This window comes from Psychrobacillus mangrovi (genome assembly GCF_037104765.1).
In the GTDB taxonomy this organism is placed as follows: Bacteria; Bacillota; Bacilli; order Bacillales_A; family Planococcaceae; genus Psychrobacillus; species Psychrobacillus mangrovi.
This window is the reverse complement of record NZ_JBAWSY010000003.1, coordinates 115,344-173,014: the sequence shown is the minus strand read 5'-3', so window position 1 is coordinate 173,014 and position 57,671 is coordinate 115,344. Positions and strand designations below refer to the sequence as shown.

At 35.3% G+C, this 57,671-nt stretch carries 53 protein-coding genes and 2 other annotated features (2 of these 55 cut by a window edge); of the genes, 10 read left to right on the top strand and 43 right to left on the bottom strand.

What is annotated here, in order from left to right:
- Positions 1-548 carry the 5' portion of a urocanate hydratase gene (gene hutU, locus WAX74_RS06750; protein WP_336496894.1) on the bottom strand. Its footprint begins 1,171 nt before the window's first position, so 548 of the gene's 1,719 nt are visible here — the first part of the coding sequence; its start codon is at positions 546-548; its stop codon lies beyond the left edge, outside the window.
- A 353-nt stretch (positions 549-901) separates the two neighbouring features.
- Here hutU and WAX74_RS06745 point away from each other — a divergent pair, with 353 nt between their 5' ends.
- Together WAX74_RS06745 and WAX74_RS06740 are read left to right on the top strand one after the other, a co-directional pair.
- A complete protein-coding gene (locus tag WAX74_RS06745; RefSeq protein WP_336496893.1) occupies positions 902-2,611 on the top strand; it encodes a sigma-54 interaction domain-containing protein in 1,710 nt (569 codons plus the stop codon).
- A 115-nt stretch (positions 2,612-2,726) separates the two neighbouring features.
- The gene (locus WAX74_RS06740) at positions 2,727-3,239 is read left to right on the top strand and encodes a GNAT family N-acetyltransferase (RefSeq protein WP_336496892.1); all 513 of its coding nucleotides are present in this window, start codon (positions 2,727-2,729) and stop codon (positions 3,237-3,239) included.
- A 48-nt stretch (positions 3,240-3,287) separates the two neighbouring features.
- Here WAX74_RS06740 and WAX74_RS06735 read toward each other — a convergent pair whose 3' ends face one another.
- Positions 3,288-4,358 (bottom strand): NAD(P)H-dependent flavin oxidoreductase, encoded by a 1,071-nt coding sequence (locus tag WAX74_RS06735; RefSeq protein ID WP_336496891.1) that lies wholly within the window; start codon positions 4,356-4,358, stop codon positions 3,288-3,290.
- A 90-nt stretch (positions 4,359-4,448) separates the two neighbouring features.
- A complete protein-coding gene (locus tag WAX74_RS06730; protein WP_336496890.1) occupies positions 4,449-5,528 on the bottom strand; it encodes a GrpB family protein in 1,080 nt (359 codons plus the stop codon).
- Between the two features lie 168 nt (positions 5,529-5,696).
- Here WAX74_RS06730 and WAX74_RS06725 point away from each other — a divergent pair, with 168 nt between their 5' ends.
- The 3 genes from WAX74_RS06725 (at position 5,697) to WAX74_RS06715 (ending at position 7,852) form a co-directional block, all read left to right on the top strand.
- Positions 5,697-6,209 carry a GNAT family N-acetyltransferase gene (locus tag WAX74_RS06725; RefSeq protein ID WP_336496889.1) on the top strand — a complete coding sequence of 171 codons (513 nt, stop codon included), beginning with the start codon at positions 5,697-5,699 and terminating at the stop codon, positions 6,207-6,209.
- A gap of 173 nt (positions 6,210-6,382) precedes the next feature.
- Complete coding sequence (locus WAX74_RS06720) at positions 6,383-7,528, top strand: MFS transporter (RefSeq protein WP_336496888.1); 1,146 nt, start codon at positions 6,383-6,385, stop codon at positions 7,526-7,528.
- A 129-nt stretch (positions 7,529-7,657) separates the two neighbouring features.
- Positions 7,658-7,852: a hypothetical protein gene (locus tag WAX74_RS06715; RefSeq protein WP_336496887.1), complete on the top strand. Its 195-nt coding sequence runs from the start codon at positions 7,658-7,660 to the stop codon at positions 7,850-7,852.
- 38 nt (positions 7,853-7,890) lie between these two features.
- Here the strand turns inward: WAX74_RS06715 and WAX74_RS06710 are convergent, their stop codons facing one another.
- The 4 genes from WAX74_RS06710 to WAX74_RS06695 form a co-directional block, all read right to left on the bottom strand.
- The gene (locus tag WAX74_RS06710) at positions 7,891-9,321 is read right to left on the bottom strand and encodes a sodium:solute symporter family protein (RefSeq protein ID WP_336496886.1); all 1,431 of its coding nucleotides are present in this window, start codon (positions 9,319-9,321) and stop codon (positions 7,891-7,893) included.
- A 181-nt stretch (positions 9,322-9,502) separates the two neighbouring features.
- Positions 9,503-11,914 (bottom strand): phenylalanine--tRNA ligase subunit beta, encoded by a 2,412-nt coding sequence (gene pheT / locus WAX74_RS06705; RefSeq protein ID WP_336496885.1) that lies wholly within the window; start codon positions 11,912-11,914, stop codon positions 9,503-9,505.
- A 12-nt stretch (positions 11,915-11,926) separates the two neighbouring features.
- On the bottom strand, positions 11,927-12,964 hold the full coding sequence (gene pheS, locus WAX74_RS06700; RefSeq protein ID WP_336496884.1) for a phenylalanine--tRNA ligase subunit alpha: 1,038 nt from the start codon (positions 12,962-12,964) through the stop codon (positions 11,927-11,929).
- Between the two features lie 174 nt (positions 12,965-13,138).
- Positions 13,139-13,371, bottom strand: a binding site (T-box leader).
- Positions 13,372-13,957: 586 nt separating this feature from the next.
- Positions 13,958-14,719, bottom strand: coding sequence for a TrmH family RNA methyltransferase (locus tag WAX74_RS06695; protein WP_336496883.1), 762 nt, complete (start codon positions 14,717-14,719; stop codon positions 13,958-13,960).
- A 91-nt stretch (positions 14,720-14,810) separates the two neighbouring features.
- On the opposite strand from WAX74_RS06695, the gene sspI reads away from it, so the two are divergent.
- Complete coding sequence (gene sspI / locus WAX74_RS06690) at positions 14,811-15,017, top strand: small acid-soluble spore protein SspI (protein WP_336496882.1); 207 nt, start codon at positions 14,811-14,813, stop codon at positions 15,015-15,017.
- A gap of 38 nt (positions 15,018-15,055) precedes the next feature.
- Here sspI and WAX74_RS06685 read toward each other — a convergent pair whose 3' ends face one another.
- Positions 15,056-15,559 carry a hypothetical protein gene (locus tag WAX74_RS06685; protein ID WP_336496881.1) on the bottom strand — a complete coding sequence of 168 codons (504 nt, stop codon included), beginning with the start codon at positions 15,557-15,559 and terminating at the stop codon, positions 15,056-15,058.
- Positions 15,556-15,765, bottom strand: coding sequence for a helix-turn-helix transcriptional regulator (locus WAX74_RS06680; RefSeq protein WP_336496880.1), 210 nt, complete (start codon positions 15,763-15,765; stop codon positions 15,556-15,558). The genes WAX74_RS06685 and WAX74_RS06680 overlap by 4 nt, the downstream gene beginning before the upstream one ends.
- 321 nt (positions 15,766-16,086) lie before the next feature.
- Between WAX74_RS06680 and WAX74_RS06675 the strand changes: the two genes are divergently transcribed.
- Both WAX74_RS06675 and WAX74_RS06670 read left to right on the top strand, forming a co-directional pair.
- Positions 16,087-17,481 carry an FAD-binding oxidoreductase gene (locus WAX74_RS06675; RefSeq protein WP_336496879.1) on the top strand — a complete coding sequence of 465 codons (1,395 nt, stop codon included), beginning with the start codon at positions 16,087-16,089 and terminating at the stop codon, positions 17,479-17,481.
- A gap of 1 nt (position 17,482) precedes the next feature.
- The gene (locus WAX74_RS06670) at positions 17,483-18,463 is read left to right on the top strand and encodes a bile acid:sodium symporter family protein (protein ID WP_336496878.1); all 981 of its coding nucleotides are present in this window, start codon (positions 17,483-17,485) and stop codon (positions 18,461-18,463) included.
- Between the two features lie 280 nt (positions 18,464-18,743).
- On the opposite strand, the gene argF is transcribed toward WAX74_RS06670, so the two are convergent.
- From argF to WAX74_RS06645, 5 genes are all read right to left on the bottom strand, one after another.
- On the bottom strand, positions 18,744-19,709 hold the full coding sequence (gene argF / locus WAX74_RS06665) for an ornithine carbamoyltransferase (protein WP_336496877.1): 966 nt from the start codon (positions 19,707-19,709) through the stop codon (positions 18,744-18,746).
- Positions 19,710-19,851: 142 nt separating this feature from the next.
- Complete coding sequence (locus WAX74_RS06660) at positions 19,852-20,940, bottom strand: M42 family metallopeptidase (protein WP_336496876.1); 1,089 nt, start codon at positions 20,938-20,940, stop codon at positions 19,852-19,854.
- Positions 20,941-21,011: 71 nt separating this feature from the next.
- Positions 21,012-21,455 carry a hypothetical protein gene (locus WAX74_RS06655; protein WP_336496875.1) on the bottom strand — a complete coding sequence of 148 codons (444 nt, stop codon included), beginning with the start codon at positions 21,453-21,455 and terminating at the stop codon, positions 21,012-21,014.
- A 71-nt stretch (positions 21,456-21,526) separates the two neighbouring features.
- A complete protein-coding gene (locus tag WAX74_RS06650) occupies positions 21,527-22,900 on the bottom strand; it encodes a DUF2207 domain-containing protein (RefSeq protein WP_336497076.1) in 1,374 nt (457 codons plus the stop codon).
- A gap of 85 nt (positions 22,901-22,985) precedes the next feature.
- The gene (locus WAX74_RS06645; RefSeq protein WP_336496874.1) at positions 22,986-23,471 is read right to left on the bottom strand and encodes a dUTP diphosphatase; all 486 of its coding nucleotides are present in this window, start codon (positions 23,469-23,471) and stop codon (positions 22,986-22,988) included.
- Between the two features lie 93 nt (positions 23,472-23,564).
- Here WAX74_RS06645 and WAX74_RS06640 point away from each other — a divergent pair, with 93 nt between their 5' ends.
- Complete coding sequence (locus tag WAX74_RS06640; protein ID WP_336496873.1) at positions 23,565-23,948, top strand: sigma-w pathway protein ysdB; 384 nt, start codon at positions 23,565-23,567, stop codon at positions 23,946-23,948.
- 843 nt (positions 23,949-24,791) lie between these two features.
- Here WAX74_RS06640 and WAX74_RS06635 read toward each other — a convergent pair.
- The 22 genes from WAX74_RS06635 to citZ all read right to left on the bottom strand — a co-directional run bounded on the left by WAX74_RS06635 (position 24,792) and on the right by citZ (position 48,218).
- On the bottom strand, positions 24,792-25,076 hold the full coding sequence (locus WAX74_RS06635) for a DUF1294 domain-containing protein (protein WP_336496872.1): 285 nt from the start codon (positions 25,074-25,076) through the stop codon (positions 24,792-24,794).
- 58 nt (positions 25,077-25,134) lie between these two features.
- The gene (gene rplT, locus WAX74_RS06630; protein WP_336496871.1) at positions 25,135-25,494 is read right to left on the bottom strand and encodes a 50S ribosomal protein L20; all 360 of its coding nucleotides are present in this window, start codon (positions 25,492-25,494) and stop codon (positions 25,135-25,137) included.
- Positions 25,495-25,540: 46 nt separating this feature from the next.
- On the bottom strand, positions 25,541-25,741 hold the full coding sequence (gene rpmI, locus WAX74_RS06625) for a 50S ribosomal protein L35 (protein ID WP_053588661.1): 201 nt from the start codon (positions 25,739-25,741) through the stop codon (positions 25,541-25,543).
- Between the two features lie 30 nt (positions 25,742-25,771).
- Positions 25,772-26,335: a translation initiation factor IF-3 gene (infC, locus tag WAX74_RS06620; protein WP_082355151.1), complete on the bottom strand. Its 564-nt coding sequence runs from the start codon at positions 26,333-26,335 to the stop codon at positions 25,772-25,774.
- 252 nt (positions 26,336-26,587) lie between these two features.
- Entirely contained in the window at positions 26,588-28,519 is a 1,932-nt protein-coding gene (thrS, locus tag WAX74_RS06615) for a threonine--tRNA ligase (RefSeq protein WP_336496870.1), read from the bottom strand.
- A 112-nt stretch (positions 28,520-28,631) separates the two neighbouring features.
- Positions 28,632-28,860, bottom strand: a binding site (T-box leader).
- Between the two features lie 50 nt (positions 28,861-28,910).
- Positions 28,911-29,852 (bottom strand): primosomal protein DnaI, encoded by a 942-nt coding sequence (gene dnaI / locus WAX74_RS06610; protein WP_336496869.1) that lies wholly within the window; start codon positions 29,850-29,852, stop codon positions 28,911-28,913.
- Positions 29,853-29,862: 10 nt separating this feature from the next.
- Positions 29,863-31,218, bottom strand: coding sequence for a replication initiation and membrane attachment family protein (locus WAX74_RS06605; RefSeq protein WP_336497075.1), 1,356 nt, complete (start codon positions 31,216-31,218; stop codon positions 29,863-29,865).
- Positions 31,219-31,246: 28 nt separating this feature from the next.
- Positions 31,247-31,711 (bottom strand): transcriptional regulator NrdR, encoded by a 465-nt coding sequence (gene nrdR / locus WAX74_RS06600; protein WP_336496868.1) that lies wholly within the window; start codon positions 31,709-31,711, stop codon positions 31,247-31,249.
- A gap of 117 nt (positions 31,712-31,828) precedes the next feature.
- Complete coding sequence (speD, locus tag WAX74_RS06595; protein WP_336496867.1) at positions 31,829-32,212, bottom strand: adenosylmethionine decarboxylase; 384 nt, start codon at positions 32,210-32,212, stop codon at positions 31,829-31,831.
- 200 nt (positions 32,213-32,412) lie between these two features.
- Positions 32,413-33,417, bottom strand: coding sequence for a glyceraldehyde-3-phosphate dehydrogenase (locus WAX74_RS06590; protein ID WP_336496866.1), 1,005 nt, complete (start codon positions 33,415-33,417; stop codon positions 32,413-32,415).
- A gap of 117 nt (positions 33,418-33,534) precedes the next feature.
- On the bottom strand, positions 33,535-34,128 hold the full coding sequence (coaE, locus tag WAX74_RS06585; RefSeq protein WP_336496865.1) for a dephospho-CoA kinase: 594 nt from the start codon (positions 34,126-34,128) through the stop codon (positions 33,535-33,537).
- Between the two features lie 12 nt (positions 34,129-34,140).
- Entirely contained in the window at positions 34,141-35,013 is an 873-nt protein-coding gene (gene mutM / locus WAX74_RS06580) for a bifunctional DNA-formamidopyrimidine glycosylase/DNA-(apurinic or apyrimidinic site) lyase (RefSeq protein ID WP_336496864.1), read from the bottom strand.
- Positions 35,014-35,024: 11 nt separating this feature from the next.
- Entirely contained in the window at positions 35,025-37,652 is a 2,628-nt protein-coding gene (gene polA / locus WAX74_RS06575; protein ID WP_336496863.1) for a DNA polymerase I, read from the bottom strand.
- 167 nt (positions 37,653-37,819) lie between these two features.
- Positions 37,820-38,758: a protease modulator HflC gene (gene hflC / locus WAX74_RS06570; protein WP_336497074.1), complete on the bottom strand. Its 939-nt coding sequence runs from the start codon at positions 38,756-38,758 to the stop codon at positions 37,820-37,822.
- 50 nt (positions 38,759-38,808) lie between these two features.
- Positions 38,809-39,795, bottom strand: coding sequence for an FtsH protease activity modulator HflK (gene hflK / locus WAX74_RS06565; protein ID WP_336496862.1), 987 nt, complete (start codon positions 39,793-39,795; stop codon positions 38,809-38,811).
- A 309-nt stretch (positions 39,796-40,104) separates the two neighbouring features.
- Complete coding sequence (locus tag WAX74_RS06560; RefSeq protein ID WP_336496861.1) at positions 40,105-41,319, bottom strand: carboxylate--amine ligase; 1,215 nt, start codon at positions 41,317-41,319, stop codon at positions 40,105-40,107.
- 11 nt (positions 41,320-41,330) lie between these two features.
- A complete protein-coding gene (gene pnpS, locus WAX74_RS06555) occupies positions 41,331-42,866 on the bottom strand; it encodes a two-component system histidine kinase PnpS (protein ID WP_336496860.1) in 1,536 nt (511 codons plus the stop codon).
- Positions 42,863-43,579, bottom strand: a complete 717-nt coding sequence (locus WAX74_RS06550) for a response regulator transcription factor (protein ID WP_336496859.1) — start codon at positions 43,577-43,579, stop codon at positions 42,863-42,865. The genes pnpS and WAX74_RS06550 overlap by 4 nt, the downstream gene beginning before the upstream one ends.
- Before the next feature lie 39 nt (positions 43,580-43,618).
- Positions 43,619-44,065 (bottom strand): MaoC/PaaZ C-terminal domain-containing protein, encoded by a 447-nt coding sequence (locus WAX74_RS06545; protein ID WP_336496858.1) that lies wholly within the window; start codon positions 44,063-44,065, stop codon positions 43,619-43,621.
- 691 nt (positions 44,066-44,756) lie between these two features.
- A complete protein-coding gene (gene mdh, locus WAX74_RS06540; RefSeq protein WP_336496857.1) occupies positions 44,757-45,695 on the bottom strand; it encodes a malate dehydrogenase in 939 nt (312 codons plus the stop codon).
- A gap of 63 nt (positions 45,696-45,758) precedes the next feature.
- Entirely contained in the window at positions 45,759-47,024 is a 1,266-nt protein-coding gene (gene icd / locus WAX74_RS06535) for an NADP-dependent isocitrate dehydrogenase (protein ID WP_336496856.1), read from the bottom strand.
- A 78-nt stretch (positions 47,025-47,102) separates the two neighbouring features.
- Entirely contained in the window at positions 47,103-48,218 is a 1,116-nt protein-coding gene (gene citZ / locus WAX74_RS06530) for a citrate synthase (protein WP_336496855.1), read from the bottom strand.
- Positions 48,219-48,416: 198 nt separating this feature from the next.
- Here citZ and WAX74_RS06525 point away from each other — a divergent pair, with 198 nt between their 5' ends.
- Entirely contained in the window at positions 48,417-49,379 is a 963-nt protein-coding gene (locus WAX74_RS06525; protein ID WP_336496854.1) for an AI-2E family transporter, read from the top strand.
- Here the strand turns inward: WAX74_RS06525 and WAX74_RS06520 are convergent.
- From WAX74_RS06520 to dnaE, 7 genes are all read right to left on the bottom strand, one after another.
- Complete coding sequence (locus tag WAX74_RS06520; RefSeq protein ID WP_336496853.1) at positions 49,363-49,755, bottom strand: FxsA family protein; 393 nt, start codon at positions 49,753-49,755, stop codon at positions 49,363-49,365. The two genes, WAX74_RS06525 and WAX74_RS06520, sit on opposite strands and share 17 nt — an antisense overlap.
- Positions 49,756-49,864: 109 nt before the next feature.
- Positions 49,865-51,625, bottom strand: coding sequence for a pyruvate kinase (gene pyk / locus WAX74_RS06515; RefSeq protein WP_336496852.1), 1,761 nt, complete (start codon positions 51,623-51,625; stop codon positions 49,865-49,867).
- Positions 51,626-51,657: 32 nt separating this feature from the next.
- The gene (pfkA, locus tag WAX74_RS06510; protein ID WP_336496851.1) at positions 51,658-52,617 is read right to left on the bottom strand and encodes a 6-phosphofructokinase; all 960 of its coding nucleotides are present in this window, start codon (positions 52,615-52,617) and stop codon (positions 51,658-51,660) included.
- Positions 52,618-52,698: 81 nt separating this feature from the next.
- Entirely contained in the window at positions 52,699-53,652 is a 954-nt protein-coding gene (locus tag WAX74_RS06505) for an acetyl-CoA carboxylase carboxyltransferase subunit alpha (RefSeq protein WP_336496850.1), read from the bottom strand.
- Positions 53,646-54,512 (bottom strand): acetyl-CoA carboxylase, carboxyltransferase subunit beta, encoded by an 867-nt coding sequence (gene accD / locus WAX74_RS06500; protein ID WP_336496849.1) that lies wholly within the window; start codon positions 54,510-54,512, stop codon positions 53,646-53,648. The genes WAX74_RS06505 and accD overlap by 7 nt, the downstream gene beginning before the upstream one ends.
- A 46-nt stretch (positions 54,513-54,558) precedes the next feature.
- Positions 54,559-55,206 (bottom strand): FadR/GntR family transcriptional regulator, encoded by a 648-nt coding sequence (locus WAX74_RS06495; protein WP_336496848.1) that lies wholly within the window; start codon positions 55,204-55,206, stop codon positions 54,559-54,561.
- 363 nt (positions 55,207-55,569) lie between these two features.
- Positions 55,570-57,671 carry the 3' portion of a DNA polymerase III subunit alpha gene (dnaE, locus tag WAX74_RS06490; protein WP_336496847.1) on the bottom strand. The gene runs 967 nt beyond the window's last position, so 2,102 of the gene's 3,069 nt are visible here — the last part of the coding sequence; the start codon falls outside the window, past its right edge — the gene reads right to left on this strand; it ends in the stop codon at positions 55,570-55,572.

The window sequence follows — 57,671 nt, the reverse complement described above, 5'->3', positions numbered from 1 at the left end:
TGCATCGTCATTGCGCGTGTTTGGTTCCCACCCATACCTCCAGCTCCTGCAGTCAAAAGGATCTTTCCAACAAGGGAATCATTGTAATGCAGGCGAGCAATCGCAGAAAGTGTTTCAAATGTTCCTTGAATAACTCCTTGTGTACCTATGTACTCCCAAGGTGCTGCTGTATAATTCGCGTAGATCGTGAGATTTTTATCTTGTAAATCATAGAATGTTGGCCAATCCGCTTTCATGATATTCGTCGTTGCCATTACCACTGTTGGTGCATACTTATGTGTCTTGAAAATTGCTACCGGCATCCCTGATTGCACGACTAGTGTCTCATCATCCTCTAACTCTTTTAATGATTTCACAATGGCATGGTAGGATTCCCAGTTACGTGCTGCTTTCCCAATACCACCATAGATAACAAGTTCTTCTGGTTTTTCTGCGTTCTCCATATTGTTTTCTAGCATACGTAGAATCGATTCCTGTCTCCACCCTTTACAACGTAACTCAGGACCTCTTTGCGCTTTTACAGAATACAAAATTTCTGGTGTTGTCATTGATAGTTCCCCCTAAATTCAAAATTTTGATCTAACACTTTTTTATAATGCAAGTTACGTGCCAATTTTCTAAATTTTTATAAAATTATTAAAATATCCTGTCTAGACTCGTTTGATTATATGAGATTATTTTTTTCTAACTTAATTTTGAAGATAAAGAGAAGAAATATTCGGTTTGAAACTGCAGATATTTTTATACAAAATATTAAATTTCTAATTAAATAATCAAAACATGTTGAGAACATTGATGTTTATTAGGTGCAGATAAATTTTACATGCAGACTCTTCTAAATAATCAGAAGAATTATGTTATACTATTGATAATTTTATTTATGAAAGGGAGTAAAACTACCATGACTGTTGCTTCTATCGGATCGATTATTCGAAGTTTTGTAGATGGAGTGATTGCTCTAAACGAGAATCATGAAATTCTTTGGCATGACTTAAATGAAGACTTTCCAGTTAAGATCTCAAATGGAATGGCTATTCGTAGTTTTATAGACTGTGATCACAACCAGTTTAACAACAATGTATCATTTACTCTTCAATTAGATGGAAGAAAGTTATCTGTAGATGTCAAAGTTTTTTCTTCTGATTGTTCTATTGTTTTTTTATGCCTAAAATATTTGGAAAGCGATTTAACTTATATAGAGGAGAGATTATATTGCTTAGAAAAAATAATTGAAGCTCTTGATGAAGGAGTTATGATGAGTAACTCAGAAGGAGAAATTACTTTATATAATGATGCACAAGAGAAAATGGAGGGATTATCTAGCAAGGATATAATAGGTAAACATTTATGGACTGTATATAATTACAACCCTCAATACTCGGAACATCGACATACATTTAAAACAGGAAAACCTATTTATTCTAGATATCGTGCACATTCAAATATTAATGGAATACCTAAATATGTTAACTATAGTACATTTCCGATTCAAAAAGATGGAAAAACCATTTCAGTTTTTTCTCTCAGTACGAATGAATCTAAATTGAAAGACCGTCTTCACCAAACAATCGAATTAAAAAGACAAGCAAATATTTCAACTCAAGATAAAGTCCATTCTAAGAATGGTACTATCTTTACCTTTGATAATATAAAGGGTAAAAGCTTTGCTTTATTAGAACTTATAAAAGAAGCTCAAAATGTTTCTATACATAATGCGGATACATTAATTGTTGGTGAGACAGGTACTGGAAAAGAATTATTCGCGCAAAGCATGCATAACCATAGTCCGAGAGCAAATAAACCTTTCGTTGCAATTAATTGTGCAGCAATCCCAGAAAATTTACTTGAAAGTACTTTATTTGGAACAGTAAAAGGAGCATTTACAGGTGCAACAGACCAGATGGGATTATTTGAATATGCACAAGATGGCACCTTATTTTTAGATGAAATTAACTCGATGCCAATTACTTTGCAAACCAAATTAATGCGTGTTCTACAAGAAAGGTTGGTTCGGAAAGTAGGCTCTAACGAAGTTGCACCGGTAAAATGTACCATTATAAGTGCATGCAACGAAGATCCAGAGAAACTTATTGCAGAAAATAGAATGCGCCTAGACTTGTTTTATAGAATTGCACATACAAGTTTATACATTCCTCCACTTAGAGAACGAATTGAAGATGTACATTTTTTTATTAATTATTTTTTAGGTACGTATCAAGCTAAATTTTCAAAAACAGTTCCACCTCTTTCAGATTTATTACAAAAAAGTTTACTTCATTATTCTTGGCCAGGAAATATTAGAGAATTGGAGCATTTGATTGAAAATTTAATTATACGAGTGCCAGAAAATGCAGAAGAGATTGAAGTTGAACATCTCCCATCGTATATCCGTGGAAAAATATCAATGTATACAAATACTTCGTTTAATCAGAAAGACGAGATTCAAAGGCCGCTTAAAAAAATCTTTAATAGTACTGAAAGACAACTAATTGAAACAACTTTAGTTCAGTCAAATTGGAATGTATCTAGGGCTGCTAAAAAACTTGGCATTACACGGCAAAGTCTGCAATATCATATTAAAAAGCATGATCTTGAAAAACCTACAATTTAATTAGGAAAAACAGAATGGACAGTCGTGGACAAACTTATTTTTATTTAAAATAGAGGATCTAGTTTTCCGAAGTTTTCTGCGATTTCGTATTGATATATAGAAAAGGAGAGAAAACTTGAAGATTATAATTGAAACAGATCGTTTGTATTTATGCGTGTTTGAGGACTCTCAAATAGAGTCTGCTAAAAATTTTTGGGGCGATAAGGAAGTGATGGCATTATGTGATGGACCTACGCCACACGAACTATTATTAAAAGTTATTGAGGGATATCGTAAATGTCATGACGTAAAAGGGTTATCTGTTTACGCTGTAATACTTAAAGAAACAAAAGAGGTTATAGGGTGTGCAGGATTTAATATTGTAAGTTCAATGGAAGAAGTTGAATTAATTTATCATTTTATTAAATCAGCTTGGGGGAAAGGCTATGCTTCTGAAGCTGCCACAGCTTGCTTAGAATTAGTAAAAAGTCACGGTAAAGTTCAGAAGATAATAGCTTCAGCAAGTCCTGAGAATATTGGTTCTCTCAAAATTTTAGAAAAGATAGGATTTACATTTAAAGGTATGAAATGGTTTGATGATACTCAGCAAGATGAGCATTTTTATGAATATATTATTACATCCAGCTAAAAACAAAGCCTATAGACAACTATATTACGTTGGCTATAGGCTTTGTTTCTAAATGCTTGTATTTATACTTCTTGCTTCTTCTATAATACGTTTTATTAACGCTCCTGCTGTCTCATTTCTAGCAAGTAATGGGCTTTGTCCAGCCCACAGAGACATAAACTCTTTATTATTTCCAGCAGAAGAAGCTTTTCGAATAGATTGTGTAAGTGTATTTTGTACCGGAAAATTCGGAATGGTAGATTCGTATTCTTGCATTTCCAATATAAATCTATTTTTAATACCTCTTGCCCATTTCCCAGAAAAAGCACTCGTTAATGTTGTATCTTCATCTTTAGAATTAATAATTGCTTCTTTATGGACAGGATGTGCACCGCTCTCTTCACATGTTAAAAATGCAGTACCCATTTGGACAGCACTTGCTCCTAAGCTTAAAGAAGCCATTAATCCTCTACCATCCATAATACCACCAGCAGCTATAACAGGTATTTTTACATGATCTACTACCTGTGGAGTTAAAGACATTAAGCCAATTAAGCCTTCTTCGTGGGTACTTAAAAAGTTTCCTCTATGACCTCCGGCTTCACTTCCTTGCACAACAATAGCATTCATTCCTAATCTTTCAATGATTAACGCTTCCTTAACAGTTGTCGCAGTACCAATAGAGATAATGTTGCGTTTACTTAATTGATCTAACACTTCTTTAGATGGAACACCAAAAGTAAAAGTACAAATTGGAACTTTTTCTTCCATAATGATTTGTATTTGTTCCATGAATGTATGTTTGGTACTCTCTATACTTGTAAGAGGTGTATTTTCCTCTTGAATGTTTAATTCCACTTTATATTTGCTTAGTAATTGATTGGTTTTCTCTATCTGACTTTCATTAATCTCAAAATAATTTGGAACAAATAAATTAACTCCAAAGTTAGCTGAAGTTAACTTCTTTACTTCTCTGATTTGCTCCTGTAATTGAGCTGGAGTTAAATATCCGGCTCCAATCATTCCAAGTGCCCCATTATTAGAAACAGCTGCCACTAATTTTGAAGTAGTTATCCCTCCTGCCATTGGTGCTTGAACGATAGGATGTTGTATTTTTAATAGTTTAGTAATTTCATTCATCTTCTTTTCACCTATCCTTTTTAACTTCAATCTTTGTGTAAAGGTTTACTTCTAATCCTAACTTATTAGTATTTAACCATTCCATTGCTTTTAGTTCAAGTGGTGATGCATTTTCCACTGAATTGCTTTTCGTTCAATTTCTGATGCTAATTCTTCTTTTCCATTAATATAAGCATCTATATTATATGGAAATTTTTTAGATAGCATTTCTTTTAATTCTCCATATTCTTGTGCACTCTGTGGATTCACTCTTAAGTAATCTCTAAATGCTAGGTGCCTTTCAATTTCCGGATTACCCAATTCATAGATATGGACATGATGCGTTCGATTATCGCCACCCTTTTGGAAATATCTACGCCCTGGAAGACCATTCTCACCCTTTGGTAAATACCCAAGATCAATCATGGTCGTGTTGTATGTATCAATAGTAGATATATCTCGCACAACGGGCATTATATCTATAATTGGTTTAGCTTTTAGTCCAATAATCGAGGTACTTCCTATATGATGTATATCAATGATATGTGAACCAAAAATTTCGTTTAGCATCCTTGCTTCTTCCTCAAATTGTTCCTTCCATTGAACAGAATAGGGTAAAACTTCTACTTTACGCATTTTACTCTCCTCATCATAAAAATGTTTCTCTAGCTGTTTCTTATGTATAGTGGAATAATGGAGGAGTTCAAATTTACCTTCCTTTAGAAGTGAAGTAATACTATTTGCTTCATCCCATGCTAAACTAAACATTTTTTGATCAATGTCACCTTTTGAAAGGGCTTCTTCCAATTCATTTTCATCTTGCTGAATAATCTCTCCACCAGGCAAAACAATAATATCTAAAAATAAATCATCCCACCAAGGAAGATTATTTTCCATTCCTATTTCATTGCAAATATCTATATACCACTGAACGATTTCATCTTTCGCATTAAACATAGTAGTTAAAGTATAATTTTTTCCAACAGGAAAATGTTGCATCCAGCTATATCCGTCATCTACTATACAAATACGCTTGTCACCATAATCTACCCATAAAGGCTCGGCAACTCGCACTAGATTTAATAATGTTACAAGTCCCGTAAATTCTTTCTTTTCAAGAGATTTTTGAGTATACTCCCTTTCTAAAATGCGCTTCCAATCTGAACGATTCCCATATCTCCTTTTTAACATATCTATTCCCCATTTCTAGGTTTGCTCGACCTTCCATTTTATTTAGTTTCTACCTAAGTAAGAAAATTCCTTCTATTTAATCTCTGTTAATATAAACTTATATTGTCCTTTTGCGATGTATGTTGTTTAATAAAAGAAAAAATAGATTGTACTTAGGTGGGAAGTTTAATGTACTTAAAGACAGAACGACTTATTATACGCAACTTTGAAATTAATGATTGGATTGCAGTGCATGAGTATACATCAAATCCTGCTGTAATGAAATACATCCCCGAAGGAGTTTTTACTGAAGAGGATGCAAAGGTCTTTGTAGATAAAAATATTGGTGAAAAAGCTCATATGTTTCCTGTTGTATTGCCAGATATAGAAGAATTAATCGGGCACATTTCCTTTCATAAGTATTTTGGTGATCATACTTATGAGATTGGTTGGGTGTTTAATCCTAAATATTATAATAAAGGCTATGCTTCGGAAGCTGCTCGCTCTATATTAAAATATGCTTTTGAAGAAATGAAATTACACAGAATCATTGCTACTTGCCAACCTCAAAATCCACCCTCTTTTCGAGTTATGGAAAAGATCGGAATGAGAAGAGAAGGGAATTTTAAGAAATGTATTCCTCATGAAAATGAGTGGTGGGACGAGTATTATTACGCTATTTTAGCAGAAGAATGGAAATAATTAATAACCGATAAGTTAGTTAGACTTGTGAAATGCAAGTATGTATCTTTCTTCCGTCTATAGAAGATAATTAAAAATACAGTTTTCGGTTGTTCACTTTAAAATCAGTTACAATATTCATGGATATTAGATAATACAGAATTAATTAGCTTTACAGTAGAAGGAGAATTAATTTGAAAGTTCAAGTTTTATTAAAAGGATTCAATTTTTTATTTTTTGGCTTACTTGCATTGTTTATTCCATTTTTACCTGTCTATTTAGGGGAGAAAGGTTTAACAGCGAGCGAAATAGGTCTAATAATTGGAACCGGTGGATTTGTAACATTAATCGCGCAACCTTTATGGGGATTCATTAGTGATAAGACAAAAACTGTACGTAGGGTGATGCTAATACTTGTTAGTCTAACAGCAATTTTTGGTTACTTCTTATTTAACGTGGATAGTTTTGTGTTACTAGTAATTTTTGCTTTGTTAGTATTCTTCTCACTTATGCCATTGGATCCACTGACGGAAAGCCTTAACTTTACCGTTTCTGAAATGGCTCGAGTCAGCTATGGATCTATTCGAACATATGGCGCATTGGGATTTGCAATTTTGTCTTTGATAGTTGGGTTTTCAATGGATTATTTCGGTATGAGAAGTGCCTCCGTATTGTTTGTTTTATTGGGATTGATTTCATTTGGAATCGTTTGGTTTATGCCCGATGTTCAAGCCTCATCTAAGCCCGTGACAATGAAAGGATTAAAACAAGTATTAAGAAATAAAGAAATGCTTCTATTTTTAGTTATGGTTTTCATTTGCTCAATACCTGCACGTATGAACGATACGTTTTTAGGTATTCATATTCGAGCTCTTGGAGGAGATACTTCGTTAGTTGGAATCGCCTTCTTCATAGCAGCTACAAGTGAAATCATTATCTTTGCTCTTAGTTTTTGGTGGCTACGAAAGGGTAAGGAATTGGAAATCATTACGCTAGCCACACTCTTTTACTTTTTACGTTTTTTTGTATCAGGTTTTGTAACAAGCCCAATTGTTCTAACATTATTGCAATTATTGCAGATGTTAACATTTCCTATTTTTTACACTGCTGCAATTCAATACTTATACAACATTATGCCAAAGGAATGGCACGCTACAGGACAAACTGTTCTAGCATTATTATTCTTTGGATTATCTAGCATTATTGCTTCCTACGCAGGCGGATTCCTTTATAATGAGTTTGGTGGACATACATTTTATTTCATCATTTCAGCGTTGTCCTTCATCGGAGTTGTATTTGGTCTATTGTTGTCTATTCGGAAGCGAAAAATTAATAAATAATTTTCCTGCAAATTGAGTTATGATTATTTCCTTAAAAAATTGGGTATTAAAAATACATAGACTTAAAATTAGTACCTTTTACTAAACTTTCTTTATTTACAGGAAGAGATTTTGGTGGGAGGTGATTAATTGAGAAGAGCCTATGGAGTAAAAAAGCTATCTTCTTATTTAGATACAGTAAGTAATCCACTTACTGAAGAAGAAATAGAAATTCTAATCATTAACAAAGAGATTCCTCACTTAAGACCAATGGCAAATATGATCGTCTTTAATTTGGATCATATTGATTGGTGGCTTAGTCACAAACAAATTTCTCCAAAATGATAGGCCCTGCTAAATGCAGGGTTTTTCATTTTGTAATATCAATTCATATCCATCGTACTAAGCATCCTATCTTTTGAAGGTAATAGTTTAGAGAATAATATTGTCAGTATAACCGATGCAAGTACACCCCATAAAATACCCCACATTAGGGAGACCACTGCTCCAGCAACGATACCGATGCGAGCACCCCAAACAGAAACTTGGCTATTCCTCTTACCCATTTCAAAAGTCGAGTTTTTCTTACTCTTCCAGATTAACCCTACAATTAATACAGGTACCACTCCTCCTCCTGCCATTGAGTATGCAAGAGAAAACAAGTCAATAATAGAGTCCGCCCAAATAGCTGTAATGATAGTGAATATCCCAAATACAACTACACTTGCTCTTGTTAGCCTGAGATAAAACGCATCTTCCTTTCCTTTCATATTCGGAATAACCAAATCATTGATGATTACAACAGCAGCTGAGTGAAGAAGTGATGAAGCACTAGATATAGCAGCCATGAAAATCATGATAAAGAAGGCCAATGCTGCGAATTGCGTCATTTCTTCTAATATCAACCACGATATAGCATTTTCTGCATCGAGCGTTGGATTTTGAATCTTAACTATCAATCCACTAATAGTTGCTAGAGTCGTAAAGATAATTGCTATAATCCCACTTATTAGCATAGCGCGACTTGCTGACTTTGAACTTTTGGAAGCAAAACAACGTTGCCAATAAACTTGAGCAGCTAAAACACCTAAAGTTCCTGTCACAAAAAGTGTTAAAACTTCTATTACTGATAGATTCATTTGAACTAGTTCACTTGATCCCACATCAGCTAAACCAGTTTTTAAATTTGAATAGCTAAAATCAATTCGATTAAACACTTGAAAATAGAACCACACCGCTATTGCAATGAGAATCGCTCCTTGAATTAGGTCGGTCCACACAACTGAATACATACCACCCACTGCCGTATAAATGATGAATACAGCAGAGAATACTAATATCATTATAACTGGATCAGTGCCCGTAAAGGTGGAAAACAAAGCACCCATACCCATAGCCTGTCCACTCACCCAAGCAATCATAATAGATGAAGTCAAAATTGCGACTAGACTCCGAGTAATGCGGTCACGCACGATTAAATCATTCATCAATTCTGCTAAGGTTTTATATGTAAATTTTGCTGCAAAGCCCGCAAATACTAAAGCAAATATTATCTTGGCACCCTGCTCCCCAATGACAAAAGGAATGTTAGCTATTCCAATTTCATATCCCTTAGAAGAATGCCCAACAAAATTTCCTACACCCATAATCGTTGCAATATCGGTAAACAATAACAAGAAAAAAGGTAGCGACCCTCCAGCTATTGCATAATGAGCGAAACTAGCATCAGCCTTCTTTTTAAAGAACAACGACATCCCGATAAAGAATAGAGATAAAACGATAGTTATGGTCCATGTCCAAAAGCTTAAATTCATCAAATCCCTCCTGTTTTCTAAATATTCTATTTTATTATAACAAGTTTATCATTCCCTTTGTGACACACAGGTCAAACACAATTCTGCATTACATTAAATTTTATCAAATTTGAAGCAACAAAAATCCGTAAAAAAAGAGCAGTACCAAGTATCGGCGCTGCTCCATTTTTATATATTTATTTTATCCTCTTAGTTCTGCTCCTGCTTGTTCTGCAAGTGCCGTTAATACTTTGTTATGAGCATTTAATACTTCTTCATCAGTTAGAGTACGTTCTGGATCGAAGTATGTTAGAGAGAAAGCAACAGATTTTTTACCTGGCTCCATCTTCCCTCCTTCATATAAATCGAATAGATGCACACCTTTTAGTAATCTGCCTCCAGAAAGTTGGATGATTGCTTGAAGTTCTCCAGCTGCTTTTTCGCTGTCTACTACTAATGCAATATCACGTGTAATCGACGGGAATTTTGAAACTGGGGTATAGTATAATACATCCAATTCTTTATTTAATACTTTTGCTAAATTTATTTCTACTACATAGGTTTCTTTTAAATCACGTGCTTTTTGCTCAGATGGGTGTAACTGACCGATAAGGCCAATCTCTTCTCCTGCTAGTTTAATGGAAGCAGTTCTTCCTGGATGTAAGCCATCTATTACAGCTTTTTCAAACGTAAGTTCACCTGTATGCCCAAGAAGTCCCATTAATCCTTCTACAATTCCTTTTAATACAAAGAAATCAACTGCTTTTTTCTCACCTTGCCAGCTATGGTCTACCCATTTACCTGCAATAACCACAGCTAAATGTTCTTGCTCATGAGGTAATCCAGATTCTGTTTCTCCTAAGAATACCGAGCCCACTTCATAAAGTGACACAGTATCTGCCTGACGTGCAGTATTATACGTTACAGCTTCCAATAAATGCGGGATTAAGCTTTGGCGAAGGATGCTGCGTTCTTCACTCATTGGCATTAATAGTTCTGTAACTGGAGCAGTTTCTAATGCAAATTTTTGAGACATTTCTTTAGAAGTTAGAGAATACGTAATAGCTTGATAAAGACATGCACCTTCCAAATAAGCGCGAACTTGACGACGTTTTGCTTGATAAGAGGTTAAGCCACCTGGTTTTGATTCTTCCACTGGTAAGGTCATTGGAATCTCATCGTAACCGTACATACGAGCAATTTCTTCCACAATATCCTCTGGAATTTTAATATCTTGGCGACGGGTTGGTGCATTGATATATAAATAACCATTTGCAGCTTGAAAATCAAATTTTAATCTACTTAAGATTGATGTCATGTCTTCTAAAGAAATCTTCATTCCTAAACGATTGTTAATAAAGTCTGGAGACACAACTACTTCTGCAGATGTTTTGTCTAGCTCATCCACAATTACAGAACCAGCTAACACTTCTCCGCCAGCAAGCTCAGCAAGAAGACTAGCTGCACGCTCAGCTGCTAGAATTACACGATTTGGGTCGACCCCTTTTTCAAATCGAGCGCTTGCATCACTGCGTAGATTGTGATCTTTGGACGTTTGACGGACGGACCCACTTGCAAAGTATGCAGATTCAATTACGACCGTTGTAGTTCCATCATGCACTTCTGAATTAGCACCACCCATTACCCCAGCAATAGCAACTGGCTCTTGACCATTTGTTATTACTAAGTGGTTGGATTTCAAAGTACGCTCCTGATCATCAAGTGTGACAATTTTTTCTCCTTCTTTTGCAAGACGAACGACAATTTCTTTTGTTTCTAGTCTGTCATAATCGAATGCGTGAAGTGGTTGCCCATATTCCATTAACACATAGTTTGTAATATCTACTACGTTATTATGTGGACGAACTCCAGCTGCCATCAAGCGATGTTGTAACCATAGAGGTGATTCTTTCACTTGAACATTCTTCACTACTTTTGCTACGTACATTGGATTTTCTTCTATAGCATCAACACGCAGGTGTAAATAATCAGATGCTTTTTCATTACTTTCATTGTAAGTAGCTTCCGGATATTTCATGTCTTCCGATAGGATTGCTCCGACTTCATAAGCTACGCCAAGCATACTTAGTGCATCTGAACGGTTAGGAGTTAGGCCAAGTTCCAGGACAGTATCATCTAAACCGAGTAAAGGTAAAGCACTTTCTCCAGGAGTTGCTGATTCTGGAAGCACATAAATTCCTTCTGCGTATGCTTTAGGTACAAGTCTTCCCTCAATACCTAACTCTTGAAGAGAACAAATCATTCCGTTTGATTCTTCTCCACGAAGTTTTGCTTTTTTAATCTTAATTCCACCAGGAAGAACTGCCCCTGGACGTGCAACAATTACTTTTTGTCCAGCTGCAACATTTGGAGCTCCACAAATAATTTGTGTCGTCTCTTCTCCTACGTCAACTTGGCAAATATTTAATTTGTCTGCTTCAGGATGCTTCACTTTTTCTTTCACGTATCCAACAACTACATTTGTCATTCCTTGAGTGCGATCTATTACTGCATCGACTTCAATACCGGAACGAGTTATTTTTTCACCTAAATCTTTTGGATCAAGCCCTTGTGTGTTCACATATTCTGATAACCATTTTGTAGAAACTAACATATCATTTCCTCCTTACACTTCTGTTCGGTGGAATTGCGATAAGAAACGCACATCATTTGTATAGAAATGACGAATATCTTCCACTCCATATTTCAACATTGCAATACGTTCTGGACCCATACCAAATGCAAATCCGGATAGTTTTTTCGAATCATATCCAGCCATTTCAAGTACATTTGGATGCACCATACCAGCACCTAAGATTTCAATCCACCCTGTTTTCTTACAAACGTTACATCCACTTCCTCCACACTTAAAGCATGAGATATCCATTTCAACAGAAGGCTCTGTGAATGGGAAAAAGCTTGGACGTAGACGGATTTCACGGTCATCTCCGAACATTTTCTTAGCAAATACAGAAAGAGTACCTTTTAAATCACTCATCCGAATGTTTTCGCCAATAACCAAACCTTCTATTTGAGTAAATTGGTGTGAATGAGTCGCATCATCATTATCACGGCGGTACACTTTACCTGGACAAATAATTTTAATCGGCTTACCTTCTTTTGCTTCCATCGTGCGAGCTTGCACTGGAGATGTATGTGTACGAAGAAGAATGTCTTCTGAAATATAGAAAGAATCTTGCATGTCACGCGCTGGATGGCCTTTAGGTAAATTTAATGCTTCAAAGTTGTAGTAATCCTTTTCAACTTCTGGACCTTCTGCGATTTCATAACCCATGCTAATAAATAGGTCTTCAATCTCTTCTACAACGCGAGTTAAAGGATGATGATTACCTGTTTTTACTGGGCGACCTGGCAACGTTACATCTATGGATTCTTTTTCTAATTGCTCTTGGATTGCTTGCTCTTGAAGTAATGTCATCCGTGCTTCTAAAACTTCTGTTACCTCTTCACGTACGACATTTACAAGTGCCCCCATTTTCGGGCGTTCTTCTGCAGGTAGTTTGCCCATTCCTTTTAATAAATCAGTAATAGGCCCTTTTTTACCTAGGTATGCAACACGCACATCATTTAATTCTTTTACATTCCCTGAAGCTTCAATTTTTTGCAACGCTTCTTCTTTTAACTGTTGAAGTTGTGCTTCCATTTTTTATAATCTCTCCTTAATCAAGTTCGCCTTGGTGTATTTGAATCCAGGTTTGTATTGAGCTCGCTCGATGAACTCCTTTACAAAATCTTTAACTTCCGCCGAAGGCCCTAATTTCAATCTTGTTGCTCTCTCACTTATTGAAATTTGACAAAATAAAAACCCCGCCCCTATAAAAGGGACGAGGACTAATTTCGCGGTACCACCCTGATTATTGCACATGAATCGTGCAATCACTCAATTCGACTAACGGCTCTACACCGGCACACCTTTACAGCAGAATGCTGGTCCCGGTGGCAGCTAACGGGGTGAACTTCTATATGCATTCTCTTTTTACACTTTCAGTCAAGGTGTAAAATTCCTTTTTTCGAATTGTCATATATACTTTTCCCGATGACAGCTTTTTATTTATCAAATTATATTCTATTATACGGAGTTTTCAACGTTCTATCAAGTGTGACTTTTTTTATATTATGCGCAACTGAACCATAATGATGCGCATACTAATAAAAGCGTCTTAACGAAATTTCCGCTAGGGTTGTTGATTTCCACTCCAGGCGGACGCTTTCCGCCATCATGGCTTCAGCCGCTTCCTTCGCTTTGCTCAGTCCAGGGTCTTCAGCTAATGCTATTCCGGCTGGAGTTGCCGCCTTGCGCTACAATCAACAGATTGGGCTGACTAATTATTTGGTCAACTTCCTATAGCCATTGCTAAGATGACGTGGATAAACCAAGTGCTCTATTCAATTTAGTTATAAGTTAGTAAGTAAATTCCATTGATTTTCGCAGCAGGCGGCGACTCCAGCGGGATGAGTGAGACAAATAAGACATCACAAGCGAACGCGTAGCGTCGGTGATGGCTTATCGCTCACCCCGCGGAAAGCGTCCGTCTGCAGCGAAAATCTTAGCAGTCACCTAATAGTACTAAATAAGACGCGTTATCCTTAGATTACTTAACATTACTTCCCTTACTCAATGTTGCTCATATGCGAACTATAATGACAATCCGTACAACAGTATTCCTGTTGCGACCGCCACATTTAATGATTCGGCTTGTCCTATTAGGGGCACGATAATATTTTGATCAGTCTGCTCTAGTAGCTCTTTGTTAATGCCGCTTCCCTCATTTCCAACAATTAAAGCAAAAGAATTACTTTTCTCTACTTTATGAAATGGTGTGGAATTTTCGAATGCCGTGCCGAAAACGGAGATTTGACGATTTTTCAATTGCTCTACCCACGAATGCAAGTCCCCTTTTAAAATTGGTATGTGAAAATGTGAACCTTGTGCAGATCTAAGTGTTTTAGGATTAAAAGCATCCGCAGATCCTTTTCCTAAAATAACTGCATCAATTCCTGCAGCATCTGCTGTACGAATCATTGTACCAATATTACCTGGGTCTTGAACTGCATCAATTAACAAAAGACGACTCCACTTTAGATGCTCTTCCTCCATCACAGTTTGCTGCTTACAATGAGCAAATATACCTTGTGTATGCTCCGTTTCAGCAAGTTCTTTTTTAATAACTTCATTAATTTCTACTATTTCAATATTAGTCACATCCCAAGTATCTGGAATTTCGCTTGTGTCACTAATCATTATGGTTAAAACGTTTGTTTTTTGTTTTATCGCTTCTTCTACTAAATGATATCCTTCTATTATAAATTCGCTTGTTTTCTCGCGCTCTTTTCGAACACTTAATAATTTTTTCCAATGTTTCACCAGCGAATTCTGCGTGGATTCAATTCGTTTCATTTATATGTAACCGCCTTTTTTATTTAATAGTAACAAATTCATGTATAGCAAGCGAGTGTTTGGAAAAGATAATTGCAAGGAGTGATGAAAAATGGATTTTCAAATTCGAGAAGCAATATCAGCTAATATGAAAGGGCATTCTCCGTCCGATATTCGCGGAGTTGTTGAGGATGCGATTCAAAGAGGAGAAGAACATTTACTTCCTGGACTTGGAGTGTTCTTTGAAAAATGGTGGAAAATTGCAGATGATACGAAGAAAAACGCTGTACTTAATGAACTTTCAACTGCATTCAAATAAAAACAACCCGTGAAGGAACGATTCTTCACGGGTTGTTTTTATACTTCCTCTTCTTCCAAAGTATGTTTTCGAATATTTACATAAAAAATAAGATATTGGGTTATAGAAAGAACAACTAGATTCAAAATGATCAATAGCTTTGATGTTGGTAAAAATATAAGGATAACTGCGGATAAAGGCAATGACCATGAAAAGAAAGTGTAAACTTTCTGGGTTGCTTTATTTGTAATCATTTGCCATGCTTCATCATCTTCCATATATTCTGGTGGTTTTGAACTCCAAATAGTTATTTTATTTCTTGGGTTGTTTTTATTATATTTAGATATTTTCGCACCAAATATGATAACCATCACGATGTAAACAGGAATCAGTAAAAACATGATAAAACCTTCTAATGCACCTAACTCTACAGAATAAATGAACGAGCTATTAGAATTAGCAAAGTTTGTTATTGTACCAGTAATAACGATTGCAAATAATAGAAACAGCAAGGCAAAGCCCATTTGCCAAAGTGGGTATTGCACTCGAAAATCCTTTTTCATTTCCATTCCTCCCCTTCTAACCAAAATAATTCATCCACTTTACATTCGAGAATATTTGCAAGCTTTAAAGAAAGTGTAATAGATGGGGAGAATTCCCCTTTTTCAATAAACCCAATTGTTTGTCTTGTTACTCCGACTTTTTCACCCAATTGCCCTTGTGTGTAGCTATATCTTGCGCGCAATTCTTTTACTCGATTTTTGAGCATACATATAACCCTTCCTAAACGTTAACTATTATATACATAATGTAATGTATACTTAACATAAAGTCAACTATTATTAACTATATGTTATTTAAACATAACCTTATTATCTTTTTAATTATAAAATTGCGAAAAAATTCACAAATATCATTTTCTTATATAGACCGCTATTTTCATATAAATATGCAATATATTAAATACTTTTTTCTTCCATAAAAGTAAAATATAATCTTGCTATTTTATAATATCAATTTATAATGGTTTTATTGGAATTATTAGAAAAATTCTAATTTATATTTAATTGAAGTAAAGAGGAGTAGAAAAATGAGCACATCCATAGAAACTATAGTACTTGCTTTAAAAGAATTCTTGGAAGATGACCAAGTTTCGGTCAATCAAACAATAAGAGAGCTTCATGGTAGAGACGAATCCTATCATGATATAAGTCTTCCTGATATTGTGGTATTTCCTAGAAAAAATTCAGAAGTAAGTAATATCATGAAAGTAGCAAATGATTTAAAAATACCAGTTGTCCCATTTGGTCGTGGTTCTAGTCTGGAAGGCCATATAATTCCCTACGATAAGGGAATTACTATTGACTTTTCGTTGATGGATAAAATTATAGAAGTTCGTGAAAAGGATTTGCTTGTAAAAGTTCAGCCTGGTGTAACTAGAACTCAGTTGAATAAGGAGTTAAAAAAATACGGACTGTTCTTCTCAGTTGATCCGGGAGCAGATGCAACTTTAGGTGGGATGGCTGCAACAAACGCAAGTGGTACAACTACCGTAAAATATGGAGTTATGCGTGATCAAGTCCGCGATTTAGAAGTAGTACTTGCGGATGGAACTATTATACATACCGGAAACTTAGCTGCAAAGTCATCTTCTGGATATCATTTGAACGGTCTTTTTGTTGGCTCGGAAGGGACACTTGGTTGTTTCACAGAACTAACTTTAAAGGTATATGGTATTCCTGAATTTACAACAGCTGCTAGAGCAGTTTTCCCTACAGTCCAAAATGCTGTAGAGGCAGTTACATCTATTTTACAAGCTGGAATTCCAATAGCTCGAGTGGAATTAGTCGATGAAGAATCTATTCGTCAAGTAAACCATTTTAGCGATACAAATTATGCAGAAAGACCAACTCTTTTTTTAGAATTCGATGGCAATGAATCAGGATTACAGCAAGATGTTGAGTTTACAAAAGAAATAATGGAAGATCATGGATGCGAAGAAATTCAATTTGAAACGGACAATACAGCTCGCACGAAACTATGGGATGCAAGACATAATCTTGCTTACGCTTATATACATGGAAACGTTGGGAAAAAGATGATGGTTACGGACGTTTGCGTACCGATATCTGAATTAGCAGGTGCAGTAACTTTTGCAAGAAAAGAATTAGAAGCAATCGGACTTACTGGTGGAGTTGTAGGACATGTTGGAGATGGGAATTTCCATGCTCTATTAATGATTGACATGAACAGTCCAGAAGAAGTTGCTAAAGCTGATGCATTTAATGAAAAAATCGTTCACTATGCACTAGAACGAGATGGTACTTGTACAGGAGAACATGGAGTTGGAGTAGGTAAACAAAAATATCAGGCTGCAGAACATGGAGAGGCACTTCATGTAATGGAAAAGATTAAACTAGCACTTGATCCAAATAATATTTTAAATCCTAATAAAATAGTAAAAATAGAAAGCTTAGGTGAATAAATTGAAAGTTTTAGAATCTATCAGTAACTTTGCAGGAAAATATTTTGCTTTTTTAGTAATAATAGTAGCAGTTATCGCCTTCTTAATTCCGGATACTTTTTTACCGTTCGGAAAGTATATTACGATATTACTAGGAATTGTTATGTTTGGGATGGGTCTTACGTTGAAAGCAGTTGACTTTAAGTTAATAGCTACTCATCCGAAACCTGTTTTAATCGGCGTTGCAGCTCAGTTTATTATTATGCCTTTAACAGCATTGGCTATTGCTTATATATTACAGCTTCCTGGAGAACTTGCAGCTGGACTTGTCCTGCTTGGCTCTGTACCCGGAGGAACAGCTTCTAATGTTATGGTTTATTTAGCAAAAGGAAACGTACCTTTATCCATTACAATGACATCTTTCTCGACGTTACTTGCACCTTTACTTACGCCGCTATTACTGCTTTTATTAGCAGGTCAATGGATGCCAGTTGATGCACTATCGATGTTTAAATCAATCGTACAGGTAATTATTCTTCCAATAGCTCTTGGATTAATCGTTAAAAAATTATTACCTACTTTTGTAGAAAAAAGTTTAAATGTCGTTCCCCTCATCTCTGTTTTAGCAATCATTACAATCGTTTCTGCGGTAGTAGCAGGAAATGTAGACAATATTGCTTCAGCTGGATTTTTAGTATTCCTAGGAGTATTTCTTCACAACGGGGCCGGTCTCCTTTTAGGTTATTATACAGGGAAAATGATTGGACTTTCCAAACTGGATTGTCGAGCAATCTCTATTGAAGTTGGTATGCAAAATTCAGGATTAGGTGTTGCCTTAGCTACCGCTCATCTAGGTCCTCTAGCAGCATTACCGAGTGCACTAGGTGCAGTTTGGCACAATATTTCTGGTCCTATCCTCGCGACATATTGGTCTAAGCGTCCAGTAGAGGGAAGTGAAAAAGTAAGCTCTACTACAACTAAAACTACAGTGTCTGAAGTGTAATTCACAAAAAAGACTGACTCATTTGCCGATAACACGACGATGGGTCAGTCTTTTTATATGCAGTATGGTACATAATAAACTTTTTTTCAGGAAAAGGTAAAATGAGTGTCCTAAGCAAATAATAAAGAGTGATTCAGCATCTCCCGAATCACTCTTCCTATGTAGTGATGAAGCCGTCCATCTTGACAGACAACATCACTATATGATGTTTCAAAACAATCTTTTCACATTGCTAGACAAACCCTGGCTTGACAACATGTTATACTTTATTAATTGGTTGCTATGCCATCACAGAAGCAAGTACTGCTTTTTGAGCATGCAAACGGTTTTCAGCTTGTTGAAAAATATATGAGTTTGGTCCATCTATTACAGATGTAGCAACTTCTTCTTCACGATGGGCAGGTAGGCAATGTAAAAACATATAGTCTGGTTTTGCATTTGCTACTAATTCATCATTAATTTGAAAACCTTTAAAGTCTTCAAGTCTTTTTGCTGCTTCCTCTTCCTGACCCATAGAAGTCCAAACGTCTGTATAAACTACATCTGCATTCACAACAGCCTCTAATGGATCATTTGACACAAAAAGTGACCCTCCATTTTCCAGTGCTATTGCTGATGCTTTTTGAATTATTTCAGCATTCGCTTCATAACCAACAGGAGTAGCCACTGCAATATGCATTCCCATATATGCTGCCGCTATTACTAAGGAGTGAGCTACATTATTTCCATCACCTATATAAGCAAGCTTCAAACCTTCCATATCCTCTTTTACCTCATGAATCGTTAATATATCTGCAAGAGCCTGGCAAGGGTGATAGATATCAGTTAAACCATTTATAACAGGTATACTTGCATGCTTTGCAAGTTCTTCCACCATTTGATGTGAATTAGCACGGATCATAATGCCATCTAAATACCCAGATAAAACATTGCCTGTGTCATATACTGATTCACCTCGACCGATCTGAAGATCACGAGCATTCATAAACATGCCATTTCCGCCTAATTGTTTCATCCCAACCTCAAAAGAGATTCTAGTACGTGTCGAATGTTTTTCAAAAATCATACCTAATGTTTTCCCCTCTAATAAGGGGGGACACTTACCAGCCTTAGTCAATGCTTTCAATTCAACTGCTAGCTGTATTAATTCTCTCACTTCCTCTTTTGAGTAATCCAAAAGTGTTAGAAGGTCTTTGCCTTTTAAACTATCAACCATTTTTAGATTAACCCATTCTAATAATTTCATTTATAAAAACTCCTTTTAACGTATATTTATGTAACCCTTATTATAAATGTGAATAAATATAAAGTCAAATGAATTTTAATACAAATTTTATAATAATAAAAAAGTCTAGAAAGGCTATTTTCTGCCTTCTAGACTTTTTTCATTAATCAAATGTTATTTTGTTTACAGTGTTTCGATCTAACTTTTTAATTACTTCTATTAGTAGTTTTACTGTATATTCATAATCATCTCGATGTAATATTCCTGCATGCGAATGAATATAACGAGTGGCAATTCCGATAGATAAAGAAGGAACTCCATTTAAAGAAATATGCATAGACCCAGCATCTGTACCGCCACCTGGAATCATCTCAAATTGATATGGTATATTATTTTCTTCTGCCGTATCAATTACTAGGTCACGTAGACCTTTATGTGAAACCATTGAAGCGTCGAATAATATAATTTGAGGCCCTGCTCCCATTTTGCTTGTTGACTCTTTTGCAGAAATGCCCGGTGTGTCACCTGCAATACCTACATCCACTGCAAAACCGATATCTGGCTTAACTTTTACTGTAGAAGTTTTCGCTCCACGCAAACCAATTTCCTCTTGAACGTTTCCAACTCCATATACAATATTCGGATGTTTTTCATTTTTTAATCCTTTTAGTACATCAATTGCAATGGCACAACCAATGCGATTATCCCAAGCTTTTGCCAGAAGTAACTTTTCATTATTCATTACTGTAAACTCAAAATGTGGAACGACCATATCCCCTGGTAATACTCCCCATTCCATTGCTTCTTCTTTGGAAGATGCACCTATATCAATAAACATATCTTTTACATCAACCGCTTTTTTACGAGCATCAGGAGTTAATATATGCGGAGGCTTTGACCCGATAACACCCGTAATTGTGTCTCCTTTTCGAGTAACAATTGTGACACGCTGTGCTAGCATGACTTGTGACCACCAGCCACCTACTGTTTGAAAACTCAAAAATCCTTTATCATCTATTTTAGAAATCATGAAACCGACTTCATCTAAATGACCTGCAACTATAATTTTTGGTCCGTTTGCATCGCCGACCTTTTCGGCAATTAGACTTCCTAGATTGTCATATTCAATTTTGTCAGCATGAGGAGCAATATATTTCTCCATTACCTCACGTGCTTCTCGCTCATTTCCCGGGATAGCTTTAGCATCTGTCAATTCCTTTAACATAGTTAACGTTTCATCCAGCTGTGCCATTATTTCGACCTCCTAAATATATATCTAATATATTATATTCTAAAATGTATGCATTTTCAAAATTTAACTAGTTAGTCTGCTCCTGCACCGCCTCCACCACCATCACTCCCTCCACCACTTCCTCCACTAGAAGATCCTCCCCAGGAAGAACCATCTGATGAAGCACCTTTAGTCCATTTCCATGACTGAGTAACATAATCAAGTGGATCCGTTGAAGTTAAAAGCAAAGCAGCGAGAGGAGCTGATATCTCCTGCAAAGTAGCCTTCTTTTCATTTTTTCTACCAAGTAGGTAAGCTCTGACAACCCATTTTTCTTGTTCCATATCACTTAAATTATCTGGTATACCTGATTTAATGCTATTTCTGAATGAGCGTATAGCATCCCTAGCACGAACAGCATTCATGGATAATATATTTTTTGGAAGTACTATATAAAAAATAGTGACTATGAATAACAAATACACTAATAGATCAACTAATTCATCATTAATAAGGGAAGATGTAGCAAAAAACATAATAATAACATACAAACTAAAAAATAAATTCGAACGTTTTTTTAACCAAATTATAAGTAAAAATAGGAATGTTATACAAATCCAATTCCCCAGCCACTACGTAAATCTGCATAATAAGAAAAAGCTATCATTGTAGAGAAAATAATCGTTGCCAAGCTTAATATGATTAAGGGTAGCTTACTATTAAATGCTCCTGCTTCCTCTAAATCACTTTCCACTAAACGATGCCATTTCTTTTGCTTATACTTAAAGTCTTTCACTCTCCCATGAAAATAACTAGATGTCTTGTTATTTTTAGCAGCACCCGCAGCATCGTGTAAATGAAATGCCCATTTACTGGAGCCACTCCTAGTTGTAAAAAGCCAATTAATCATAAGCTTCTCAAAATCAGAGGTCGCTAATGTTCCTTTAGTTAATCGAAAATCAAGTGTTTCTTTTGGAGCATGCGAATCCTCTTTAAAACGCAGTGCTGCTTTTGTCTGCCTAACTGTAGCAGCCCCTTTTTCTACCATCGAAAATAACCCTGCCAAAAATGCTTTAGCATGTGGCTTACCGGCTCGATCAACAAAGTATAAATATAAAATATCTGTATTCATTACATCCTCTATTTCACCTTTTCTCCAAAAGTGCCTTTGTGGTAATAATAAAAGAATAATGACGACAATAAGTATACCTAGCGAAGCTTTTGGGATAATCGCAATCAATGTATCTAAATAAGAAATACGATTTTCCATTTCTTTCTGTATTCGCTTTTCATTTGCTAATGCTTGCTGTAAAGGAATGGGAGCAATCGTTTTTTCCATATTAGTCATCATGTAAGATGGGAAGAAAAAGCTTGTTTTCGTTTCAGTGTATGCTTCCGAAACGGATGTTTTAAATCGAATTCCATAAGGTGACTTTTCATTTTTCTTTGCATTCCTATCAAAAAGCACGCCGTCAAAATTAGATGGATCTGTTGTGCTGGGAAGAATAAATTCAATTGTTACATTATTAATATTCTGATCATGTGCTTCCACATCTTCAAAATAAGTCACTTTCGCTTCACTATAAGAATCGTATGCTTTTATACTATTTTTTAATGTATAAACATATAAAAACGAAACTTGTTGATTCTCCTTTTTTATTTCTGTTCGAAAAACTCCATTCTCTTTTAATACATTCAATTGTTTAATTGTAGACTCTTCAATGAAACCAGGCTCTGGTCTTAATTGAGATAATTCATAAGCATAGAAGTTTACTACATTCTTATCGTGTATTTTAGGGAAGGATCTGCTGAGATTATTAAATTCCCCTTCAAAATTATAAGTAAATACTTCATTTACTAAGAGATCTCCATTCGGCTGAATCCATGATCTAATTTGAACTGAATCGATCGAATAAGATTTTGCCTCTGCAATGGTACTGATGGAAAACGACAGAATTAATAATACAAATGTGGCAATCATCTTTTTCAATGGCAACACCTCCAAAAAATACTTATAATTCTAGTAATTTTTACGGTTTGCCTTTAATTTAGTTTCATTAAATTACTTAATAACCATTTTTCTGCCGTTCATAATTTGTTTCATTCTTTTGTATGTATGCTTGTAATACCTCTTCATTGCTAAATCCAAGTTCTTCTGCCATAGCTCCGTACAGAACCCACATTTTTTCGTAATCCATTCTTGTAGGATTTTTCAAAAACGATAACACTGCACCATTTGTTAACAAAAAAAGCTCTGTTAAATCGGCATCTATTTTTTCGATTGGCCAACTTTTTAAATCATTAAATCCTTTTTCAATCCCGAGTGAAAGTAGGAAATGGATAGAGTCCACATATTCTTCTAGTATTACGCTTTGTGCAGATGGACCTTTCTCGCTCCAAAATTTAAAGCATCTAGTTTCATTTGCTAGTTCTGCAAGCTCTACCAGTAAAGCCAACCCTTTTTTCGTAAAAACATCTTCCTTCACCTGTTTATTTGCTTGAATATATTGGTCTAATGCCTGCTGCATTGTAAAAAGTTTATCTAAATTCATCTTTTCCTCCAAAAATTTTATATTATTTTGAAACCAAACTACCTCTTCTATCGTATAGCAGTTACTATGTATTTTACAAGGAGGACATTTTAAATGGTCCATTTACTTCGATTTCTTATAATTGCTTTTATTATATATGTTTTTTATAAAATTCTTCGGTACCTCTTTGACCCAAAAAGAAAGCTGGATGAGGCTTTTGAGAAGGAACAATATTATTTTTACGATGATATAAAAAATGTGCGCAAAAACTTTTTCATTACTTATAAAGGTGCATTTTTTGAAGGTGAAAAATATTTAGGTACTACTAATCAAGCGTTTGAAGTCGTTTCTATTTTTGTTTGGACAAAAGATTCTTCCAAGCTACAAGGGTTCACTAAAGAGGATTTTCATTTTTTACAAAACGAAATCAAGATGAGTTATCCTTCAGCTAAAATAAACTGGAAAAGCCCAATCGAGCAACTAATGAAAGAAGAATAATTGAAGAAATGGCTCGCTTAGTATCAACTTGGGATATATTATTTTCTTTGCTTCTTTTCACTGAACTTCTAAATCTATTGTAGAATTTTGTAAAACAAACTGGAGTGAATCAGAGTGAGATATAACTTAGTTCTCTATATTAGTATTTGTTTAATGCATATAACAATTTTAACAAATATTACTCTTTTGGAAGGTAGTTGGAATGGTATTACTTTGTGGTTATGTACTGGCATATTTATATTTGCAACGACCATTTTTATTTTAAGCAAATCACAGGGGAAAGTAAAAAAATAAATTTATGAAGGCATTTATTAAATATTCCTATAATACAGTAAAACGATGTTTCTTTAGATAGAAGAAACGCTTAATTAATAAGCATTCAATAGTTGATTGTAGTGGAAGGCGGCGACTCCAGCGGGATCAGTGAGACAGATGAAACATCACAACGTACCCGAAGGGGCGGTGATGATTCATCGCTCACCCCGCGGAACGCGACCGCCTGATACGGAAATCAACGGGTTCAAATAAAAAATCGAGTATGTTTACGAAGTATCTTTCACAAACTTGCTAAGATATACATCGAAGAATTTTTCAGCGTCTTAGCTTTTGATAGGAAGGAAGCGTAAGGACGCCTCATCAAAAAAAAGAAGGCATTCTAAGTTCGCCGCTTTCTAGGCAATGATTGCATAAACCACGTCCTGTATGCCTCGACACCTTCTTTACAAACATCCTCTTGGCCCAAGCGGCTTGGCGCTCGCCCGCTGTAAGCTTTGGAAAATAATTTCAACTAAAAAGACAGTAGACCACTCGTTTTTTTCGAGTTTGTCTACTGTCTGAACAATCCTAAGTTAATATAGGACTGTCTTTTTGCAATAACCAAAAAATCAAGAAAACATATAAAATAAATAGCATTAAAAATCCGACTCGAAAATTGGTATGCTTTGTTTTGTGTCGAAAGAATTGCATTCCAATGTAAGCTCCAATTCCCCCACCAAAGATAGCAAGCGTCCACAACGTATTCTCTGAAACTCTTTGTTTATGTTTTTTTGCTTGAGACTTGTCATATCCCATTATAAAGAAAGCGATCAAAGACATAATGATTATAAACAAAAGGATGATTTCATTCATAGTGAGCTCCTTGTACAAAAAAGGCTGATAGAATCTCTATCAGCCTTTTTTTCCATAATTATTTATTGATTGCTTTTTTTGCTACATCTGCAAGTTGTGTAAATGCTGCTGCATCTGTTACAGCTAAGTCAGCTAACATTTTACGGTTTACTTCGATTTCAGCTAATTTTAATCCGTGCATTAAACGGCTATAAGAAAGTCCGTTCATACGTGCTGCCGCATTGATACGTGTAATCCATAGTTTACGGAAATCACGTTTTTTGTTACGACGGTCACGGTAAGCATACATTAATGATTTCATAACCTGTTGGTTTGCTACTTTATATAATGTATGTTTTGAACCGTAATAACCTTTAGCTAATTTTAATACTCTTTTACGACGCTTGCGCGTCACTGTTCCGCCTTTTACGCGTGGCATAGTTCATTACCTCCTGCTATTCTTTCGAATGATTGAATTTCTCGTATTATTTCATGTAAGTAAGTAAAGTTTTGATACGTTTGTAATCGCCTGAAGAAGCTACTTTAGTTTTACGTAATTTACGTTTAGCTTTAGTAGATTTGTTAGCGAATAAGTGGCTTCCAAAAGCACGGTCATGTTTTAATTTACCTGTACCCGTTTTTTTGAAACGTTTCGCAGCTCCACGGTGAGTTTTCATTTTCGGCATGTCGAATTCCTCCTAAACAATTGTACTCTATTACTGTTTTTCGTTCTTAGGTGCAAGCACTAAGAACATGCTACGGCCATCCATTTTCGGTTTTGACTCGATTGTGGATACTTCCGTACAAGCTTCCGCAAAACGATCTAATACTCGTTGACCAATCTCTTTATGAGTAATGGCACGACCTTTAAAACGAATAGATGCTTTCACTTTATCTCCTTTTTCAAGGAACTTGATCGCATTTTTCAACTTCGTTTGGAAATCATGTTCATCGATTGTTGGGCTCAAACGAACCTCTTTCATCACGATAATCTTTTGATTTTTACGAACTTCACGATCTTTCTTTTGCTGCTCAAATTTGAACTTACCATAGTCCATGATACGAGCGACCGGCGGCTTGGCTTGAGGAGCCACAAGGACAAGATCCAAATTTACACGACCTGCAATTTCAAGTGCTTCGTTACGTGTTTTTAAACCTAATTGATCACCGTTCTGATCAATTACTCGTAGTTCGCGAGCTCGAATGCCATCGTTCACATACATGTCTTTGCTAATAACAATCCACCTCCAGATAGTGTCGCGAATACATGGTTTGGGCATAAATTCCGTAGAAACGAATTACTTACGCCGTTTTCGATCCAATAAAAAAACGGGCAGACATATGATGTATGTCTGCCCGCCGATATGAGAACATGTAGAAACCTACATATTACAGTCGATCGTGTGCTTACCAGTCAACAACTTGCCGTGTCGAACAGGTGAGAAGCGGGCAGCCTCTTCTTATACCACAAACTTGTATTCAATAACCTTATTAACTATATCATGTTGTATTAGACATGTCAACATTAAATATTAGTGAGAAACTTCTTGTTGAATTCGAGCTAGGAATTCATCAAATGGAATACTTTCTGATTGTTGCTCTCCATATTTACGTACATTTACATTGCCTGCTTCCAATTCTTTATCTCCAAGAACGAGCATGTACGGAATTTTTTGCATTTGTGCTTCACGAATTTTATAGCCTAATTTTTCTTCTCGATCATCCATTTCCACACGGAAACCAGCAGCTACTAATTTCTCCTCGACTTGTCTTGCGTAATCGTAGTGTACTTCATTGGATACTGGAATGATTTCGACTTGTACTGGTGCCAACCAAGTTGGGAATGCACCTTTATATTCTTCAATTAAAAATGCTACGAAACGCTCCATTGTAGAAACTACACCACGGTGAATAACGACTGGACGATGCGGCTTACCATCTTCCCCAACGTATGTTAAGTCAAAGCGTTCTGGTAATAAAAAGTCAAGTTGTACAGTTGATAGTGTTTCTTCTTTACCAATAGCCGTTTTTACTTGCACATCGAGTTTAGGTCCGTAGAATGCAGCTTCGCCTTCTGCTTCGAAGTAATCTAAGCCTAGCTCATCCATTGCCTCTTTTAACATGCTTTGCGCTCTTTCCCACATTGCATCATCATCGAAATATTTTTCTTTATCTTCTGGATCACGATAAGAAAGACGGAATGAATAATCTGTTAAATCGAAATCTTTATAGACAGAGATGATTAACTCTACTACCTTTTGAAATTCTGCCTTGATTTGGTCAGGACGAACAAATAAGTGAGCATCATTCAAAGTCATCCCTCTTACACGTTGTAAACCTGATACAGCGCCAGACATTTCATAACGGTGCATAGTCCCAAGCTCAGCAATTCGTAATGGAAGATTTCTATAAGAATGCATACCATTTTTAAATATCATCATATGGTGCGGACAATTCATTGGACGCAACACTAATGTCTCATTATCCATTTCCATTGGTGGGAACATAGAATCTTGATAGTGCTCCCAATGTCCAGATGTTTCATAAAGATCTTTGGAACCCAATACTGGAGTATACACATGTTTATACCCTAGTTTAAGCTCTTTATCTACAATATAGCGCTCAATCACACGACGAATAGTAGCACCATTTGGCAACCAGAGTGGTAAACCTTGTCCAACTTTTTGGGAAGTCATAAACAAATCTAATTCTTTCCCAATTTTACGATGGTCACGCTCTTTTGCTTCTTCTAGCATTTGTAGATGATGAGCAAGCTCTTCTTTTTTGAAAAATGCTGTACCATAAATACGTTGAAGCATTTTATTGTCGCTATTTCCGCGCCAGTAAGCGCCCGCAATGCTTAATAATTTAAATTCTTTTAATTTCCCAGTAGAGGGCACATGTACTCCACGGCAAAGATCAAAAAAATCACCTTGCTCATAAATCGATACTTGTTCATTTTCAGGAATCGCTTCTAAAAGTTCTAATTTATATTCATCATCAATTTCTTTGAATTTGTCGTATGCATCTTGACGGGATACATCATGTCGAACGATTTCTATATTTTCATTGATGATTTTTTTCATTTCTTTTTCGATTAACACCAAATCTTCTGCAGTTATTGGTTCTGGTGAATCAATATCATAATAGAATCCATTTTCGATAACTGGACCAATTCCAAGTTTCACATCTTTGAACAAACGTTTCACTGCCTGTGCAAGTAAATGAGCTGTACTATGGCGTAAGATTTCAAGCGCTTCATCTGATTCTGGAGTAATAATAGCGATTTCTCCATCTTCCGTAATAGGAGTTTTTAAATCAACTAACTTTCCACTTAACTTTCCTGCAAGTGCTTTTTTACGTAAGCCTGGACTAATAGATTGAGCGATTTCTTCTGTTGTTGTAGAAACTGGAAATTCCTTTACTGCTCCATCAGGAAATTTTAATTTAATTACATCTGCCATTTTGAACACTCCTTTTTATTTAAGAAAAGCTTTGGATCATTACCTTAAAACTTACAGTAGCAAATAGAAGAGTTGAATATAGATAATAAGACAACAAAAAACCCCGTCCCTAAAAAGGGACGAGGTACTATCGTGGTTCCACCCTTCTTCTGTCTATTTAAAATTGAAATAGACGAAGCTCTGCATCGGCTAACGGGCCGGTCACCGGTAATTGCTATGTAGATTCACAACTACTGCTCAGAGGTGGTAAATCGATTGCCGATACTTAAGAAGCTTGCAGCCTTGGCTTCTCTCTCTAAAAAGTCGTACAAACTGATTGTTGTCCTCTTCTACGCATTTTTTTATTCTTATGAGAAAGATTATACGCCACTCAAAAATCATTTGCAAGTAACTATTTTTCTTCTCGCCAATTCTTTCCTTGTAAAGGAATAGGAATCGTAAGTGCTCGGATTCTTTCCATAATTCGTCCAGCTTTAACTACCTCTTTTTCTCCTCGCTGTGTGAAGGATAAATGATGTTCCAATTCGTCATAATTAAAATTAGATGTCATAAAAGTCGGAAGCTGCTCGGACATACGGTAATGCAAGATTGTTCCTAATATTTCATCTCTTGTCCAACTGCTCATTGTCTCTGCTCCAATATCATCAAGCATTAAAACGGGAGCACGTTTTACGAATTCAATTTTTTCAGCAAGTGAATGATCTTGAATCGCTTGTTTCATTTCACGGAAAAACTCTGGAACGTAAACAACTACCGAATGGATATGTCTAGCTGCCAATTCATTTGCAAGGGCTCCAAGTAAATAAGATTTACCTACACCGAATTGACCGTGTATATATAGTCCCTTTTTCGGTAAAACACTAGTTCGTTCCCATTCGTTTAAAAAGTCTTTCGCCGCCCGAACTGCAACTACTCTACTACCATCCTCCAGATCAACACCTGCCAAATTAGATTCCATTACCTCTTTCGGCATATGGATGCTATCAATCATGGATGTGACTTTTTTACGTTCATCCTCAATAACGCCACGCTTACATCTTACATATTCTAAATCAATCAGATTACGATCTAATACTAGCCTCGGTTCATAGCCTTTCATATAATTCGTACACATTTCAAGGGATTGGCATGATCCACAATCATGTGATTGCGATTTATATTCATATAACTTACTTAGACTTCGGTCCACAATTTTCTTTGAAATTTGAGCTGCGTTTTCTTCTAGAAATAGTTGTACACCTGGGTCCTCAAGCACTTCTTGTTTCATTTCATCAAGTCTCGAAGAAAATTCTGGTGTAATGACCCTTTTTAATGTCTCATTAATTCGTTCCATAAAATGTCACCTACCTTTTAATTACTCCTAATTCAGCTAATAGTTTTTTTCGCTCTTCATCAATGTTTTGAATATTGTTCGTTGTATCTCCAGATTGCTTTGTTTCACCGTCTTTTTTGTAAAACCAATCTGGCACCTTTTCTTCTCTTGTCGGTTTTTTCGTATAGGACTTTTGCTTGGATCCTTCATTTTTCCATTTTAAATATTGTTGATGTTCATTTCTAGCTAATTCCATTGCTTCTTTTGCTGTTTTAACATCTTTTCGCATCCAATGAGATGCTATTTTCTCTGCGTAATTCTTAGTTAATTTCATATCTGTTCTCAGTAAAACATATTGCAACAATACATTTACTACCCCTATCGGCATATTGTAATGAGATACTAAATGGTTTGCTAATTGAACATCAGCAAGAATAGGTTCTTTCCCATTTGCAATATCTTTTAACACAGTAACTGGTGCAGTACTTTCTAAATAATGAATAAGTTCTTCCTCTTTTGTTAAAGGCTTTTTATTTTCATTTACACTTTTTTTAGTCTTAGTAATATTTTGAATGATAGGCGCCTTTTTTGATACAGTTAGTTTATAGTAATCAGCACACGCTTTTTTTAATCTAGCATCTGATAAATGCAAATCATCATCTAATGCTAGAATTACCACTTTTTGCATTTCAATTGGACTGAGATTATACAGAAAAGCTAACTTGGCGATTACTTCTTTCGCTTCAATTGTTAAGGCTGATTTAGGGACAAGTTGCTCTGACAGACCATCTTGTAGTAAAGCAAAATCAAATTCTTCAAAGTAAAACGGCAGAGAAGAATTCCTACTCTTCGATTCATAAGCATCATTATAGGGTACAGCTTGACCCGATTTGGTAGACGGTTTAAATACATCCATAAATGTACGTGAAACGTCTTTAAACCCCTCATTCCAATTAGGTGATTGAATAAAACGACTTCTTAATCGCTTATAAGCTTTTTCCCCTATTTTGTTTAATAGAAACATGGACAATAAAGGATCCTTTAGGAATGATTCTGCATCTAATGGTGCAGCAAGTTCATAATAAAAGATTCGTGTTTCATTTTCGGTCTTTTGCCATGTGCGAAGTAATCCAATAGCTTCTAAAGCAATTCTTGCCTGAAATATTTTCCCGACTGATACCCCTAATACGTTCATAAGTTGATAGTGCTGCCATTGTTCCTCACTTTTAAGCTCCCCATCAGCCCATAAAGTAAGATACAGGCTTATTCCTTCCGCACCAATTAATGGTTGATAAAACAATGTTAATAATTGACGATCATAATCAGAGAAAGAATATGGCAAGCGAATCATATACATGTCTGCTGGCTGTAGCTCTTTATATAACATCACAATTGCACCTACTCTTTCTTGTATACTATAATGACGGATTTTTCTTTAGAATTTCTTTAAGTTCATCTATAAAAACATTTAAATCTTTAAACTGACGATAAACCGAAGCAAATCGAACATAAGCAACTTCGTCAACTTCTGAAAGTTTGTCCATTACTTTTTCTCCAACTTCTTCTGATTTCACTTCAGAATTTCCTGTTCTTCTTAATTCTTTTTCAATCGAAAACACAATTTCTTCTAGCTGATCTAGAGCCACTGGTCTTTTTTCACAAGCACGTATTAATCCGCGCAAGACTTTCTCACGACTAAATTCTTCTCGTGAACCATCTTTTTTCACTACAATTAGTGGAGTTTCTTCTACTTTTTCAAATGTAGTAAAACGGAATCCACAGTCTTCACATTCTCTTCTTCGTCTAATGGCTTTATTGTCATCTACAGGACGAGAATCGACAACTTTCGTGCCATTAAACTGACAAGCTGGACATCTCATATGATCTCTCCTAATTAGTTACGATTAATTTATGTATCTATTATAACAATATTCTTCTCTAAAATCGAAAAAGCAGAGGAATCTCTTCCTCTGCTAACTCATTCAGCCTAAAGTCTATTATGCTTGAACTGTCAAACGTGGATTAGGTACATTTACTGGACCCATTCCACGGGGCATTTCAATCGTTTCGCGTATTCCAGCATTAAGAGCATCTGCAATATAGTTAGCTGCAATCGATGGATCTAAATCACCACATGTATACACATCAATGCTCGCATAACCGTGCTCTGGAAAGCTGTGAATTGTTAAATGCGATTCGGAAATAATAACGACTCCACTTACACCTTGTGGCGCAAATTTGTGAAATGCTACTTCTCTGATTTCAGCACCAGACTTAAGTGCTGCATCAACAAAAGTTTGCTCAATAAATGGCATATCGTTAAGTTTGTCGAAATCGCACTCCCATAGTTCTGCAATAATGTGACGTCCCATTGTTTCCAATGTCCGTTTCCCCCTTTGATAAAATTTATTTTTTAAAATTTTCAAAGTTGACTACCACGGGGGAAAGTTAGTCCAAAGAGGTCCTAACCCTTTAAGTAGTCTGTGCACGTGAAGTACACGATTCTCATTATATGATGTTTTAATTAAATTAGCAAGAAAAAAAATCCCCTTTCAAAGAAACCTTGAAAGAGGAAGGAAGATTAAAGAGAAGAAGCTACTTTTTTTGTTAAATCAACAACACGCGCAGAATAGCCCCACTCGTTATCATACCAAGCAAGTACTTTTACTTTACGCTCTCCTATTACCATTGTTGTTAAACCATCAATCGTTGTGGAGTTTGTTGTCGTATTAAAATCGATGGATACTAAAGGCTCCATTGTTAAACCTAAAATACCCTTCATCGATCCTTCAGATGCTTTTACAAACGCAGCATTTACTTCATCCGCTGTCACATCTTTCTGTAAATCTACTACTAAATCTACTAAAGATACATTTGGCGTTGGTACACGCAAAGCCATTCCATGCATTTTGCCTTCTAATTCAGGTAAAACGATTGTAAGTGCTTTTGCTGCTCCGGTTGAAGTAGGAATAATTGATTGAGCACATGCGCGTGCACGACGTAAATCTTTATGTGGATTGTCTAAGTTGTTTTGATCATTTGTATAAGAATGCACAGTAGTCATAAGACCATTTTCAATTCCAAATGTGTCATTTAACACCTTTGCAACTGGTGCCAAACAGTTTGTTGTACAACTAGCATTCGAAATAATATTATGTTTAGCTAAATCTAATTTGTCATCATTTACTCCCATAACAATCGTCACATCTTCATTTTTAGCAGGAGCTGTAATGATTACTTTTTTTGCTCCAGCCTCTAGGTGAGCTGATGCTTTATGACCGTCATTAAATTTTCCAGTTGATTCAATCACGATATCTACATTTAAATTTCCCCAAGGCAAATTAGCTGGATCGCGATCATTAACGATTTGAACTCGCTTACCATTAACAATTAGTGCATCATTTTCAATACTTATTTCTCCATCAAAAGTTCCATGAGTAGAATCATATTTTATTAAATGCGCTAAAGTTTCTAATGGGTATCTTGCATTAATTGCGACAACATTAATGTCCTCTTGTACAATTGCTTGGCGAAACACCATTCTACCAATACGTCCAAATCCGTTTATTGCGATTGAAGCTATCATAAAAAATCCTCCTGTGACTATGTGATACTTTTTATTTTATAACCATTAAATAGTATAACACATTTTCACAATTGTGTAGCCCTTCAAATTAAAACCGTAATTTTTTTTATTTTCCGACTACTCTTTTTTCCAGAGTGACAATATTTTCTGCAGTTGTTCCTTCGTATATTCTAGAGTTCCATTATTATAGATGACAGCATCTGCACCCTGTTCTTTAATCGAAAGAGGTAACTGTGATTGTATTCTTGCAGTGGCTTCTTCTAAAGAATAATTATTACGAGCCATTAGTCTATTCAACTGCGTTTCTTCTGTAACCGTTACAACTAAAATCTTATCTACATAGGACTGAAGCTTACTTTCAAATAATAATGGGATATCCATTACAATTGTGTCATAGCCTTTTTCAAGTAAAAAATGTTTTTGCCGAAGCATTTCTTCGCGGATAGCGGGATGCATAATATCATTTAATTGCTTTCTTTTTTGAGGTGATGAAAAAATAATATTTCCTAATTCTTCTCGATTCAGCGTTCCATCTTCTGATATAACTTCTTCTCCAAATGCTTCTCTTATCGTTTCAAGTGTCTTAGTTCCTTTTTCTACTACGACTCTAGCTACTAGGTCAGCATCAACTATAGGATAACCTAATTCTTTTAACATGTTGGAAACGGTACTTTTACCACTAGCTATACTACCAGTTAACCCAATAATCATTTGCTTCCTCCTTTACTTCTGACATCTTCCACAATAAGTAGATGTTCTTCCACCAATCGTTTTCTGCATTGTTTTTGCATTACAATTTGGACAAGTCTTTTTCCCATACATTTGTAAGCGATTCTGCATATTGCCTGACTCCCCATTTATTTTGCGGTAGTCGGAAATGCTGCTTCCTCCATTTTCAATACTATCTAAAAGAACGTTGACAATTTCATTAAATAATTGTATCTTACGCTCTTTACTAATTCTTTTTACTTTACGACCAGGATGAATTCGCATACGAAATAATGCTTCCGTCGCGTAAATATTCCCGCAACCCGAAACAACATGACCATCCATGATAAATTCTTTAATCGGCTTATTTTCATACTTTGGCAAAGCACTCATTTCTAAATAATGATCTAAAGCATTTTGATCAAATGGCTCAGGTGCCATTAATAATAATGGCGGATAATCTTCGACACTATTTAAAAAACGAAGTTCTCCAAAGCGACGAATATCTGCATATACAAGCATGTCACCCTCACTAAAATGCAGGATGACATGTATATGCCGCTTAAATTTATCCTCCAAAATTTCATGTAAGCCTCTCACATAAAACCAAGCACCAGACATACCAAGGTGTGAAACAAGTAAATAGGGAATCCCATTTTTTAGTAAATGAAAATAAATATATTTAGAACGTCTATCAATTCGTTCTATCTTCATATGAGGTAAAGCCTCTCGAAAGGATTCCACATCTAACCCTTTCAAGATAGCTTCTTTTCCATTTGCTTTAGAATCAATAATAGTTTTAGAAACTTCTACCGATTCAATCGTTTTACCAGTAACAATCGGCTTAAGTGAACGTACAAGTCCTTCTACTTCTGGTAATTCTGGCATATCAAAACTCCTTACTTCGTATCGTACCAAGATGGGCCATAAGCATATTCCACTTTCAATGGAACAATTAACTTGATTGCTCCCTCCATTACTTCTGGCACAATTTTTTCAAGAATAGCAATTTCTTCTTTCGGTGCTTCAAAAATCAGTTCATCGTGTACTTGCAATAACATTTTCGTTTGGAGATTTTCATCTTTTAGTCGTTTTGCCATATCGATCATCGCTTTTTTAATAATATCAGCTGCACTTCCTTGAATTGGGGTATTCATAGCTGTTCTTTCTGCGAAACTACGAAGGTTGAAATTAGAACTTGTGATTTCAGGTAAATATCTTCTTCTTTTTAGAATAGTCGTCACATATCCATTATGCTTTGCTTCGCGCACAATATCGTCCATATAATCTTTTACACCTGGAAAGCTGTTTAGATATTGGTCTATAAAAGTAGCAGCTTCTTTTCGAGTAATATTTAAGCTTTGTGATAAACCGTAATCGCTAATTCCATATACAATTCCAAAGTTAACCGCTTTAGCAGCACGTCGCATATCTGACGTCACTTCTTCTTTCCCTACATGGAATACATCCATCGCAGTTTTTGTATGGATATCCATATCATGATTAAATGCATCTACTAATTTTTCATCTTCACACATATGAGCAAGTACTCGGAGTTCGATTTGCGAATAATCAGCTGCAAACATAACCCAATCTGGGTGAGAAGGAACAAATGCTTTTCTGATTTTTCTTCCTTCCTCTAAACGTATAGGAATATTTTGTAGATTTGGATTTATCGAGCTTAAACGGCCTGTGGTAGTTAAAGCTTGTTGGTATCTTGTATGAATCTTTTGATCTTTCCCATGTATTTCCTTTGTTAAGCCTTCGATATATGTTGACTGAAGCTTGCCTAAAGTTCTGTAAGTTAGGATATGCGAAATAATTTCGTGTTCACTTTCCAGTTTTTCAAGTACATCTGCTGCCGTCGAATATCCTGTTTTTGTTTTCTTTAAAGGTGTCAATCCAATTTTTTCGAATAAAATAACGCCCAATTGTTTTGGAGAATTAATATTAAACTCCTGTCCAGCTAAAGTATAAATATCTTTTTCGATAGCACGAAGTTTTTGATTCAAATCGACTCCCATTTCTTTTAAAACATCAACATCAACCTTTACACCATCCGATTCCATTGTTCCTAATATCGAAGCAAGCGGCAATTCAATATCTTTATACAGAGCATACTGCTCATTTTCTTCTAGCTTCTTTTCTAAAGTAGGTTTTAGCTTCCAAACAGCTTGAGCCTTTCTAATAGCATGTTCTGCAAGTTTGTCCAAGTTAGGAGTAGCTTTTTTTGCTCCTTTACCATATACATTTTCATCTGTTAGCACATCATAATTACCGAACTCTTTTGCCATTGTTGACACATCATATGAAGAAATGGAAGGATTAACAATATAAGCGGCCAGAAGTAAATCAAAATCAGCCCCAAGCAAACTCACATTATGTTTACGACTTACCGCTTGAGCTGCTTTGGAATCTACTAAATATTTTCTTCTCGACTCATCTCCCAGCCATTCACAAAAATCAGCGGATTCGAAAGCTAAAGATCCAGAAATAAAATACGACTGTTCCCCATCGTAAAGAGCTATACCTAATAACTCACTTGTATGGTATTGTTCATTAAACATCTCGAGATGAATAGCCATTTTATCTTTTAAAATAGACTTTTTCACTTCATCTAAAATTTCAAAAGTCACTTCCGAAGTCGTTTGTTCCTCTGTAACATGTTCAGACTTTTCTAGAAGTGTTTTAAATGATAGCTCCTTCCAAATTGAAGTAACTTCATCCATATTCGGACCATTGTATGTCAAGTCATCTACATTAACTTCGATTGGAGCATTCGTTTCAATCGTTGCAAGTACTTTACTCATTTTTGCTTGTTCTTCGTTTGCCATTAGTTTTTCTTTCAACTTCGCACCACTTACCGAACCTAATGCTTGATATAGATTTTCTACAGAACCATGCTCTTTCAATAATTTAATCGCGGTCTTTTCACCTACACCAGGTACTCCAGGTATATTATCCGAAGCATCACCCATAAGACCTTTCATATCGATGATTTGAAGAGGAGTTAAACCATACTTTTCTTCTACATGCTCTGGTGTATATTTTTCAATATCAGTTATACCTTTTCGAGTGATATACACAGTCGTATTTTCCGTTGCAAGTTGCGTTAAGTCTTTATCTCCGGATACAACAATTACTTGTTGTCCCTTTTCGTCCGCTTGTTTGCAAAGAGTACCAATAATATCATCTGCTTCGTACATTTCAAGCTCGTATCTTTTAATTCCGTATGCATCAATTAGCTTACGAACATATGGGAATTGCTCAGAAAGTTCTGGTGGAGTCTTTTGTCTACCACCTTTATATTCTCCAAAAGTTGAATGTCTGAATGTTGTTTTCCCAGCATCAAAAGCAACGAGCATATGTGTAGGATTTTCTTCTTCCATTATTTTTTGTAGCATTAATGTAAAACCATAAACTGCATTTGTATGAATACCATGTTCATTAGACAATAATGGTAACGCAAAGAAAGCTCGGTATGCGAGACTATTTCCATCTAATAAAAGAATTTTTTCGGATGTCATAAAGTTCACTCCTTCTAATTTTATATGCCACAGTTGATTTTACGTCTTCTATCAAAACCATCAATGAAGCATTCATGAAAATGATTCTTGACGTGTGAAACTGAACATAATAAATAAACCGCCATTCCCTATATCTTACCATGCAAGTAGGGGAATGACGATTTATACTACTCTAAGTAGCCTGAAAGAATTTGCGCATATGGCGAATCGGATGGAATAATGATCATCGTGTCTTCTCCAATAGTTTTTTTGTATGATTCTAGTGTTCTATAAAGAGAGTAGAACTCAGGATCTTTAGAAAATGATTGGTTGTATATTTTTGCCGCTTCTGCTTCACCTTCAGCTTGAATAATTGCAGCTTCTTTTTTAGCAGTTGCTAACATTGCTCTTACTTCACGATCTGTTTCAGCTTCAATACGGCGTTTATCAGCATCACCGGTAGATAAGTACTTTTGTGCAATACTTTGTCTTTCCGAAATCATTTCATTATACACGGACTGCTCATTTTCTTCTGGCAAATCTGTACGTTTAATACGAACATCGACAACTTCAATACCATAACTATCTTTTTTAAGTAGTTCATTTACATTTGTTGTTATTCGGTCATTTAAACTTCCTCGAGATGAATTTTCATCATTGATGATTTCACTATATTCTAACTGACCAAGCTCTGACCGAACTACTGAGTAAATAAACTCTTCCATACGAGAGCCTGCGTTTACTAAGCTACCTGCACTCGTGATCATTTCTTTTGCATTTACTACTCGCCATACCGCGTAATTATCAATAATAATACGACGCTTATCTTTTGTGTTGATTTCTGCTTCCGAAAGTTTATAGTTCATTTGATACTTAGGAACAGTTGTTACGCTTTGTATAAATGGTATTTTCATATTGATTCCAGGAGTGTCTTTAACATCTTTTATTTCACCAAACTGACGAATTACTTTATATTCGCCTTCCTTTACAACATATACATTGGCAAGAGCTATGACTAAAACGACAAACAATACGAAAATAGCTATAAAAGGCTTCGTATATTTTTTATAATCAATCGGCGTCTTTTCTTGTTTAGGCGCTTTTTCTTTCTTCGGTTTATTTTCCATTGCCTTAAATTTAGCTTCTAAATTTGAGAATGGATTATTATTATCTGCCATTATTGCCCGCTCCCTTCCTCTGTTTTGTTTTCCGTATCTGTTGTTGGCGGAGGTGTTTGCTTAGTCGGTTCTAACGATTGAAGTGGTAAATACTTCATCGTACCGCCTTCATCGTTCATTATATAAATTTTTGCATTTGGAAGAACAGCTTCAAGCGTCTCCATTACAATACGTTGTTTTGTAATCTCTTTATTGTTTTGATATTCTGCGTATAATTTATCGAATAATGCTACATCTCCACGCGCTTGCTCGATACGGGCAGTTTTATGTCCATTTGCATTGGATATAATTGCATCCTTTTCCCCGACTGCTTCACTCATTTGTTGATTTTCGTATTTCTCTGCCTGGTTTACCTTTGTGTTTTTTGTTTCTTCTGCATCAGTAACAGCTGTAAATGCTGAGCGAACTTCAGCATTTGGGAGCTCAACATCTTGTAACTTTACGGTTAATACAGTAATACCAATATCATATTTTTCTATTAAAGAGCTAAGCAATTCAATTGTATCTGCTTCGATTTGTGCTTTTCCTGAAGTTAAAGCATCGTCAATTTTAGAGTTACCAATTACTGAACGAATAGAGGCAGATGTTGCATCATGTAAAAGATCTTGTGGACTTTCAGAGTTGAATAAATAAGATCTCGGATCGGTAATTTTCCACTGGACGACTAAATCGGTTAATACGATATTGTCATCTCCAGTAATCATTTTTGTATCCTTATCAAAAGATGTTACCTCTCCATCAGGTGTTTGCTTATAACCAAATTGAAGGCTAAATGTTTCCTTTGATAATTTTTCAACTTTTTGAATAGGCCACGGCATCTTAAATTTAAGACCTGATTCTGTAATAGGATCACTCGCCTCCCCAAATGTTATAACGATTGCTTGTTCTGATTCATCTACTGTATACCAAGATGTAAATATAGCTGATAATAAAATGATTCCAATAAATAAAACTAGAATAATAGAAACTAATCTTTTTGTACTCATATCATTTCCCCTTTCTATGTATAACTCATTTACGGAACAACAGTGTAGAAAGTTTCAAAAATAAAAACGCAAAGTGGTTCTCCTTGGTCGAAACGAAAGTTAGCAAGTCAAAAAAATGAGCGGGAAGTAAGCTAGTACTTCCCTCTCATCAAAAAATATGTTTATGGAGTAACTAAGTTTATACTTTCATACACAATAAAAAAAGCTAGCACTAGGCTAGCTTTTTTTAGGTCAATCATTTGGAAAAGGGGTCTATTTAAATGTAGCAGACGATTGTAAATAGATTGTGAATATACTGTAAATTTTCGTTTACCAATTATTATTTTTATACTTTTTATAATAATTAAACTGCCTTGCAAGTAAAAATAACTTACGTGTAAAATGAGTATCCTTCTTATAAAACAATGGATTTCCCCATTTACCTTCTCTCAGTAACTGCTCTACCTCTTTTTGAATCTCTTTGTTTTCAACAAATTTTCTCAAAACTATTTTAGGCACAACGGTAAATAAATAATGTTCATTCAATAATGTTAAAGGCTTTTCTTTGTTATTGATGACGTCATCAACAAAATAGCGAGCCATATTATGACCAAGAGCTGTAGTATAGTAGCTCGAACGACCTTGTCTAATATTCACTTCAAATACTTTAAACTTACCATCACGTTCATCATATTTTAAGTCAAAGTTTGCAAATCCAACATAACCAACTGCTTCTAAGAAGTATTGCAGTTTTTTCATCATTTCTTCATTATATCTTGTAATAAGAGCTGTATAGTTACCAATTGCAGTAACTGTGTGTTCTTGAAGTACAACCTGTGCAAAGGTACTTAATTGAGCCTTCCCTTTCGAACTCATATAAAAAACGGAATCCCACATATACGTATCATCCCCAGGAATGTAATCCTGAATGATTAGATCCTCTTCATATCCACTAGCATTAACTTGATTAATAACGGTATTGAGTTCATCTCTATTTTCAACTCTATATACCTTTTGTTGACCTTCAAATTTGTTCTTGTAATACATAACTCCATTACTTGGTTTGATAATTAAAGGAAATAATACTTCTTCTGTGAACGCTTCCTTTTTTGCACATGAATAATAATATGTTTTTGGAGTATCAATTCCATGCTCTTCACAAAGCTTATAAAAATTGGACTTAACAAGAAGATTATTCATCAGTTCTTCTGACATGTAGTTAAAGACATACATCTCTTTCAATGCGTCTGCATTTTCAATAATCAAGCGCACATAGAAATCGTTCGTTCCAATGAGTAACAACTGTTTTCCTGGTGTATTATACTTTTTTGCAACTTGAGTCAAAACTTCCACAAAAGCTGATTTGTCCCAAAGATTATAGTGAATTTCAGTATGTTCAATCATATTGCTCCACTTAGTAAATGACATTTCTTCCTTACCTACTAAAATTGGCTTTATATTGTATTCTTCATGGAATGAAATTGCCATGTTATATGCGTTTATGTCTGTACCGATAATAATTGGAATAAAGGGTTGATTGTTCATAAAAACCTCCGTTAACTTTTAGCAATAGGAATATATACAGTAAAGGTTGTACCTTCTCCTACTTCACTCTCTACTTTTATTAATCCATGATGTGCTTCCACGAGATGCTTAACTATTGCTAGTCCTAGACCTGTCCCACCCGAATTTCTACTTCGAGCACGATCCACTCGATAAAAACGTTCAAAGATTCTATTTATCTCTGACTTGCTTATACCTATTCCTTCATCTTGTATTTGAAAGATCCCATACTGCTCATTTTTGAAAATATTCACATGAACCGTAGTATTCTCTGGAGAATAAGTAATCGCATTAGCAAGTAAATTCATCATAATTTGTATAAGACGATTCATATCTCCTAAAACATGGACAGAATCATCTACTGTCGTTTCAATTTCCATATTTTTTTCTTCTACTAAATGTGAGGTCATTTCAAGACCTCGCTCTAAAATATCAGTTAGTCTGACTTTCTTTAAGGATACTTCATAACCAACTTGCTCTACTTTAGATAAATCCAATAAATCATTAATTAACATTTGTAGTCGATTACTTTCTTTATGAATAATTTCTAGAAAAGAAAGTAATGTTTCCTCATTTTTGTATGCTCCAAACAATAAAGTCTCAGAGAATCCTTTGATAGATGTAACTGGTGTCTTTAATTCATGTGAAACATTGGCAACAAAATCTTTGCGTATTTGTTCCAATTTAATAAGCTCTGTAATGTCATGCATAACAACGACAATCCCAAGCCATCTACCATGTTCTCCTATTACAGGAGCACCATACGCATCCATGTAATAGGTGTGAAGACCACGTTTGATTTGAATTTGTTCACGACTCGAAGACTCAGTCAAAAATAGCTTGTCTATAAAATCTTCTATTTTTTCAGGCAAGCCAATTTTACGAAAAAGTTTACCATCTACATTTTCTATCGATATTTGTAATTGTTGTAAAAATGAGCGATTAACTATAGTAATTAATCCATTCCGATCAATCATAATTAATGCACTGCCCATATTTTCAATTAAGGTTTTTAATCGTTCTTTCTCTGTTTCCCGCATAACTGAAATATCATGTAGATTTCGTGCGAGAATATTGAGAGAATTACTTAATTTCGACATACCAGAAAAGTCATCCTCGAAAGCTCTAATTCGATAGTTACCTCGAGCAAGTTCCATTGCGGTCTCTGTCAAATGGTCAATTGGTTGCGCATATTTTTTAAAAATACTTGCGCCAAGAAATAATGCAAGTAGAAACGCTGCAAGTAAAGTAAAGAACAAAAATAGCCAAAGCGAATGATCCTCAACTAAATTCTCATGCCCCTTGAAATCTGAAGTAATCATCTGATTAATTTTCATTTGTTCTTCTTTTGTTAGTTCTGTTGTTTCTAAATAAGTTGAAACAGACTCAACTCTTGAGTCCACCATCTTATTTGCAGAATGGTCCACGAAAATAGGAAAAAGCTGACCAAGTACAATGCCTAGTCCAGCTAAGATTACCCCAATTAATATAGAATAAGTTCGCAAAATTCGTGACTGAAAGGTTTTCATTTAGTCTTTGGCTCCTCAAATTTATACCCAAGACCTCTTATTGTTTTAATATAAATTGGCTTTCTACTATTTTCCTCAATTTTGTCTCTTAAATGACTAATATGAACATCCACAATACGAGTATCTCCTGCAAAATCATAATTCCAAACTGCACTTAAAAGTTGATCACGAGTTAAGACTCTATTTTTGTTTTCAATTAAATACACAAGCAACTCAAATTCCTTCGGTGTGAATTCAATTGGTTCATTACTTAATAAAACCTCAAATCTTTCAGGAAAAACTTGTAATGGACCAAAAACATATGATTCCTCGGAAGGTTTAGACTCCGTATTCACTACATCACTAGCCATTCCGGAACGTCGAATCATAGCTTTTACACGTGCCGTTACTTCTCTTGGACTAAATGGTTTCGTCATATAGTCGTCGGCACCTAATTCTAATCCAAGCACTTTATCAAATTCTTCATCTTTTGCTGTAAGCATGATAATAGGTGTTTGAATTTTTTTAATGCGAAGTTCTTTACAGATTTCCATACCATCCATATATGGTAGCATCCAGTCTAACACAATAACATCGGGATTTTCATTTATAGCAAGATTTAAGCCCTCTTTGCCATCCATCGCTGTAATTACTTCAAAACCTGCTTCTTCAAGATTATATTTTAATAATGTAACGATTGAACTTTCATCATCGACAACTAATACTCTTTTCATTTTTTCGCCTCCAAGTTGATTTGAAACCCCCATTCCAAATCAATCGACCAAGAGTGGTGGAGAAACATGAAAAGTCCCTTCCACAACTATTTGTTCATCCTCATTTTGAGCAATTACTTGAATTACTATTTCGTTTGTATTCATATGTATTTCTTTAACTTCAAAAGTAAAATCAATAACAGAATAATGATAGGTTGGTGTAGGAAAGTTTAATGATTGTCTTTTTAAATAAGAACCTGGCCCAGGTAAGTATTTGGAAATTGCAGAAGTAATTACTCCTGTTAACATAATTGGCGGAACAATTGGTTTCTCATACACTGATTTAGATGCAAAATCATGCTGTATATATAATGGATTGCTATCATTTGTTAACCCTAAATATAAAAGCAAATCTTTATCATCCATCTTTTCAGTAATAGTTAATTTGTCACCAATAGAGATTTCTTCTATTCTTCTACCTATTTTGCGCGTTTTCCCTAACAACAATCTATCTTCCCCCATTCCGTATTCTACCTCTATCTTAACAATAAGTACAAGATAAGCGCAAGCGCCGCTATGTATTAGAAGTAAAGGAACTGATAACTAGGGTATCCTTTACAAAATAATAAGAAAACCGTCGTTATTTTTAATAGTTAGACAAGTTACAATTGTTTCCGGAGTGCTGTAGACAGGACTGTCGCTATTACATTACCGAGTGATTTTTAGGAGAGGGGGGTCGTGACAGTGGTCACGTCACTCCTCTTCCTTTTTGGTAATTTGATGGCAATCGTCTGTCCGTCGCCCTCCTGCAACTTTTGGAAACTTGTTTATATTTGTTTGAATAATGAGATAATAGATGCTGTCCTATTTATTTTGTAAGCTCCCAAAGATTCAATTTTGGTCGCTATTTTTCATTCTATTAGGTGTGTGTTTATTATTTTTTCTTCTTAAATCTGCAAATAACATAACATCCACTATTGTAATAATACCTTCTATAGGGCTATTAAATTTGCCTTGTTCATTTAATACCTAAGATACAATTTTTATAAGTAATTTCCTATCAAATATGATAACCAATTATCAAACCATCTATTTATGTAAATTTCGAAAACGAAGAGAATCAAAGTGGTATGCAAATATTTTTTACCGCATAAAAAAATCGAGTAGGTTCCCCTACTCGATTTTTTTTATAACTCTATTAAGCTAAAACTTTCATAACAGCTTTAACTGATTCAGCTGATTTATTTAATAATTCTTTTTCATCATCAGTTAATTCTAGTTCGATAATTTTTTCAATACCACCTGCACCTAATACAGTTGGTACGCCTAGGTAAATTCCGTCCATACCATATTCGCCTTCAAGATAAGCAATTGATGGTAATACACGTTTTTGGTCTTTCAGAATTGCCTCAGCCATTTCTACTATTGAAGCAGCTGGAGCGTAGTAAGCAGAACCATTACCAAGAAGATTTACGATTTCAGCTCCACCTTTACGAGTACGATCAACGATTTCTTCTAAACGAGCAGCATCGATTAATGTTTCTAACGGAATGCCACCAGCATAAGAATATCTTACTAAAGGAACCATATCATCGCCATGTCCACCAAGAACGAAACCTGTTACATCTTTAACAGAAAGATTTAATTCTTCTGCTACAAATGTACGGAAACGTGCTGTATCTAGTACACCAGATTGCCCAATTACACGTTCTTTTGGAAGACCTGACTCTTTATATACTGTATAAGTCATTGCATCTACTGGGTTTGTTAGTACAATAATCGTTGTATTAGGAGAATATTTAACAATCTCACCTGTTACGGCTTTCATTACCTTTTGGTTTGTTTGAACTAAATCATCACGACTCATGCCTGGTTTACGTGCAATACCAGCTGTAATAATTACTAAGTCAGAGTCTTTAGTATCTTCATAATTTGAAGTACCAATAATTTTAGCATCAAAACCTTGAACTGGAGCAGCTTCAGCCATATCTAGAGCTTTCCCTTTAGTAGGGTTTTCAGCTTGAGGAATGTCAACTAAAACAATATCTCCGAGTTCTTTTTGAGCAAGTAAGAAGGCTGTTGTAGCACCTGTGAAGCCGCCACCGATAACTGAGATTTTATTTCGTTTTAATGTCATTTTAAAACTCTCCTTTTATTCATATGTAAAGGGAAGTAAATTCCTTCCCTGGTAGACCCAGTCTTACATATTTTTGATGAGTTCATCTGCGAATTCAGAACATTTTACTTCAGTTGCTCCGTCCATTAAACGAGCAAAGTCATAAGTAACTACTTTAGAAGCAATTGTATTTTCCATTGAATCCATGATTAGTTTTGCAGCTTCATTCCAGCCTAAATGTTCAAGCATTAACACACCTGAAAGAATTACAGATGATGGGTTAACTTTATCTAAACCTGCATATTTAGGAGCAGTTCCGTGAGTTGCTTCGAAAATAGCATGTCCAGTTACATAGTTAATATTAGCACCTGGAGCGATACCGATACCACCAACTTGAGCAGCAAGCGCATCAGAAATATAATCACCATTTAAGTTCATTGTTGCAACTACATCAAATTCTTTTGGACGAGTTAAAATCTGTTGTAAGAAGATATCCGCAATAGAATCCTTCACTAAAATTTTACCAGATGCAAGTGCATCAGATTGTGCTTTGTCAGCAGCTTCTGTCCCTTGCTCTTCTTTTATTTTATCGTATTGATTCCAAGTGAATACTTTATCGCCGAATTCTTGTTCAGCAACTTCGTAACCCCAGTTTTTAAAAGCACCTTCTGTGAACTTCATAATGTTCCCTTTGTGCACTAATGTTAAAGAAGTACGACCTTCTTTAATGATATAGTTTAATGCAGAGCGAACTAAACGTTTTGTTCCTTCTTCAGAAATAGGTTTGATTCCAATACCTGAAGTCTCAGGGAAACGAATATTTTTAACACCAAATTCTGTTTGCAAAAAGTCAATTAGTTTTTTTGCATTTTCAGTTCCTTTTGCATACTCGATACCAGCATAAATATCTTCTGTGTTTTCACGGAAGATTACCATATCTGTATCTTCAGGGCGTTTAACTGGAGAAGGTACTCCAGTAAAATAACGAACAGGACGAAGGCAAGTATATAAATCTAGTTCTTGACGTAAAGCTACGTTTAATGAACGAATACCACCACCTATTGGTGTAGTAAGTGGTCCTTTGATAGCGATTAAATACTCATTGATGACATCTAAAGTTTCTTGAGGTAACCATTCACCAGTTTGATCGAATGCTTTTTGACCAGCAAGAACCTCTTTCCACTCAATTTTTTTCTCGCCATTGTATGCTTTTTCAACAGCCGATTCTAGAACACGTGATGCTGCAGCCCAAATATCTGGACCTGTTCCGTCACCTTCAATAAAAGGGATAATTGCTGTGTTTGGTACGTTAAGTACACCGTTTTCTACTGTAATTTTACCTGTTGTCATTTAAATTTTCCTCCCACTATCATAATCATAGGGCTATAAACACAAATGTGTTCAGCCCTAATTTTATCATGTCTCTTATTATCTTTCATCTATTGGAATATATTTTTGCATTCCAGGTCCAACATATTCTGCACGAGGGCGAATAAGGCGGTTATCTGAATATTGTTCTAAAATATGAGCAGTCCAACCAGATACACGAGATACAGCAAAAATCGGTGTGAACAAATCGTGATCGATGTTAAGAGAATGGTATACAGATGCTGAATAGAAATCTACGTTAGGTGGTAAATTCTTTTGGCCAGTAACGATTTCTTCAATTTTTACAGACATGTCATACCATTTTGACTCTCCACGAAGAGCAGTTAATTTTTTAGACATTTCACGTAAATGTTTTGCACGTGGATCACCTTTTCTATATACACGGTGACCAAATCCCATAATTTTTTCTTTGTTGTCTAGTTTAGTACCAATAACTTTTTCTACATTATCAACAGAACCGATTTCTGTTAACATTTTCATAACTTGTTCGTTTGCTCCACCATGTAATGGTCCTTTTAAAGCTCCGATAGCTGCTACCACACCTGAATAAATATCTGAAAGTGTTGCAACACATACGCGTGCTGTAAATGTAGATGCATTTAGTTCATGATCAGCATGAAGTACTAATGCTTTATTGAATGCTTCCACTTCGATATCGTCTGGAAGGTTTCCAGATAGCATGTACAAGAAGTTTGCAGCATAACCTAAGTCTGTTTTTGGAGCAATAGGATCAAGTCCTTTGCGTACACGAGAGAATGCTGTAACTAATGTTGGAAGTTTTGCTTGAAGTTGAATTGCTTTTAGGTAGTTCGCCTCTTCGGACATATCCTCAGCAGCATCATCATATAATGCTAGCATAGATACGGCTGTTCTAATAGCCGTCATTGGGTGAACTTTTGATATTGGAAAAGTTTTGAAATAGTCAAGTACTTCTTGAGGAACAGCCATATTATTAGCCAGTTGTTGTTTTAAATCTTCTAATTCATTTGCTTTAGGAAGGCGTTTATTCCAAAGTAGGAAAACTACCTCTTCAAAGCTCGCATTAACTGCTAAATCATCAATATCATAGCCAACGTATGTTAGTGTGTCATCAATAATAGAACTGATGGCAGACTGCGTTGCTACAACTCCTTCTAATCCACGAGTAGTTGTCATATTAATCTCTCCCTCTTGTTCAGATTAAATATATTATCACCTAAAATAATGACAAAAATTTATCTGATTAGAATATGTATCTTATCAATACTTACTAATTCATTATAATCAAGTTTAGCTATTTTGTGAATGAAAACGCTTAAAATAATCAAAAAAATAATTACTTATCTACTAAATATTTGAAAAGATTGGATGAAAATGATTGGTTTGCAAATAAATAAGGAAGATTTTTTTGGAAAATGGGCTCCAATTGGAATAATTATACTTATTTCTTTCGTTGCTTATCCACTAACTATAGCAATTATATTTGGTTATTTTTTATTTCCAATAACTAACTTCTTTTTCAAAAAGTTTAAACTTCCAATTATGTTAAGCGTATTTTTAACAGAAGCATTAATTTTGTCTGGCTGTATATTGTTAATTTTATATTTGGTACAAACACTCATTGATCTTATTCCACTAATTCATGAGTATATTGTGAAACTACCAGTTGTGGAAATACAAAAACATCCGATCTTTCTAATGTTTGAAGGAAAATTTCAAACTTTGTTAAACAAATTTATGAATGAGCTCTTAATCTATTTCACTCATTTGCCTTCTTATTTTTTTGAACTGTTTCTTTTTAGTATCGCATTATTTTTTTCATTGCATGAATCTGTGAAGGATCGTCATTGGTTTTTAGTTTATTTTCCAAAAAAGGCTAGAGGAATATGTGAAAAGGCATTAATGAAGATTTCAGGGGTAATGAATAATTTTATTTCTGTGGGGATTAAGCTGTATTTGCTAACTTTCTCCCTTTTATCAATTGGCTTTGTTATATTAGGATTTCAACAACCATTTAAATATGCCTTTCTTGTTTCTTTGGTTGATAGTCTTCCATTTTTAGGTATTGGCTTAATTTTAATACCTCTTAGTATTTACTTTTTCTTATTGGAACAACATACGATTGGGCTCATTATTTTACTTTTGTATTTATTTGTCCAGTTAACAAGGCATATTGTAGAGTCCATGTTATGGTCTTCCTCTATGCAAATAAAGGCTGTCCACGTATTCTTTCTAAGTGCGGCAGCCATTTTAATATTTGGGTTTATCGGAATTTTATTTAGTCCCTTTATTTATTTGCTTGCAAATAGATGGAGTGGTCTCACGAGGACTTCATAACTATTACTTGACCGTTTTTCATTTTTTTTCTAATCCATTTATAAATAAATGGTTTAAATAATTTTCTTGTTGGACCGATTAAAAGTAAAAAACCAAGAATGTCCGAAATAAAACCAGGCAGGATCACTAAAATAGAACCAACAAATACACAAAGCCCATTAATAGCAGCTTCTCCCGGTGCCTGACGATTTTTAATACTATCTGATACTTCACGGTATGCTTTAATCCCTTGTCTTTTTGCTAAAAAAGCACCAACAATCCCTGTAGCTAATATTAGTAGAATTGTAAAACCTACTCCAATTGATTTACCAGACAATAGTAATATATATAATTCTATTGCTGGAATGACAATGAGCAATCCAATAATCCATTTCATATATTCACCTACTGTATAGAATGATTGCCCCACCAATACAGGTGAGGCAATTTTTAATAATTCAAAGACTTAATTTAAATTTCAATGTTATCACTTAAACTATCTGATATTAAATGATACTTGCTTTCCCGTGATAAATAACTCCACTTTCAGCGTCCATCGTAAGCTCTTGTCCATTTTTAATTAATTTTGTTGCATTATTAACTCCAACTATTACAGGAATTCCTAAGCTTAAACCAACTACAGCTGCATGACTAGTTAAGCCACCTTCTTCTGTAATAAGTCCTTTGCATTTTTCTATTGCAGGCATCATTTCACGATCAGAACCAATCGTTACTATAATACTATTGGAAGTGTCTTGACCTAATAACTCTCTTGAGTTGTTAACAACAACCGCTTTTCCATAAGCAGTTAGTTTGCCAATGCCCTGTCCTTTGGCAACCATGTCTCCAATAACATGTACTTTCATCAAGTTAGTTGTTCCTGCTTCTCCCACAGGAACACCAGCAGTAATTACTACTAAGTCACCATGCGTTACATAGTGATGGAGAATGCTTTCTTCCACTGCAACCTCTAATACCTCATCAGTTGAATATGCTTTTTTACCAACTATCGGATATACGCCCCAAACTAATGTAAGCTTTCTAGAAGGCAAAGAAGACGAAGTTACCGCAATAATAGGGACACCTGGTCTAAACTTTGAAATCATCTTAGCTGTATGTCCACTTTCAGTTGGTGCAATAACTGCCTTTACTTTTAAGTTAATAGCAGTATGCGCAACTGCTTGTCCGATTGCATCCGTTAAGTTTACTTCTCGTCCCTTACTTAGTTTAGTCACAATAGAACGATAGTCAATTGCATTTTCTGTTCTTTTAGCTATTTTATCCATTGTTTGAACCGATTCTACTGGGTATAAGCCTGCCGCTGTTTCACCCGAAAGCATAATCGCATCAGTGCCATCTAATATAGCGTTTGCTACGTCACTTGCTTCTGCTCTAGTAGGTCTTGGATTACGTTGCATAGAATCTAACATTTGAGTAGCAGTAATAACTGGCTTACCTGCATCATTACATTTTTGAATAAGACTCTTTTGAACTAAAGGAACCTCTTCTGCTGGAATTTCTACTCCAAGATCGCCCCTTGCAACCATTAAGCCATCTGCAACTTGAATAATTTCATCAATATTGTCTACCCCTTCTTGATTTTCAATCTTAGGGATAATTTGAATATGTGAACCATTATTTTTCTCTAGTAACTCTCTTATTTCTAATACATCTTTTGAACGACGAACAAATGATGCCGCGATAAAATCGACACCTTGCTCGATTCCAAATAAGATGTCTTTTGCATCTTTTTCTGTAATTCCTGGCAATTGTACAGATACTCCAGGAACATTTACACCTTTGTTATTTTTGAGGGTTCCAGCATTTTGAACAAATGTAGTAATAATCCCCTCATTCACTTCTATTTTAGTAACGATTAATTCAATTAATCCGTCATCGAGTAAAATAATAGAGCCAACTTGAACATCCTCGATTAATTTTTCATATGTAATCGAAAAACGTTCTTTGTTTCCTAATACTTCAGTCATGGAAATCTCAATTGTTTGACCTGAAACTAAATCTATGGCATCGTTCTCCATTTTATGTGTTCTTATTTCAGGTCCTTTTGTATCAAGTAAAATCCCAACAATTTTACCTGCTTTGATTGAAACTTCTCTTATCTTTTGGATTCTAGCTGCATGCTCTTCATGGCTGCCATGCGAGAAATTTAGACGAGCAACATTCATACCTGCTTCGATTAATTGTTTTAACATTTCTTCTGATTCACTAGCTGGTCCAATAGTACAAACTATTTTAGTTTTTCTCATATTCAAGTCCTTTCTTTAAAGAAGATTATACTTTAGATAGATAATTCCTTTGATAATTGATACATTAATGAATCAAAAGCTTCACTCTTCTCAAAAGCTTCATTCATATCATAGTCTACCACTAGATGATTCTGTATGCCAACCGCACGACCTCCTTGGCCTGCCAGCAATACTTCCACCGCTTTCGCTCCAAACAAACTCGCCAATACACGATCTCTTCCAGTAGGAGAACCACCACGTTGAATATGCCCTAAAACGGAGACACGAGTTTCAATTTTTGCTTTTTCCATTAATTGAGTGGCAAATTCAGAACCACTCATTACCCCTTCAGCAACTATGATGATACTATGCTTTTTACCACGAGCAGATCCACTTTCCAATCTTTCTACAACTTCGTCCATATTATAGTCAACTTCTGGAATAATAATTGTTTCGGCACCACCAGCAAGACCTGCCCACAAAGCCAAATCTCCTGCATCTCTCCCCATGACTTCAACGATAAATGTACGGTCATGCGATGTTGCTGTATCTCTAATTTTATCAATACACTCAATAACTGTATTTAAAGCTGTATCAAATCCAAGTGTATAATCTGTTCCTGGTATATCATTGTCAATAGTTCCTGGAATTCCCACACAGGGAAAGCCATTTTTAGTTAAATTCATGGAACCTCTATATGAACCATCTCCGCCAATAACTACTAAGCCTTCAATTCCATTTACTTTCAATTGTTCCATTGCTTTTAGTTGACCTTCTTCAGTTCTAAATTCAGGACAACGTGCAGAATAAAGTTTGGTTCCTCCTCGCTGAATAATATCACCAACTGAACCTAAATCTAAAAGTTCCATTTTTCCATCGATCAACCCCTGATAACCATGAAAAATACCTACTACTTCTAAACCTTCATATATTGCTTTTCTCACTACTGCACGAATTGCAGCATTCATGCCTGGAGCATCTCCCCCACTTGTCAATACGCCGATACGCTTCACAATGATCCCTCCACTATGTATTTAATAATCTTAGCTTAACACGAATTAGCATAAAAAAAAATGCGCCATAAAAGACGCATTTTACTCACTAAAAACTCCAATATTTTTAAATTTATTATATCTATCCTCAACTAACTCTTCTGCGGTTAATTTAGTTAATTGTTGTAGCGATTTAATCAATGCTTCCTTCAAATAAGTAGCCTGTTTTTCAGGATCACGATGTGCACCACCATGCACCTCTTTGATAACTTCATCAATGATCTTCATTTCTTTTAAATCTGGTGCTGTGATTTTCATTGCTTCAGCAGCTTGTTTAGAAAGAGACGCGTCTTTCCAAAGTATAGAGGCTGCTCCTTCCGGTGAAATAACAGAATATGTAGAGTTCTCTAGCATATGAATATGATTTGCAACCCCAAGTGCTAGTGCCCCACCACTTCCACCTTCTCCAATTACTACACTAATTACAGGTACTTTAAGTCCAGCCATTTCTACTAAGTTTCTAGCAATAGCTTCACTTTGCCCTCTTTCTTCCGCAGCTTTACCAGGGTAAGCTCCTTTGGTATCTATAAAACAGACGATCGGGCGGTTAAATTTTTCCGCTTGTTTCATTAAGCGAAGTGCTTTCCGATAGCCTTCAGGATGTGGCATTCCGAAATTTCGTTTAATGTTTTCTTTCGTATCAAGACCTCTTTGATGACCAATAATTGTTAGAGATTTTCCTTCTAATTGCCCTATGCCACCGATAATTGCAGCGTCATCACCAAATAGTCGATCTCCATGGAGCTCTATAAAGTCTGTAATTATAGATTTAATATAATCTCTTGTAGTTGGTCTGCTAGGATGGCGAGCAACTTGAACACGGTCCCAAGGCTGCATATTTTCATAAATATCTTGTTCTAGTTTTTCTAATCTCTCTTCAAGTTTTTCTATCTCTTCAGTCATATCTATTTCTGTGTTTTGGGTATACTCTTTTAATTCATCAATTTTTAATTTTAGTTGAACAATAGGCTCTTCAAATGGTAATGCTTTTACCATGATGTAACCTCCTTTTGTACATGCATTTTCACTAGAGAAGCTACAGTTGAACGCATATCTTTTCTGTGAATGACCGCATCTAGCTGGCCATGATCCAATAAAAATTCAGCCGTTTGAAAATTCTCAGGTAGTTTTTCACGAACTGTTTGTTCAATAACTCGGCGCCCTGCAAATCCAATTAAAGCTTTTGGTTCTGCTAGATTTATATCTCCAACAGAGGCGAAACTAGCGGAGACCCCTCCTGTTGTAGGATGCGTCAATATCGAAATATACAATAGTCCATGTTCGCTATGTCTTCTTAGAGCAACGGATGTTTTCGCCATTTGCATCAACGATAAAACACCTTCTTGCATTCTAGCTCCACCACTAGCCGTGAAAATAATAAAAGGTACTTGTAGCATGGTAGCTTTTTCTATTGCTCTTGTTATTTTTTCTCCCACTACAGAACCCATAGAACCCATTCTAAAATGTGAATCCATCATAGCTACAACTATTTTTTGTCCTTCTATCTCTCCAACGCCTGTTAAAACAGCTTCATTTATACCCGTCTTTTTAGCATCAGACTTTATTTTTTCGGTATAGCTAGGAAAATTTAGCGGATTCTCTGATTGCAAATGATCATCCATGCTTTCAAATGAATTATCATCTAAAAAGATTTCTACTCGTTCAAAAGCAGTCATTTTCATATGGTGATCACAAGAAGGACATACTTTTAAATTTTTCATCAAGTCCTTTGTAAAAACATTTTTTCTACATTCTGGACATTTCATCATAATTCCTTCTGGAACTTCTTTATTCGCTTGATCTGGTATAGTTGCATATTTCTTATTATGATTTTTTCTAAAAATATCTCGTATCATTATTCTCTCCCCTATTCTTTAGAAAAGCGCAAGGTATCGATGACTATCAACTAATTTGTTCTGATTGGATGATAGCTAGCCATTGGATGTATAAATTTATAGTACTAACTTCATCTCCATTTTTAAAGCTATTTAACAGCTGGATCCAGATGTCCTTTTCCTCTAAAGACATAAGTTTCTTGTATGGCTCTCCAGCAAATTGTTTTAATAAAAACCATATTTTTAAAGTTAGGCGATTATCGGAAATAATAATTATTTCTCGAATGATATCCTCACGTAAAACCTCTTCAGTATTTAATTTAATTAGGAATGAGTCCCAAATAGAATGTTTAGATAAAGTATCAGAAACACAAATGGTTCGAACTGCTTCTTTTTCTAAAGTTTCTCTTGTCTTGTGTACATCTTCTTTAGATTTTGATTCTTGTAAGATAAACGTAGATAATAATTCAACTAGTTGATGTTTACGATAATCAGAAAGAAAAGTTCCTTCCCCTCTTCTTGTTTCAATTAACCCAAGTAGTTCTAAACTTCTAAGTGCTTCCCTTACAGTTGACCTTCCAACTTGCAAACGTTCAGCCAATTCTCTTTCGGAAGGTAATTTACCGCCAACTGCTACATTCTCCTCGTTAATAAGGTCTCTCAATTGTTTTACTATCTCTAAAAACATTTTGCTGGAATTATTTTTTGGAATCATACATCCTCACTCTTCCATTTATTTCAAAGTGGTCTGACCACTCATAACTAATAGCATACAAAATTATTAGTAAAACGTAAAGAAAAAACTGTACATAGCTTGTACAGTTCAGACTGTAGATAAACTCGAAAAAAATGAGTTTATCTACATTTTTTTATTTTTAGATAGGATAGAATAGGTTTTCCGAAGCTTTCCGCGGGCGAGCAAACGCTTCTCCAATCCAAAAAATACCACGGTTTTATAGAAAAAAATCTTGAGGTGATGGAAACTGATAACGAGAAATCAAATTAATGAACGAGACCAAATAGTTATAAATACAATTTAACAACTTGTTCTACAAGATACCATTTATTAAGTTTAGCTTTAATCTGAATTGTAATTTGAAATTGATTTTCCTATTATTTGTGTTTTACCATTTCTTCGTTCTGCTTTTCCTTCAACGACAATAATTGACATTTCTTTTAACAATGCGTTATATTTCGCATATTCTTCGGGAAAAAGAGTTACCGAAATACTTCCAGTATCGTCTTGTAGTGTAACAAATGCCATTGATTCACCTTTTTTTGTTCTAATTCTTTTTATTTCTTCAATAAGTCCAATAATTTTTATTTTCCATTCTTTTTGTACTTGATTGGCGTTCCATATACTCACGATTTGTTCAGGATAATTTCTTTTAATTGAAACAGTTGGATGCTCAGAAAAATATTGTCCTAACACATCTTTTTCAAATTGAAGCTTCATCATTAAAGGTAACGGTTCCGTTCGTACATATTTAGATTTTCCAAAATGAGATGCATCCCCGTCAAACAAATCACTCTCTTCTGTAGGACTTACAAGTTCAGCATATTTTACTGCAGCATCCAATGTAGCAAGCAGCGTAGAACGTTCTTCTTTCAATTCATCTAAAGCACCAGCCTTAATAAGTGGCTCTACATTCTTTCGAGTAAAATGAACAGCTGTAAGATCCGCTGCAAAATCGAAAATATCTTCCCAGCTTGAGGACCTATTTGCTCTTTGCTGTGTTAATTTTCTTATAAAAGTATGGGGTACCCCTTTTATAGCATTTAAACCAAATCGGACACCGCTGCTTTCAACTGAAAAAGAAAGTTGGCTTTTATAAATAGAAGGAGGTAACACGCTAATATTTTTTTGTTTCATTTCCATTAAAAGTTGATTTATTTTTTCTTGATTTCCCACTGCAGTACTTAATAATGCACAGTAAAAAGGTACAGGGAAATGAGTCTTTAAATAAGCCATTTGATACGATATAACACTATAGGCTACTGCATGACTTTTTGGAAATCCGTAATCAGCAAAACGAACGATTAAATCGTATACAGAGGAAGCAGCCTCTTGTGTATGTCCAAGTTCTATTGCTTTTTGAACGAAATGAGCCCGTTCTTTTTGTAAAATATCACGATTTTTTTTACTAACCGCTCGACGTAACAAATCTGCTTCTCCAAATGTAAAGCCCGCCATTTGGGAGGCGATTTGCATGATTTGTTCTTGATAGACAATGATGCCATACGTTTCTTTTAAAATTGGTTCAAGCACAGGATGTTCATAAGTGACAGCTTGTTGTCCTAATTTTCTTTTTGCGTATAATGGAATACTATCCATTGGCCCTGGTCTAAATAAAGCATTTACTGCTACGATATCCTCAAATCTGGATGGTTTTATTTGCCTTATGGCGTTTCGCATACCTGCAGATTCAAGTTGAAATACACCTGTCGTATCACCATTTTGAAGCATTTGAAAGGTAGGTTTATCATTTAACGGAATAGATTCTAATGTGACATGAGCTGTTGTCTTTTTATTAATTAAAAAAAGAATTCGCTCGATTATGGTTAAATTTCTTAACCCAAGAAAATCCATTTTTAATAAACCAACTTGTTCTACTTCTTTCATAGGCCACTGTGTTAAATATATCTCATCATGACCACTCTGTATCGGCACTACGTCAACAAGTGGACTCGGTGAGAGCACTACACCAGCTGCATGAGTGGACGCATTTCTAGGTAAACCTTCTAATGCTAAAGCAACTTGAAACCATTTTTTTCTGATTTCCTCCGTTTGAATAAACTCTCTCAACTTTTGAGATTGCTCATATGCCTCTTTTAAAGAAATTCCAGGTTTAGATGGAATAAAAGAAGAGATAGCTTCTAATGTGGAGGATTCAAATCCGAATACCCTTGCCACCTCACGTGCCACTGCTTTTGTCGAAAGAGTACCGAAAGTGATTATTTGCGACACATGCTGTTTGCCATACTTCTTAACGACGTATTGTATAACTTCCATTCTTTTGGAATCTGCAAAATCAATATCGATATCAGGCAAAGTGATTCGTTCTGGATTTAAAAACCTCTCAAATAAAAGACCATTCTCAATTGGATCTACATCCGTAATAAAAAGAGAATAAGCTACAAGAGAACTTGCAGAAGACCCCCGTCCTGGTCCTGTTAATA

Excerpts from the sequence above, each read along its gene's own strand:
- WAX74_RS06660 (WP_336496876.1), bottom strand. The coding sequence starts at position 20,940 with ATGGCACAGCTGGATGAAACGTTAACTATGTTAAAGGAATTGACAGAT.
- WAX74_RS06710 (WP_336496886.1), bottom strand. The coding sequence starts at position 9,321 with ATGAATTTAAGCTTTTGGACATGGACCATAACTATCGTTTTATCTCTA.
- argF (WP_336496877.1), bottom strand. The coding sequence starts at position 19,709 with ATGAAATTATTAGAATGGGTTAATCTAAAAATGGTTGATAGTTTAAAA.
- accD (WP_336496849.1), bottom strand. The coding sequence starts at position 54,512 with ATGATACGAGATATTTTTAGAAAAAATCATAATAAGAAATATGCAACT.
- infC (WP_082355151.1), bottom strand. The coding sequence starts at position 26,335 with ATGCCCAAACCATGTATTCGCGACACTATCTGGAGGTGGATTGTTATT.
- citZ (WP_336496855.1), bottom strand. The coding sequence starts at position 48,218 with ATGACAACTACTCGTGGATTAGAAGGAGTTGTAGCAACGCAGTCTGCC.
- rpmI (WP_053588661.1), bottom strand. The coding sequence starts at position 25,741 with ATGCCGAAAATGAAAACTCACCGTGGAGCTGCGAAACGTTTCAAAAAA.
- pyk (WP_336496852.1), bottom strand. The coding sequence starts at position 51,625 with ATGAGAAAAACTAAAATAGTTTGTACTATTGGACCAGCTAGTGAATCA.
- mutM (WP_336496864.1), bottom strand. The coding sequence starts at position 35,013 with ATGCCAGAATTACCAGAAGTAGAAGGACTTGTACGTTCACTTAAGCCG.
- WAX74_RS06685 (WP_336496881.1), bottom strand. The coding sequence starts at position 15,559 with ATGAAAAAGGATTTTCGAGTGCAATACCCACTTTGGCAAATGGGCTTT.
- icd (WP_336496856.1), bottom strand. The coding sequence starts at position 47,024 with ATGACAACAGGTAAAATTACAGTAGAAAACGGTGTACTTAACGTACCA.
- WAX74_RS06640 (WP_336496873.1), top strand. The coding sequence starts at position 23,565 with ATGGTCCATTTACTTCGATTTCTTATAATTGCTTTTATTATATATGTT.
- WAX74_RS06675 (WP_336496879.1), top strand. The coding sequence starts at position 16,087 with ATGAGCACATCCATAGAAACTATAGTACTTGCTTTAAAAGAATTCTTG.
- hflK (WP_336496862.1), bottom strand. The coding sequence starts at position 39,795 with ATGAGTACAAAAAGATTAGTTTCTATTATTCTAGTTTTATTTATTGGA.
- WAX74_RS06495 (WP_336496848.1), bottom strand. The coding sequence starts at position 55,206 with ATGATTCCAAAAAATAATTCCAGCAAAATGTTTTTAGAGATAGTAAAA.
- thrS (WP_336496870.1), bottom strand. The coding sequence starts at position 28,519 with ATGGCAGATGTAATTAAATTAAAATTTCCTGATGGAGCAGTAAAGGAA.
- WAX74_RS06730 (WP_336496890.1), bottom strand. The coding sequence starts at position 5,528 with ATGTTAAAAAGGAGATATGGGAATCGTTCAGATTGGAAGCGCATTTTA.
- coaE (WP_336496865.1), bottom strand. The coding sequence starts at position 34,128 with ATGATTATTGGGTTAACTGGTAGTATAGCTAGTGGTAAAAGTACCGTT.
- hflC (WP_336497074.1), bottom strand. The coding sequence starts at position 38,758 with ATGGAAAATAAACCGAAGAAAGAAAAAGCGCCTAAACAAGAAAAGACG.
- WAX74_RS06725 (WP_336496889.1), top strand. The coding sequence starts at position 5,697 with ATGTACTTAAAGACAGAACGACTTATTATACGCAACTTTGAAATTAAT.
- WAX74_RS06655 (WP_336496875.1), bottom strand. The coding sequence starts at position 21,455 with ATGTTTTTTGCTACATCTTCCCTTATTAATGATGAATTAGTTGATCTA.
- polA (WP_336496863.1), bottom strand. The coding sequence starts at position 37,652 with ATGACATCCGAAAAAATTCTTTTATTAGATGGAAATAGTCTCGCATAC.
- WAX74_RS06505 (WP_336496850.1), bottom strand. The coding sequence starts at position 53,652 with ATGGTAAAAGCATTACCATTTGAAGAGCCTATTGTTCAACTAAAATTA.
- WAX74_RS06560 (WP_336496861.1), bottom strand. The coding sequence starts at position 41,319 with ATGAACAATCAACCCTTTATTCCAATTATTATCGGTACAGACATAAAC.
- pheT (WP_336496885.1), bottom strand. The coding sequence starts at position 11,914 with ATGTTAGTTTCTACAAAATGGTTATCAGAATATGTGAACACACAAGGG.
- sspI (WP_336496882.1), top strand. The coding sequence starts at position 14,811 with ATGGATTTTCAAATTCGAGAAGCAATATCAGCTAATATGAAAGGGCAT.
- WAX74_RS06745 (WP_336496893.1), top strand. The coding sequence starts at position 902 with ATGACTGTTGCTTCTATCGGATCGATTATTCGAAGTTTTGTAGATGGA.
- pheS (WP_336496884.1), bottom strand. The coding sequence starts at position 12,964 with ATGGAAGCACAACTTCAACAGTTAAAAGAAGAAGCGTTGCAAAAAATT.
- WAX74_RS06695 (WP_336496883.1), bottom strand. The coding sequence starts at position 14,719 with ATGAAACGAATTGAATCCACGCAGAATTCGCTGGTGAAACATTGGAAA.
- WAX74_RS06735 (WP_336496891.1), bottom strand. The coding sequence starts at position 4,358 with ATGAATGAAATTACTAAACTATTAAAAATACAACATCCTATCGTTCAA.
- rplT (WP_336496871.1), bottom strand. The coding sequence starts at position 25,494 with ATGCCACGCGTAAAAGGCGGAACAGTGACGCGCAAGCGTCGTAAAAGA.
- dnaI (WP_336496869.1), bottom strand. The coding sequence starts at position 29,852 with ATGGAACGAATTAATGAGACATTAAAAAGGGTCATTACACCAGAATTT.
- WAX74_RS06520 (WP_336496853.1), bottom strand. The coding sequence starts at position 49,755 with ATGAAATGGATTATTGGATTGCTCATTGTCATTCCAGCAATAGAATTA.
- WAX74_RS06635 (WP_336496872.1), bottom strand. The coding sequence starts at position 25,076 with ATGAATGAAATCATCCTTTTGTTTATAATCATTATGTCTTTGATCGCT.
- WAX74_RS06680 (WP_336496880.1), bottom strand. The coding sequence starts at position 15,765 with ATGCTCAAAAATCGAGTAAAAGAATTGCGCGCAAGATATAGCTACACA.
- WAX74_RS06550 (WP_336496859.1), bottom strand. The coding sequence starts at position 43,579 with ATGAAAAGAGTATTAGTTGTCGATGATGAAAGTTCAATCGTTACATTA.
- WAX74_RS06590 (WP_336496866.1), bottom strand. The coding sequence starts at position 33,417 with ATGATAGCTTCAATCGCAATAAACGGATTTGGACGTATTGGTAGAATG.
- WAX74_RS06645 (WP_336496874.1), bottom strand. The coding sequence starts at position 23,471 with ATGAATTTAGATAAACTTTTTACAATGCAGCAGGCATTAGACCAATAT.
- WAX74_RS06605 (WP_336497075.1), bottom strand. The coding sequence starts at position 31,218 with ATGTTATATAAAGAGCTACAGCCAGCAGACATGTATATGATTCGCTTG.
- nrdR (WP_336496868.1), bottom strand. The coding sequence starts at position 31,711 with ATGAGATGTCCAGCTTGTCAGTTTAATGGCACGAAAGTTGTCGATTCT.
- pnpS (WP_336496860.1), bottom strand. The coding sequence starts at position 42,866 with ATGAAAACCTTTCAGTCACGAATTTTGCGAACTTATTCTATATTAATT.
- WAX74_RS06525 (WP_336496854.1), top strand. The coding sequence starts at position 48,417 with ATGATTGGTTTGCAAATAAATAAGGAAGATTTTTTTGGAAAATGGGCT.
- WAX74_RS06650 (WP_336497076.1), bottom strand. The coding sequence starts at position 22,900 with ATGATTGCCACATTTGTATTATTAATTCTGTCGTTTTCCATCAGTACC.
- mdh (WP_336496857.1), bottom strand. The coding sequence starts at position 45,695 with ATGACATTAAAACGAAATAAAATCTCAGTTATCGGTGGCGGCTTCACA.